42 protein-coding genes (2 of these 42 cut by a window edge) are annotated in these 57,671 nt (G+C 74.9%); 11 read left to right on the top strand and 31 right to left on the bottom strand.

Annotated elements, in window-relative coordinates:
• On the top strand, positions 1–481 hold the 3' portion of the coding sequence (locus tag Q8791_RS22420) for a response regulator transcription factor (RefSeq protein ID WP_330093737.1). The gene continues 200 nt to the left of window position 1, outside the view; only the last 481 of its 681 coding nucleotides appear in the window; its start codon lies off the left edge, out of view; it ends in the stop codon at positions 479–481.
• On the opposite strand, the gene Q8791_RS22415 is transcribed toward Q8791_RS22420, so the two are convergent.
• The 12 genes from Q8791_RS22415 to Q8791_RS22360 form a co-directional block, all read right to left on the bottom strand.
• Positions 423–1,052 carry an SAM-dependent methyltransferase gene (locus Q8791_RS22415; RefSeq protein WP_330093736.1) on the bottom strand — a complete coding sequence of 210 codons (630 nt, stop codon included), beginning with the start codon at positions 1,050–1,052 and terminating at the stop codon, positions 423–425. The genes Q8791_RS22420 and Q8791_RS22415 overlap by 59 nt on opposite strands.
• Positions 1,049–2,044 (bottom strand): NAD-dependent epimerase/dehydratase family protein, encoded by a 996-nt coding sequence (locus Q8791_RS22410; protein ID WP_330093735.1) that lies wholly within the window; start codon positions 2,042–2,044, stop codon positions 1,049–1,051. Before Q8791_RS22410 ends, Q8791_RS22415 begins: the two co-directional genes overlap by 4 nt.
• Entirely contained in the window at positions 2,037–2,525 is a 489-nt protein-coding gene (locus tag Q8791_RS22405) for an adenylyltransferase/cytidyltransferase family protein (protein WP_330093734.1), read from the bottom strand. Before Q8791_RS22405 ends, Q8791_RS22410 begins: the two co-directional genes overlap by 8 nt.
• Positions 2,512–3,081 carry a helix-turn-helix transcriptional regulator gene (locus tag Q8791_RS22400; protein ID WP_330093733.1) on the bottom strand — a complete coding sequence of 190 codons (570 nt, stop codon included), beginning with the start codon at positions 3,079–3,081 and terminating at the stop codon, positions 2,512–2,514. The genes Q8791_RS22405 and Q8791_RS22400 overlap by 14 nt, the downstream gene beginning before the upstream one ends.
• The gene (locus Q8791_RS22395) at positions 3,074–3,970 is read right to left on the bottom strand and encodes a carbohydrate kinase family protein (RefSeq protein WP_330093732.1); all 897 of its coding nucleotides are present in this window, start codon (positions 3,968–3,970) and stop codon (positions 3,074–3,076) included. The genes Q8791_RS22400 and Q8791_RS22395 overlap by 8 nt, the downstream gene beginning before the upstream one ends.
• Positions 3,967–5,151: a glycosyltransferase gene (locus Q8791_RS22390; RefSeq protein WP_330093731.1), complete on the bottom strand. Its 1,185-nt coding sequence runs from the start codon at positions 5,149–5,151 to the stop codon at positions 3,967–3,969. The genes Q8791_RS22395 and Q8791_RS22390 overlap by 4 nt, the downstream gene beginning before the upstream one ends.
• 422 nt (positions 5,152–5,573) lie before the next feature.
• Positions 5,574–6,236: a hypothetical protein gene (locus Q8791_RS22385; RefSeq protein ID WP_330093730.1), complete on the bottom strand. Its 663-nt coding sequence runs from the start codon at positions 6,234–6,236 to the stop codon at positions 5,574–5,576.
• A gap of 46 nt (positions 6,237–6,282) precedes the next feature.
• Positions 6,283–6,732: an acyl-CoA thioesterase gene (locus tag Q8791_RS22380; RefSeq protein ID WP_330093729.1), complete on the bottom strand. Its 450-nt coding sequence runs from the start codon at positions 6,730–6,732 to the stop codon at positions 6,283–6,285.
• On the bottom strand, positions 6,725–12,436 hold the full coding sequence (locus tag Q8791_RS22375) for a type I polyketide synthase (RefSeq protein WP_330093728.1): 5,712 nt from the start codon (positions 12,434–12,436) through the stop codon (positions 6,725–6,727). The genes Q8791_RS22380 and Q8791_RS22375 overlap by 8 nt, the downstream gene beginning before the upstream one ends.
• Positions 12,433–13,359 carry an enediyne biosynthesis protein UnbU gene (locus Q8791_RS22370; RefSeq protein ID WP_330093727.1) on the bottom strand — a complete coding sequence of 309 codons (927 nt, stop codon included), beginning with the start codon at positions 13,357–13,359 and terminating at the stop codon, positions 12,433–12,435. The genes Q8791_RS22375 and Q8791_RS22370 overlap by 4 nt, the downstream gene beginning before the upstream one ends.
• Complete coding sequence (locus Q8791_RS22365; protein WP_330093726.1) at positions 13,356–15,290, bottom strand: FG-GAP-like repeat-containing protein; 1,935 nt, start codon at positions 15,288–15,290, stop codon at positions 13,356–13,358. Before Q8791_RS22365 ends, Q8791_RS22370 begins: the two co-directional genes overlap by 4 nt.
• Complete coding sequence (locus Q8791_RS22360) at positions 15,280–16,206, bottom strand: DUF1702 family protein (protein WP_330093725.1); 927 nt, start codon at positions 16,204–16,206, stop codon at positions 15,280–15,282. Before Q8791_RS22360 ends, Q8791_RS22365 begins: the two co-directional genes overlap by 11 nt.
• A gap of 196 nt (positions 16,207–16,402) precedes the next feature.
• Between Q8791_RS22360 and Q8791_RS22355 the strand changes: the two genes are divergently transcribed.
• The 8 genes from Q8791_RS22355 (at position 16,403) to Q8791_RS22320 (ending at position 23,418) form a co-directional block, all read left to right on the top strand.
• Entirely contained in the window at positions 16,403–17,743 is a 1,341-nt protein-coding gene (locus Q8791_RS22355) for a flavin monoamine oxidase family protein (protein WP_330093724.1), read from the top strand.
• Positions 17,744–17,859: 116 nt separating this feature from the next.
• Positions 17,860–18,222, top strand: coding sequence for a VOC family protein (locus tag Q8791_RS22350; RefSeq protein WP_330093723.1), 363 nt, complete (start codon positions 17,860–17,862; stop codon positions 18,220–18,222).
• Between the two features lie 153 nt (positions 18,223–18,375).
• Complete coding sequence (locus Q8791_RS22345) at positions 18,376–19,146, top strand: class I SAM-dependent DNA methyltransferase (RefSeq protein WP_330093722.1); 771 nt, start codon at positions 18,376–18,378, stop codon at positions 19,144–19,146.
• The gene (locus Q8791_RS22340) at positions 19,133–20,467 is read left to right on the top strand and encodes an aminotransferase family protein (protein WP_330093721.1); all 1,335 of its coding nucleotides are present in this window, start codon (positions 19,133–19,135) and stop codon (positions 20,465–20,467) included. Before Q8791_RS22345 ends, Q8791_RS22340 begins: the two co-directional genes overlap by 14 nt.
• A gap of 53 nt (positions 20,468–20,520) precedes the next feature.
• Positions 20,521–21,276: an HAD family hydrolase gene (locus tag Q8791_RS22335; protein ID WP_330093720.1), complete on the top strand. Its 756-nt coding sequence runs from the start codon at positions 20,521–20,523 to the stop codon at positions 21,274–21,276.
• Between the two features lie 99 nt (positions 21,277–21,375).
• Positions 21,376–21,954 carry a hypothetical protein gene (locus tag Q8791_RS22330; protein ID WP_330093719.1) on the top strand — a complete coding sequence of 193 codons (579 nt, stop codon included), beginning with the start codon at positions 21,376–21,378 and terminating at the stop codon, positions 21,952–21,954.
• Positions 21,951–22,391 carry a hypothetical protein gene (locus Q8791_RS22325; RefSeq protein WP_330093718.1) on the top strand — a complete coding sequence of 147 codons (441 nt, stop codon included), beginning with the start codon at positions 21,951–21,953 and terminating at the stop codon, positions 22,389–22,391. The genes Q8791_RS22330 and Q8791_RS22325 overlap by 4 nt, the downstream gene beginning before the upstream one ends.
• A gap of 259 nt (positions 22,392–22,650) precedes the next feature.
• A complete protein-coding gene (locus tag Q8791_RS22320; RefSeq protein ID WP_330093717.1) occupies positions 22,651–23,418 on the top strand; it encodes a hypothetical protein in 768 nt (255 codons plus the stop codon).
• A gap of 147 nt (positions 23,419–23,565) precedes the next feature.
• On the opposite strand, the gene Q8791_RS22315 is transcribed toward Q8791_RS22320, so the two are convergent.
• The 14 genes from Q8791_RS22315 to Q8791_RS22250 form a co-directional block, all read right to left on the bottom strand.
• Entirely contained in the window at positions 23,566–24,987 is a 1,422-nt protein-coding gene (locus Q8791_RS22315; RefSeq protein ID WP_330093716.1) for an ABC transporter ATP-binding protein, read from the bottom strand.
• Positions 24,980–25,807, bottom strand: coding sequence for an ABC transporter permease (locus Q8791_RS22310; RefSeq protein ID WP_330093715.1), 828 nt, complete (start codon positions 25,805–25,807; stop codon positions 24,980–24,982). Before Q8791_RS22310 ends, Q8791_RS22315 begins: the two co-directional genes overlap by 8 nt.
• A complete protein-coding gene (locus Q8791_RS22305; RefSeq protein WP_330093714.1) occupies positions 25,804–26,793 on the bottom strand; it encodes an ABC transporter permease in 990 nt (329 codons plus the stop codon). The genes Q8791_RS22310 and Q8791_RS22305 overlap by 4 nt, the downstream gene beginning before the upstream one ends.
• Complete coding sequence (locus Q8791_RS22300) at positions 26,793–28,307, bottom strand: ABC transporter substrate-binding protein (protein WP_330093713.1); 1,515 nt, start codon at positions 28,305–28,307, stop codon at positions 26,793–26,795. The genes Q8791_RS22305 and Q8791_RS22300 overlap by 1 nt, the downstream gene beginning before the upstream one ends.
• Positions 28,308–28,371: 64 nt before the next feature.
• Positions 28,372–28,626 (bottom strand): ferredoxin, encoded by a 255-nt coding sequence (locus tag Q8791_RS22295; protein WP_330093712.1) that lies wholly within the window; start codon positions 28,624–28,626, stop codon positions 28,372–28,374.
• Entirely contained in the window at positions 28,623–29,855 is a 1,233-nt protein-coding gene (locus Q8791_RS22290) for a cytochrome P450 (protein WP_330093711.1), read from the bottom strand. Before Q8791_RS22290 ends, Q8791_RS22295 begins: the two co-directional genes overlap by 4 nt.
• 79 nt (positions 29,856–29,934) lie before the next feature.
• A complete protein-coding gene (locus tag Q8791_RS22285) occupies positions 29,935–31,674 on the bottom strand; it encodes an ABC transporter ATP-binding protein (protein ID WP_330093710.1) in 1,740 nt (579 codons plus the stop codon).
• Positions 31,671–33,491, bottom strand: coding sequence for an ABC transporter ATP-binding protein (locus Q8791_RS22280; protein WP_330093709.1), 1,821 nt, complete (start codon positions 33,489–33,491; stop codon positions 31,671–31,673). Before Q8791_RS22280 ends, Q8791_RS22285 begins: the two co-directional genes overlap by 4 nt.
• Complete coding sequence (locus Q8791_RS22275) at positions 33,488–34,159, bottom strand: class I SAM-dependent methyltransferase (RefSeq protein ID WP_330093708.1); 672 nt, start codon at positions 34,157–34,159, stop codon at positions 33,488–33,490. Before Q8791_RS22275 ends, Q8791_RS22280 begins: the two co-directional genes overlap by 4 nt.
• 89 nt (positions 34,160–34,248) lie before the next feature.
• Positions 34,249–35,034 carry a thioesterase II family protein gene (locus Q8791_RS22270; protein WP_330093707.1) on the bottom strand — a complete coding sequence of 262 codons (786 nt, stop codon included), beginning with the start codon at positions 35,032–35,034 and terminating at the stop codon, positions 34,249–34,251.
• A gap of 79 nt (positions 35,035–35,113) precedes the next feature.
• Positions 35,114–36,250, bottom strand: coding sequence for a Gfo/Idh/MocA family oxidoreductase (locus tag Q8791_RS22265; RefSeq protein ID WP_330093706.1), 1,137 nt, complete (start codon positions 36,248–36,250; stop codon positions 35,114–35,116).
• Positions 36,247–37,380, bottom strand: a complete 1,134-nt coding sequence (locus Q8791_RS22260) for a saccharopine dehydrogenase NADP-binding domain-containing protein (RefSeq protein ID WP_330093705.1) — start codon at positions 37,378–37,380, stop codon at positions 36,247–36,249. Before Q8791_RS22260 ends, Q8791_RS22265 begins: the two co-directional genes overlap by 4 nt.
• Positions 37,377–42,860, bottom strand: coding sequence for an amino acid adenylation domain-containing protein (locus Q8791_RS22255; protein ID WP_330093704.1), 5,484 nt, complete (start codon positions 42,858–42,860; stop codon positions 37,377–37,379). The genes Q8791_RS22260 and Q8791_RS22255 overlap by 4 nt, the downstream gene beginning before the upstream one ends.
• A gap of 185 nt (positions 42,861–43,045) precedes the next feature.
• Positions 43,046–49,663 carry an amino acid adenylation domain-containing protein gene (locus Q8791_RS22250; protein ID WP_330093703.1) on the bottom strand — a complete coding sequence of 2,206 codons (6,618 nt, stop codon included), beginning with the start codon at positions 49,661–49,663 and terminating at the stop codon, positions 43,046–43,048.
• A gap of 135 nt (positions 49,664–49,798) precedes the next feature.
• On the opposite strand from Q8791_RS22250, the gene Q8791_RS22245 reads away from it, so the two are divergent.
• Entirely contained in the window at positions 49,799–51,460 is a 1,662-nt protein-coding gene (locus Q8791_RS22245) for a (2,3-dihydroxybenzoyl)adenylate synthase (RefSeq protein WP_330093702.1), read from the top strand.
• A 101-nt stretch (positions 51,461–51,561) separates the two neighbouring features.
• Here the strand turns inward: Q8791_RS22245 and Q8791_RS22240 are convergent, their stop codons facing one another.
• The 4 genes from Q8791_RS22240 to Q8791_RS22225 form a co-directional block, all read right to left on the bottom strand.
• The gene (locus tag Q8791_RS22240) at positions 51,562–52,200 is read right to left on the bottom strand and encodes an isochorismatase family protein (RefSeq protein WP_330093701.1); all 639 of its coding nucleotides are present in this window, start codon (positions 52,198–52,200) and stop codon (positions 51,562–51,564) included.
• Entirely contained in the window at positions 52,200–53,438 is a 1,239-nt protein-coding gene (locus tag Q8791_RS22235) for an isochorismate synthase (RefSeq protein ID WP_330093700.1), read from the bottom strand. The genes Q8791_RS22240 and Q8791_RS22235 overlap by 1 nt, the downstream gene beginning before the upstream one ends.
• The gene (locus Q8791_RS22230; RefSeq protein WP_456238152.1) at positions 53,428–54,222 is read right to left on the bottom strand and encodes a 2,3-dihydro-2,3-dihydroxybenzoate dehydrogenase; all 795 of its coding nucleotides are present in this window, start codon (positions 54,220–54,222) and stop codon (positions 53,428–53,430) included. The genes Q8791_RS22235 and Q8791_RS22230 overlap by 11 nt, the downstream gene beginning before the upstream one ends.
• Positions 54,223–54,412: 190 nt before the next feature.
• A complete protein-coding gene (locus Q8791_RS22225) occupies positions 54,413–54,808 on the bottom strand; it encodes a Fur family transcriptional regulator (RefSeq protein ID WP_330093699.1) in 396 nt (131 codons plus the stop codon).
• Between the two features lie 449 nt (positions 54,809–55,257).
• On the opposite strand from Q8791_RS22225, the gene Q8791_RS22220 reads away from it, so the two are divergent.
• Complete coding sequence (locus tag Q8791_RS22220) at positions 55,258–56,094, top strand: NUDIX domain-containing protein (protein ID WP_330093698.1); 837 nt, start codon at positions 55,258–55,260, stop codon at positions 56,092–56,094.
• Between the two features lie 415 nt (positions 56,095–56,509).
• On the opposite strand, the gene Q8791_RS22215 is transcribed toward Q8791_RS22220, so the two are convergent.
• Positions 56,510–57,671 carry the 3' portion of a S9 family peptidase gene (locus Q8791_RS22215; protein ID WP_330093697.1) on the bottom strand. The gene runs 761 nt beyond the window's last position, so 1,162 of the gene's 1,923 nt are visible here — the last part of the coding sequence; its start codon lies beyond the right edge, outside the window; its stop codon occupies positions 56,510–56,512.

Below are 57,671 nucleotides of genomic sequence, written 5' to 3'. Positions count from 1 at the left end.
CCTGGCCGTCATCGCCCTGGGGGTCGATGAGACCGAGAACCGTGTCATCGGGCTCGCCGAATCCGGCGCGGCGGGCTATGTGCCGCTCAGCGGCGACATCGACGACGTGGTCAGGAGCGCGAGGGCCGCCGTCCGCAAGGAGATGCACTGTTCCCCCGACCTCGCCTTCCAACTCTGGCAGCACATCGGTCTCATGGCGGCCCAGGCCCCCGAGCAGAAACCCGCCGTCCACCTCACCCGGCGGGAGCGGGAGGTTCTGTCCCTCATCTCCCTCGGCGCGTCCAACCAGCAGATCTCGCGCGAACTCTTCATCGAACTGCGCACCGTCAAGAACCACGTGCACAACATCCTGCGCAAGCTCGGTGCGAAGCGGCGGGGCGAGGCCGCCGCACGGGCCCACGAACTCGTCGGCTGGTCGGCGGTCACCCCCTCCGACGCTCCAGGACGACGATCTCGAAGTCCGGGTCGTCAAGGCGCATGACCGTGGCCGTCCGCATCCGCCCCTCCACCACCCGGTGGGCGTTGAAGCCGTCCCACCCCTGCCCCTGCACCGTGCTGCGCCGGTGCACGCAGACCACGTGGCCGCCGGGGCGCAGGCGGTCCCGCAGCCCCTTCGACAGCAGTTCCAGATCGTCCGGGGTGAAGTAGTACAGGAACTCCGAGAGGACCACCAGGTCGAAGGAGGCGTCCGGGAGGTCCCCGGGTAGTACGGCCCGTCGCACGCTCACGTGCGGGGAGTCGGCCACCGCGGCCGACGCGGCCCTGACCGCCGCCGGTGCGCTGTCCACGGCCAGGAGCCTGTCACAGCGTGCGGCGATCCCCCGCGTGAGCACACCGATCGAGCACGCGGGCTCGTACCCGGAGGCGTAGCGCCGGCGGGGAAGGCTGGCCAGCGTCAGGTCGTATTTCCTGCGCTCGTACCAACGCGCCGAAAGACTCCACGGGTCCGGGGAGTCGGCGTAGCGCCCGTCGAAGTAGGACGGGGGGATCGTGCGCTCGTGCGGGGCGGCGTCGCCCTCGCGGCGCGGCGGCCGGGGGCCGTCCCCGCTCACGGGCGCGATCCGAACAGGTCCGGATTGGCCCGTGCCCATGCGAGGTACTCCCTCAGTCCGCCGGCCGGAGTCGTCCTCGCCTCGAATCCCAGGAGGTCGCGCAGCCGCCCGGTGTCGGCGGCCCCTCCGTCCGGGTCCCCCGCGGGACGCTCGCCGCGGGTCACACGGACCCCCGGCACCAGCTCTGCCACGGTCCGGGCGAGTTCGGCGATCGAGGTCGCCCTGCCGGTGCCGACGTTGACGGTGCGCCCGACCGCCCGGGGTGCGGTCACCGCCTCGACGGTCGCGCGGGCCACGTCCGCCACCGACACGAGGTCGCGCACCTGGGCGCCGTCCCCGTGGACCACGAGGGGCAGGCCCCGGAGCGCCCGCACGGAGAAGATCGCCGCGCACCAGCTGTGGCTGCCCGGCTTGGGCACCTGGTGGGGACCGTAGACGCTGAAGTAGCGCAGGACCGTGACCGGGACCCCGAACTGGGCCCCGTAGAGCCGCCCCTGACGCTCCGCCCAGCTCTTGGAGTTGGCGTAGAGCATGCCGGGCTCCCCCAGGGGGTCGTCCTCGTGGAACCGGCCGCCCCTCGCGGGGACGGCGCCGTACACCTGGGCCGAGGAGGCCAGGACGACGCGTCCGGTCCCGTGCCGCCGGGCCGCCTCCAGGACGGCCTGGGTGGCCCGCATACTGGAGAAGTCCCGGTCGGGCTCCGCCGTGCAGGCGGCCACGTCGGCGACGGCCGCCGCGTGCACCACCGCGTCGCTGCGCGCGACCAGGGGTCCCGTGGTCGCGGCGTCGGTGACGTCCCCCCTGACGACCTCCGCCAGTTCGCCGACGCCGAACCTGCCCGCCTGGTCGAACCCGTAGGCGTCCAGGGAGTCGAGCACCGTCACCTCCGCGCCCGCCTCAGCCAGGCGCCGGACGACGTGGCTGCCGATGAATCCGGCGCCGCCAGTGACCAGCACGCGCCGGCCGGCGACCGGATGCGGGGCGCTAGGCATGGAGCCTCCTCAGGAGTGCGGTGGAGGACGCGGTCACGTCCTCGTCGGTGAAGGCGGTTCGGCCACCCAGCCGTTCGACCAGCGCCGTCTCCGCACGGAGCCGGACGCAGGGGTTGCGCGCGTAGTCCGGCCCCTTGACGTACACGTCGGGACGCAGCGCCTCGATGACCCTCATGGGGCTGCTGTCCTCGGCCGCGTGGACGTGGTCGACGACCTCCAGCGCCGCGATCAGGCCGGTCCGGTCGGCGATCCCGTAGAGGGGCCGGCCCGGCCCCTTCACGCACGCGGCGTCGGCGCTGACACTGACCACCAGCACGTCGGCGAGGGCGGCGGCCCGGTGGAAGTGGTGGACGTGGCCGACGTGCAGCAGGTCGAAGCACCCGTGGCACAGCGCGGTGCGCAGTCCGGAGGCTCGGGCCCTGGCCCCCACCCCCTCCAGGCCGGCCAGGTCCACGGCCTTGTCCCGTCTATACGCGCCCAAGGCCACCGCTCCCCCGCCCGCCACCGGTCAGCACGGCCACCGCGGCCGTGCGACTGCCGACTCCGAGCTTGCCCAGGATGCTCTGGACGTGGTTCTTGACGGTGTGGTGCTGGATACCCAGGCGCGTGGCGATCTCCCGGTTGGGGAGGCCGACAGCCACGAGGGCCAGTACCTGTGTCTGGCGCCGTGTGAGGCGCCTGCCCCCCAGGGCGCCCCTGCGCACGACGTCGCGCAGCGCCCCGACCAGGCTCTCGGCGCTCTCCTCGGCCGAGACGAAACCGACCGCTCCGGCCTCCAGGCAGTGCAGGACGGCCTCGTGGCACACACCTGAGCCGATCACGAGCGCGGCCGGGCCGACCCCGACCTCGGAACGGCGGATGATCTCGATGCGCCGGGAGTGCGAGGCCTCGACCAGGAGGACGTCGACACCGTCGCAGGTCCCCGGCGGGGCGGCCGTGGCCGAGCTGTCGAGCCCGGCACGTGAGAGCTCCTCGGCCAGACTCCGTCCTCGGGCGAGGAACTCGTCCACGACCAGTACGTGGGGGCGGTCAACCATACGCAGGCTCCGTCTCTGTTGATGTCAGACCGGACGCGACCAGTTCAGGTGGACTGCTCCGGGGGAAGGAGAGCGAGGGCAGTCGGCTGACGTGGCGTCCGGCATGGAGCGACGCGGCCCTCAAGGAGGAGGGCCAGTCGGCGCCGGAGGCCCTGGCCACCAGGAGCGCGGCGGTGTACGCCTCCCCCGCGCCGTTGGGGTTGCGGGGGGACCCGTCCGGCGACAGTGCGCGCTGTCGCAGACGCAGTCCGCGGGTGTGCAGGACGCTCCCTCGCGCACCGCCGGTGATCACAGCGGCGCCGACGAGGGCGAGTTCGGGCAGGGGCGCCAGGAGCGCGTGCTCGCGCCGGTTGGCGACCAGCAGGTCGACCGACCCCAGGAGGGCGGCGCGCTCGTCGGAGGACATGGACACGATTTCCCGGCACTGGGTGAGGTGCGGGACCAGGACGAGCCGTCGTCCGCACGCCGGCACGGCCAGCGGGGTGAGCCGGCTCGGTGAGCAGATGACGAGGGTGGTGCCGGCGGCGGCCGCGGCGCGGTCCGCCTCCAGGGGAGGCCGCACCCTGTGCGTGACGGTGACCGACTCCAGGCCGGGCGTGACCAGGGTGACAGTGTGGTCCAGTGCCCCGGCGCCGGGGCGGGTCCTGACACGGACGCCCTCGGCCTCCAGGAGGGCCAGCGCCCGCGCGCTGTCCTCCTGGTCCCCCAGGGCCGTGGTCAGCTCCACGTCGGCGCCGAGCCTGCGCAGCGCGAGCGCGAGACAGGTCCCCGGACCGCCGGGGGTGCGCTCGTGGCCGGAGGCGGTGAGGCTGACGTCGAAGTCGATGTCGGACCCGACCCAGTAGACGTCCTCGGAGTAGGTCCCGCCGACGACGTGGAACGGGGTCACGGCGTCGCTCCGGAGAACAGGTCCTCGATGTCGGTGACGAGCGTGTCGAGGGACGGAAGCGCCAGCATGTCGCGCTGGACGGCTCTGGCCCGGGAGCGGTAGGCGGGGTCGGCGAGGACGTCTCGGCAGGCCGCCGCCACGCGCTCCCCGTCGAGGACTTCCCAGTCCAGGCGCCGGGCCAGGCCCAGCTCCTCGCACCGGGCGGCGATGAGGTGGTTCTCGGCGATCCAGGGGATCGCGACCATGGGCAGGCCGGCGCGCAGCGCCTCCCGGACGCTGGTGAAACCCGCGTGGGTGACCAGCAGGTCGGCGGTGTCCAGGAGGAGGGGTTGGGCTGCGAAGTCCACGACGCGGACGTTGGGCGGGCAGGAGCGTCCGAGCGCCTCCGCGCGGCCCTGCCCAACCGCGACCACGGCCTCGCAGGCGACGTCCCCGAGGCCGTCGATGATGGACCGCAGCCGGGTGTCCGAGGCCTTGAACAGGGGCGCGACCGTTCCGAGGCTGGCGTAGACCAGCGGCAGGGAGTGGTCGAGCCCTTCGAGCGGGGGCGACAGCCGGTCACCGGGGCGGTCCACCGTGCGGTGCCGGTAGCAGCGCAGCGTGGGGATGGCGAGCTCGGCGGGGTCGTAGCCGGGCGGCATGAGGTGGGCGTGCAGGTGGGCGTACAGGCGCTCCGCCCGGGGGTCGGGCGGTAGTCCGAGCACGCTGCGGTGCTCGTCCAGGGACGGCGCGAGCAGGTCCGGGGCCAGGAACTCGGTGACCCTGCCCACCACGCCGACGGAGGCATGCGGGATTCCCACGGCTTCCGCCGCGAGGTAGCCGCCCATGTCGTAGGCCTCGCGGACGACCGCGTCGGCGCCTCCCTCATGGATGTGGCCGATCACGTCGCGAGCGGTGCCGAGAGCGCCGTCGCCGGGAAGGCCCTCGGAGACGAGGCGCCGCATCAGCGCGTCCACCTGGTCCGGCGGGATCTGCTCGGAGCCGAACAGCGGCGCCAGCATGCCGGTGATCCAGTCCTCCCCGGCCGGGAGGAAGGGCAGGCCGTAGCGCGCGACCTCGTCCCGGAAGGACTCGGGGGCGCACACGGCGACCTCGTGGCCCCGGGACAGGGCGGTCTCGGCGATCGGGACGAGCGGGCGCAGGTGGGTCTCGACGGGCAGGGTGGTGAACAGGATCCGCATGGGCGCCTCTCCGTGGGGACGGGGGCCGGAGGTCCGACGGCGGACCCCCGGCCCGGTACCTGGACCGGTGTGCCGGGCCCTTCCCCGTGTCAGGGATGGGACGGGGTGGGAAGGGCCCGGCCCGGCGGGCCGGGAGTGTTCGACGCTCCGCGGCGCCCGCGTGCCCGCGTGCCCGGGGGGCTCACGGCCAGGCGGGGCCGCCGGGCTTCACCCGGGGCCGGTTCGAGGGGCGGGCCCTAGGCCGCGTTCCGCGGATCATTCCGGGCTCGCGTCCCCCAGACTGCCTCTCGCCGCGCCGACTGCGCTTGGACAGCCAAACCCGGGCTGACCTGCGCTATTCGCCTTGCGAGAGATGACCTGGAAGCCGCTCGCGTCGATCGGCGCAAGCGCCGAGTCAACCGAAAGCATCCACAGAACACGCCCTAGTCCACCAGTGCGGTGAGCTCGCTCTCGGTCGTGGTCTTCATGCAGACGACCTGCCCGTCGGCGTCGTACAGCGCGACCTGGCCCTGCTGGACGTAGGGCTGGCCGATCGGCGGGATGGAGGTCAGGTCGCAGTGCATGACCGCCGGAAGGCGGTTGTGCAGGGTGCCCAGGGGGGTGTCCGCCTCGACGTACACCTCCTGGACGCTGCGCACGGGATCGGTCCCGAAGTTGACCAGGGGGTCGATCTCCATCCGCCCGAAGGTGGGGCGCATCATCGGGTCGAGCCCCCGGCCGACGCGCAGCCGGACGCGCTCGCCCGGCCACAGCACCTCGCTGGTGCCGACGGCCTCGTAGGTGATGGTCTCCAGGTCCAGCCGCAGGGCCCCGTCGAGGGTCAGCACGGGGTCGTGCAGCCTGATCTCGGACTCCTCGGCCACCAGGGTGATGACCTCCTCGGGGGTGTCCGCGGAGGCGTCGCCCCCGAACTTGAGGGTGATGGTGGTCTGGACCCTCGCCTTGAACCCCAGGGTGCCGTCGCTGAGCTCGCGGCGGGGGATCATGACGTCGACCAGGTGGCTGGTCTTGGAGTGCAGCAGTTCGGCCGCGAGCGCCGGATCGGCGGCCCGCAGGCGGTCCTTCAACGTGTCGGTCGTGGTCATCTCAGGCTCCTCGTCAGTGACGAATCAGCGTCAACTCCGGTCGGGATCATGCGCGCCACCCCGTCCGGACCGGTTCGGTCAGGTAGGCGTCGATTGCGCGGAGCAGCACCTCGGGGACGGGGACGGGCTCGAAGCCGTCCCCCGACCTCCTCAGCCAGGCGAGCTGCTGCTCTCCACGGGCCACCAGGTCCCTTCGACCGGAGGCCCGCCAGTACTCGAAGGAGAGAGTCATGCGGTTCTGGACGACCTCGCTGACCCGCATCCGCACGCTGACCTCGTCGAAGGCGTAGAGCTCGTCCAGGTAGGAGCATTCGGCCCGGACGGTGACGAGGGCGTGCTCGTGGTCGAGCGAGGAGACGACCTCGGGAGCGGTCCGTCGCAGGAAGAGCTCCCGGCAGTGCCCCTGCCAGCGGAGGAAGTGCGCGAAGTACACGTTGCCCAGCTGGTTGGTCTCGTCGAGGGTGACGACGTGCAGGTACTCGAAGCTCTCAGGCATCGCTGCCTCCCAGGACCGCGACGGCGGCGACGTCGTCCCCGTCGTGGTGGACGGCGACGGTGACGTCCCCGCAGCCGAGGAGGATCCACGGTCCGTCCAGTCCGCGCAGGGTCAGCGGGCCTCCGGGGCGGCCGGCGCACTTGCGCAGCGCCTCCGAGGCCGCCCAGACCACGGCCGCGTGCACCTCGGGTCCGCGCCCCGGATCACGGTCGGCGAGGGCGTCGCGCAGGGAGAGCGCGTCGGGTCCCAGCACGTCCTCCCAGCGGACGCGGGCCTCGGCGGTGTCGGGCATCCACACCAGGTCCACCCCGACCGGGACGGGGGCGGTGGCGACCATGGTCACGGCACCGCAGTGGGTGACCGAGACCCGGTCGTCGGTGGACAGCTCGGGGCGGCCGTCCGGGCGGCCCCGCACGGTGACCCCCGTGCCGAGGAGCCGGTGGACGGCACGGGCCCTCCTGCGCACCTGGGTGTCACCCGTCTCGACGGCCACCCGCACCCCCTCCACTCCGGTGACCTCGGAGATCCTGCGGTCCAGGTGCGGTCCGAGCAGTTCGACGCCGACGGGGAGCGGCCCGGGGCCCATGACGTTCAGGACCAGCCCCTCCCAGCGTTCCAGGACGCGGTCGTCCGCCCCGGTCAGCTCCAGGTCGAAGACGTGCCTGCCTCCCGCGGCGTGGCGTTCCCGCGCGTGGAGGACGGCGGGGGCGGACGCGGTGTCCAGGACGGTGACGCGCTCGGCCCCCACGGGGAGCAGGCGGGCTCCGGGCAGGCAGGCCTGGAGCGCGTGGAGTGCCGCATCCCTGCGCCCCGGGTCGCCCAGGAGCAGGCGCCCGGGGAGGTGCTGGGCGAACCATGCCCCGCCGGTGTCCCCCGCCAGGTCGGCGACGCAGTCGAACCCGGTGAGCCGCTGGTAGGCGCGGACCCGGCGCAGGGGTCCGTCCTGGAAGAGGAGGCGTCCGTACAGGTGCTCGTCCGGACGGACCGGGACCGGGGCGTCCGGGACCACCGGGAGCACGACCCGGCGCCCGGTGTCCGGCGTGCCCCCGGGAGGGAGGACCGCCGTGAAGTGGTCCACGGCGAAACCGGTGGCGGAGCTTCGCAGCACCGTGCGGACGGTGCCGTCCGGCAGCGCGAGGGCGGCGGCTCTCACGGTGACCCGCTCCCCGCGGTTGACGACCACCGGTGCGCTGAGCCGCAGGTCCTCCAGGAGGGGGCGGCCTCCGTCCCCTGTCAGGACCGCGGCCACCTGGGCCATGGCCTCCATGCCCAGCACCGCGGGCAGGAGCCGGTCGCCTTCGAACTCGTGGTGCTCCAGGTAGGGGTCGGTGTCGGCGCACAGGACGGTGTCCGCGACGACCTCGACCCCCGGGACGACCCTGCGGGGGCGTTCGAGGAAGCGGAGCATGGGCAGCTCCGCCTCCTCCGACCGCAGGGTGGGGGAGTCACCGTAGCGGCCCGTCACCACGACGCCGCCCGAGACGTCCGGCGAGGCCAACAGCCGGTGGAGCAGGTCGAGGCCGGTGTCGAGCGGGATGGGGTCGATGCCGCGTCCGGCCAGCGCGTCCAGGGCGCCCAGGCGCTCACCCATCCCCGCGCCCGCCCACACCGACCAGTCCACCGCGAGGCAGCGGCAGTCCTCCACACGGGAGGAGACCTCCTCGGTCAGGGCGCCGAGCCACTCGTTGGCCAGGGCGTAGTGCGCCTCACCGGGGAGCCCGGTGCGGGCGATGAGGGATCCGAACGAGACGAAGAGGCGCAGGGGGCCAGGATCGAGGGCGTCGAGGAGGTGGAGGGCGCCGTTGACCTTCGGGGCGACCGCGTTCTCGAGCGTTCCCGGGTCCAGGTCGGCCAGGGCGGTGGGCTCGTTGGCGCCGGCGCCGTGCAGGACTCCGGTGATGGGCCCGAGTTCGCCGACGGCCGCGTCCACCGCCCGCCGTACCGACTCGGTGTCGCGCACGTCGGCTCGCTGGTAGGTGAAGACGACGCCGTCCCCGTCGAACCGGGCCAGGTTCTGGGCCAGTTCGGGGTCGTCTCCGGGCGCGGAGCGTCCGAGGACGGCGATCCGCGCGCCGGTGCGCACCGCGAGCGCATGCGCGCACTCGGCGCCGATGCCCTTGCCCCCGCCGGTGACGAGGAGGACGTCGCCCGGCCCGAGCGGCTCGTGGTCCGCGGGGGGCGCCGGCAGCGGAAGGTGTCGCAGGCGGGGTTCGGTGCGGGTTCCGTCGGGGTGGTGACGGCACTCCGCGTATCCGCCGTTCTCGACCAGGGCGGCGGCCTCGCCCGCCACCAGGTCGACCGCGTCGGGGGCGTCCGCGGGGACGGTGACAACGGCGGTCGGCAGGCCGAGTTCGAGGTGGACGCTGCGCGCGAACCCCGCCGCCGTGGCGTGCGCGGGACCGTCCGCGTCCTGGACCACGAGGAGGCGGCGGGCGCCGGGCAGGGCCTTGGCCGCGTCGGCCACCAGGTCGAGGCACGCCAGGGGGTCGTCGTCGCGCGCCGGCCTCAGGACGAGGGTGTCCTCTCCGAGGTCGCGTCGGGCCAGGGCCGCGCCGAGTGCGTCGTTCTCGCGAGCGATCACGTGCGCTGTGCCCGCGTGATCCTCTGCGGCGGGCGCGGGCCCCGCCCCCACGGGCGCGGCGCGCACGGCGACGTGGTCGACGGTGAACACCCGCACCCAGGGGGCCACCCCGGCGGCGGTGTCGGCCTCCCGCGGCTCCTCTCCAGCACGCGGACCCGCCGCCAGGAGTGCGGCTATCTCCGCGATGGTCGCCCCGGAGTGCTCTGTGAGGCGTGCGGGCACGGGCAGCGCGAGTTGTCTGGCCGCCTCGGCGATGAGCTGGGCGACGGTGATGGAGTTCAGGTGCAGGTCCGCGCGCAGCCGGGTGCCCCCGGTGACCGAGGCGAGGGGGAGTTCGGCGCGTTCGGCGACCACGGCCCGGATCACGTCGGTGGGCGTCGCCTCCGCCGGGGCCGCGGGGGCGGCGTCGCGAGCGGCGGCGGGCCGGCGCTCGGGTTCGGGGGTGGCGGCGGGTGCGGCCTGTTCGCAGGGGTTGGCGAGGAAGCTCCGTGGCCGTCCGGGGTCGATCGGGCGCAGGAAGCGGTGCTCGTACAGCGCCTCGACGCGCACGTCCCGGCCCAGCGCCCAGGCGGCGGCGGCGCAGCACAGCAGTCCGCTGACGGTGTCCGATCCGGCTTCGACGGCGAAGGCGGGGATCCCCCTCCTCCTGGCCAGGTGGGTGAGGATCGTGTCGGGCCCCGCCTCGATCCACAGGTCGGCCCCGGCCGCGGCGGTCATGGCCTCGTCGAAGCGGACGGGGGCGGTGATCTGGCGGACCAGGTGCTCGCGCAGGTCGGTCCCGGGGTCGAGCAGTTCTCCGGTGACGGTGGAGTACACGGGTGCGCGCGGCGCGGCCACGGCGGCGGCGTCGAGGGCCTTGCGCAGCTCGGGGGCGGCCCCGGCCACCAGCGGTGAGTGGAAGGCGTGCGCGACCGGGAGGCGCAGGCCGCCCGACTCCGTGACCACCCGGTCGACCCCTGCGCTGGTCCCGGAGACCACAGTGGACTCGGGGGCGTTGAGGCAGGCGATGCCGACGCCCTCGGGGAGGAGCGGGAGGGCCCGGTCCTCGGGCATCTCCAGGACCGCCATGGCTCCGTGGTCTCCCGGGAGGGCCGCCATCGCCCTCCCCCGTTCTCGCACGACGGCCTCCAGGTCGGCCTCGGACAGGGCGCCTGCCCAGGCCAGGGCGGTGAGTTCGCCCAGGCTGTGGCCGACGGCCAGGTCGGGCCGGATACCCAGGGCGTCCAGGGCCGCGAGCGAGGCCAGGGACGCGGTGACGATGCGCGGCTGGGCGACGGAGGTGTCGGCGACCGGGTCGCCCTCGGGGAGATCGGCGCGGTCGTACAGGGACGCGACGGCGGGAAGGCGACGTGCCAGGGCGCCTCCGGTCCGGCCGGCGGAGGCCGCCTGTCCGGACGCCAGCAGACCGATCGTGGCGCCGGTGCGGCCGGGAGGCGCGGTGAACACGTCCGGTCCGAGGATCCGGCGACCGGACGCGACGGCCTCGGCGGCCCGGCGCAGGAGGTCGGGCAGTGCGGCGTCCGCGACGGCGGTGACCGCCGCCCTGTGCGCACCCGCGCCGCGTGTGCGTGCGAGTCCGGCGGCCAGGTCGGTGTACTCGGCGTAGGACAGTGTGTCGGCCGCGCGGGCGGCGGCCTCGATGCGCTCCCTGAGCGCGTCGGCGGAGTCGGCGGAGAACACGAGGAGTTCGTGTTCCTGGGGTGTGCGTCCCAGAGCGGTGGTGCGCTCGTCCAGGCCGGTGCGACGGTGCGCCGCCAGCCCTTCGACCACGACGTGGGCGTTGATGCCGCCGAAGCCCATGGAGCTCACACCGGCCCGCAGGGGCCGCTCCCGCGGCCAGGGCTCGGGTTCGCGGATCGCGCGCAGGCGGGCGCTGTCTCCGGAGAGCTCCTCGATGGGGTCCTCGCATCCGGCCGTGGGCGGGAGGACCTGGGTGTGGACCGCCATGACGGCCTTGATGAGCCCGGCCGCGCCCGCGGCGGCCTTGGTGTGGCCGATCAGCGCCTTGACCGAGCCCACCGCGGGGAGGGGGCCGTCGCCGACCTCTCCCACCGCGCCGGACAGGGCCTCCAGTTCGGCCCGGTCGCCGATGACCGTGCCTGTTCCGTGCGCCTCGAAGTAGGAGACCGTCCCCGCGGCGAAGCCGGCCTGGTGGTAGGCCCGGTCCAGGGCCAACCGCTGGCCGCGGCTCTCGGGCCTGGTGATGCCGCCGGTTCCGTCCGAGGACACCCCCCAGCCCCGCAGGACCGCGTAGGGGCGCAGTCCCAGTGCCTGGGCGTCCTCCAGGCGTGTCAGGACCACCATGCCGCAGCCCTCGCCGGGCAGGAAACCCGCCGAGCCGCGGTCGAAGACGCGCATGCGGTCCCGGGCCAGGGCGCCCGCACGGGAGAACCCGACGAGCTCGAAGGGGTCGATGCTCAGGTCCACCCCGCCCGCGACGACCGTGCGGGCCCGCCCCTCGGTGATCTCGCGGCAGCCGTGGATGACGGCGAGGAGGGAGGAGGCGCACGCCCCGTCCACCGTGTACCCGCCGCCGCCGAAGCCGAAGTGCGAGCAGATGCGCCCCGCGATGGTGTTGGACAGGCTGCCCGCGAGCGTGTCACCGTCCGGTTCGGGGAACGGATCGAGGAAGCGTCCGCGGAGCTCGTCCAGGAGGTCGGGGTCGGTCACCCCCCGGTCGGCCAGGAGGTCGGCGACGACACGGCGGACGTAGGGCCAGCGCGTCCGCAGCACGTGGGACCGGGTGAACTCGCCGGTCAGGGTGTTGCCCACGAAGACGGACGTGTCCTCGGCGCCTCCGGCTCCGGTCAGGCCCGCGTCGGCGAGCGCCCGCGAGGCGGTGTCCAGCGCGAGCCAGTGGGTGAGGTCGGTGGCGCGGTAGGTGGGACCCGCCACCCCGAAGGCGGCCCGGTCGAACTCGTACCCCTCCAGGACGGCGGCGTGGGTGACGGAGATCCGGTCCGGGTCCGCCCCCTCCTCGCCGAGGTAGTCGGCCAGGTTCAGCCGCTCGGCCGGGATGCGCCGGAAGGCGCGCCGCCCGGCGAGGGCGTTCTCCCACAGCTCGGCGGGGGTCGCGGCACCTCCGTAGGTGCACGCCATGCCCACGATCGCGACGCCGCTCATCGGCCCTTCCCCCACTTCGAGAGTCCGTACAGGTACAGGCCCCGGACCGCGCACACGGCCACGAGGGCGAAGAACAGCCCGAAGACGATGTGTGCGGCGGTGAGCACCCCGTAGACCGCCGCGACCGACAGTCCGAAGAACACCTGGTTCCTGGGGGACGAGGGCGTGGTGGCGGGGTCGGTGACCATGTAGAAGGTGAAGAGGACGAAGGCCAGACCGGTGGCGGGTCCCAGGACGGCGATGAGCGACGCGTCGAAGACCACCGTCCGCACGATCCCCTGGAGGGCGAATCCCCCCAGCCACGCGACGATCAGCCATCCGCGCTTCGTGAGCTTGAAGTTGAGCAGGCTGCCGGTGGTGAGAATGATGGCCGGGAGGATCCAGTCCCAGGCACCGGACACGTTCTCGGTGAAGTGGTAGGGCGGGGCGATGCCGACCCAGGTGAACGTGACGAGGGTGGCGGCGATGCCGAAGTTGGAGGGGTTGAGGAAGTGGCGGACGCCCTTGCCGGTGTCGACCCGCAGCACCGTCTTGGAGGCCAGGGCGACGACGACGCCGAAGACGACCGGCCATATCCGCTCGCCCGAGTACAGGAGCATCCCGACGGCGAGGGCGGTGATATGGGCGGGGAGCAGGAAGTCGACGAGGGTCCGCACGCCGCCGAGGAACTTGGGCGGGCGGCCGTTGAGCCGCGCGTCCAGGTACTCCAGCCCCAGTTCCATCGTGTAGGCGGCGGCCAGGGCCGCCAGGGGGATGGCGACCATCGGCTCGAATCCGAGCACCGCGTATCCGAGGACGTTGAGGACCGTGATGGCGATGGCGAAGCGGCGCAGGGCGACGAGGCGGACGTCGCGTGCCGGCGGCGGCGACGGGGCGGGGCCGCCGTCCCCGCGGTCGGTCGCTCGTACTCGGAGTTCGGTCATGATCCGCTCCCGCTGCCGGTCCCGGGGATGTCCGCGCCGTCGGTCAGGACGACGGTGTGGCGCCCGGGAGTGAGGGTGATCTCGGCCTCGTGGACGCGCCCCCGGTCGTCCCTCCAGGCCAGCTCGACGGGGACCGGGGAGTCGGCGTCGGCTTCGCCGAGGCCGATGAGCAGTTCGGGCGCGTGCTTGCCGGAGTGGCCGTTCCCGCCGTCCACCTGGGCGACGTGGACCCTTCCGTCGGGTGCGGTCACACGGACACCGGTACCGATGGCCGGCGTGGTTCCGTGCTCGGCGGGCCGCACGAGGTTGAGCGAGATGGAGGCGCCGGGGTCGGGCGAGTCGTTGCGGTAGAGCACGGAGGTGTCCCACTGGTTGGCGACGGCGATGTCGAGGACGCCGTTGCCGTCGGTGTCGGCCAGTGCCACGCCGCGGCTGACGGTACTGCGGCCGACGCCCACGTGGTCGCCGATCTCCGCGAAGCGCCCCTCACCCCGGTCGCGGGCGAAGAAGCTCAGGCCTCCGTCACCGGACAGGTCGGTCTCGGGTCCGAGGTCGGGCCAGACCCGGGGGTCGGCGAGGAGCTCGTCGTTGACGAGGGCCACCTCCTGGATCTCCGGCCACCGGTTGACCTCTCCGGCGACGAAGCCGGTCGCCTGGACCACTTCCTTGTGACCGTCGTTGTCGAGGTCGGTGATGCGGATGTCCCATCCCCAGCCGGAGCGGGCGAGGCCGAGCTGCTCGCTCTGGTCGCGGAAGGGCGCCCGGCCGTCGGCGATCAGGGCTTCGTCGGCCGTGTTCATCCAGATGAAGTTGCTCTCGAAGAGGGCGAACTCCTCGGTGATGTTGCTGACGGCCATGTCGAGCCTGCCGTCACCGTCGAGGTCGCCGAAGTCGATGCCCATCCCCTTGAAGGAGTCCTCGCCCAGGACCTTCGAACCCGCTGTGGTCGGTGACCAGGTCCCGCCCAGCTCCGTGAACGCGGGATCGCCCGGTGTGGAGTCGTTGCGCAGCAGGACGTCGGGGCCGAAGTCGTTGGAGACGTACAGTTCGGGGAGCAGGTCCCCGTCCAGGTCGGCCGTTCCCAGGGCGAGCGTCCACCCCACGGACGCCTTGCCCTCCAGTGCCTGGCTGGCGTCGGTGAACAGGGGGCCGTCGGCACCGGCGGAGCCGAGCAGCAGGCGGTTCTCACCCGCGTTGGCCGCACGTGACATGGAGTGCTGCATCGTCGGCCGCCCTCCGCCGGAGGTGTCCAGGACCGCCGCGTCGTCGGGGAAGTAGTTGCCGATGACGAGGTCGAGCGTGCCGTCGCCGTCCACGTCGGAGGCCAGGGCGGCGTTGGAGTGCCAGGTCTCGAAGCCCTCGTCCAGGAGTTCGACGGCCTCGTAGGCGTCCGCGGCGGGGGCGTCCCCCGACGCCAGGTGCAGTGTGGGGCTCCGGCCCCAGTAGTAGACGAGCAGGTCCATGCGACCGTCGGCGTCGGCGTCGACGGGCAGGCAGCCCATGGGAGCCATGGTGTCGTCGTAGGGCAGGTCGCCCGTGTCGAGGGCGAAGGTGTCGTAGCGGGGCGGGCCGGTCGGGGCGGGGGCGACCACGGCCCGGTCCACGCGTGAGTCCACGTAGCACAGGTCGTTCATGAGCCCGTCGCCGTCCAGGTCGGTCACGGCGATGCCGGCTCCCACGCTGGACATCCACGCCTGGATGCCCTCGTAGTCGGGGTGCAGGTCCCGGTGCTCGCGCATGGGCAGGCCCGGGGGCGGTTCGAGTTCCAAGGGCGTGAAGGAGAAGCCCGCGGCGAGTGAGTCCACCTCGTCCGCGCCGGGTTCGGGGACCCGGGCGACGAGGAGGACGGCCACCACCAGGAGCAGGGCGACGCCCTTGGCGGCGTGCGCGCGGGGGAACGGGCGCGGGGACCGGATCTGCTCAGAGGGCACTGGTGACCCCCTCCGCCAGTCGGGCCGCCACCCGGGTGCGCCACACCGCGTAGGCGGGGGTTCCCGTCCGAGGCGCCTCGCGGCCCCACGGCGGGAGTCGGAGCAGTTCCTCGTCGGTCACCTCGGCCGCGCTCACGGCGCCGAGCCCGGTCAGGGACCGCACCACCGACTCGGAGTCGGGTGCGACCGGCCCCAGGGTCACCAGGGCCTTGGCGGCGAACGCGGCTCCCTGGGCCAGCGCGGGCCCGTGTCCGTCGGCGGCGTCGCGAAGTCGGTGGGCCCGCGTGGGCGCGGCCCCGGTGAAGGCGGCGGCCAGGGCGACCCCGCTCCACAGGTCGCCGTGGAGGTCCTTCGGGGCACGGTCGACGGCGCGGGCGATCAGTTCCGGTTCCGCGCACCGGTCGAACCACAGGGCTCGGCCCGCCCCTTGGGCGGTCGCGTGGCGGACGTAGCCGGGGAGCGGAGAGCGGAGCCTGCGCCCGAGACCGCCGAAGAACACCTGGTGGAAGCCGTAGCCGTCCCAGGCGAGCCAGCCCAGGAGCGGGTCGAGCTGGCGCAGGACCGGCCTCCAGAGCACGCGGGGCAGGCGGGCCAGGGCCCAGCCCGCGCCGACGTGGGCCGTGTAGGGGCTGTGGCGGGCGCGTCCGTCGAGGAGGCGGGAGAAGTCGGTGCGGCGCGGGAGGCTGAGGGCGTCGATGAGGCACAGCGCCATGGCCGCTCCCTCGTAGACGAAACCCGCGGTGGGCCCCTTCTGCTCGGGGAGTGCCTCCGGGGCCCGGTCCGGGTCGTCGAGCGCCATGCCGTAGCCCCGGTGGAAGGCCGCACCGGCGGCCTCCAGCCGGGCCACCGTCTCCGGCTCGCCCGGATGGAAACCCCGGGACGCGAACGTCGTCTCCTCAAGCGGGAATTCCAACACGGATCGGATGTTCATTCTCGACCGGCCCAGGTACATGCCCACCGCCCCTCTTTGGATCGCACCCGACGAATCTACGGCCCTTCACAAAACGACCCAATAGGAAGGAGGTACCGAATCGAATCCAAGCGGTACCAGAAAGGTACCGTCCACATAATTAACCGCCCACCAGCCATCGCGGAACGGCTATAAAAAACGGATGATCGCCATTGTGGGAGCAGGGCTGGCAGGGCTCACCTGCGCCGACGAGCTGTCGAGGGCCGGACACGAGGTGACCGTGTACGAGGCCTCCGGCCGGGTGGGCGGCCGGTGCTGGACGGTCCCGGAGGTCTTCGGGGGCCGGGGGGTCGAACGGGGAGCCCAGCTGATCGACTCGGGCGACACCCGGGTGCTGCGGCTCCTGGACGGTCTGGGCCTGGGCGCGGTGGACCTCCAGGCCTCCCAGGACGGGCGGGTCGGCCCGCTGCTGAGAATCGGCGGAGCACCCTACCCCCTGGAGGAGGCCGTCGCGGAGTACGGCGAACTGGACCCGGTGGTGCGCGCGGACCGGCGGGCCGTGGGCCCCGCGCCGGGCCGCGGCCGTATGTCCCCCCGCGCCCTGGAACTGGACGCCCTGTCGGTGGACGACTACCTCGAACGCACGGTGCCCGGCACACGCCTGGCCCGTCTCCTCAGGACCGCCTACACCTGGGAGTTGGGCGCCGACGCCGCGGAGCTGAGCGCACTGCACCTGGTCAACCTGCTGGGCGCCAATCCGCCCGGCGAGTTCGGGCTCTTCGGGCCGGCCGACGCCAGGTACGCCGTCCGGGAGGGGACCGGCCGCGTCGCCGAACTCCTGGCGGAGCGGCTGCCCGCCCCGGTCAGGCTCGGCCACGAGCTGGTCGCGCTCAGGAGGGACTCCGCGGGCCGCACCGTGCTGGTCCTGGACCGAGACGGCCGGACCATCGAGGTCCGGCCGGACCGCACCGTCCTGACCGTCCCCTTCCCGGTCCTCAGCACCCGCGTGGACCTGTCCCGGGCGGGGTTCGGCCCGGAACGCACACGCGCCGTCCGCGAGCTGGGCATGGGCTCGGCCGTGCGCACCCACATGGAGTTCTCCGGGCGGCCGTGGACCGCGGTCGGCTGCAACGGGGCGGCCGTGTCGGACGGGGGCTTCCAGTCGTGCTGGGACGAGACCCTGGGCCTGCCCGGAGAGGGGGAACCGTCCGTGCTGGTGAACCTGCGCACCGGGAGGGCGCCCTCCGACGACCCCGCGGAGATCGCGGCGGAATTCCTGTCCGAGTTCGATTCCCTGATTCCGGGCGTGGCATCCGCGTGGACCGGACGCGCCGTTACCTGGGACTGGTCCGCCCATCCCTGGTCGCTCGGTTCGTACGCGTTCTACCGGCCTGGGCAGTTCACCGACCTGGCGGGAACCGAAGCAGCTCCGGAAGGCGACTGCCATTTCGCCGGCGAGCACACGAGCCCCCACGACAGCGGCATGAACGGAGCAATAGCAAGCGGGGCCCGCGCGGCACAAGAGATCATGGGTACCACCTAGGTACCAGAAAGCCCGGATGGACTTTTCCATGCCGGATTGGATAACGTCTTCCCGGTGATAACCTGGCGTTCGGCTCCGATGCCGCATGCCCAGGATAAACATGGAATGAGGAGACCATGAGCGAAGAATTCAAGCCCACTCTCGTCATCATCAACCTTCCGGTCAAGGACCTGGAGGCGGCGACCGCGTGGTACACGAAGGTGCTGGGCCACGGCCCCTCCGGGGAGCCCTCCCCCACCGACGTGGAGTTCGACCTGCGGGAGGGCGTGAGCCTGCTCCTCACCACGGGGGACGAGGAGGCCGAGGCGGCCGGGGCCAAGGTCCTGTTCGGTGTCGAGGACCTGGACTCCGAGAAGAAGCGCCTCACCTCGGTTGACGTCGAGAGCGGCGAGCGCCAGGAGATCCCGGACGCCCTGGCGTGGTTCGACTTCAAGAGCCCCGAGGACCACCGGTTGAGCCTGGTGCAGCTGCTGGGCTGACTCAACGCCCACAGGTCCCCGGCGGGGGGCGGCCCGGTTCCGGGCCGCCCCCCGCACCGCGTCGGACCGCTCCGGGACAGGTCCCGGATACGGAGCGGTTGTGGTACCTATTCCCTATGGAGGAGTCCGCCCCCACCGCCCTAGTGTCACGGTATGAGCGATAAGCGGACCGGCCGGAACGAAAAGGCCGATTACGGCGATGGAATAGCCGACGTATTCGATACCTGGTATGGCGAGGAAAGCGACTCCGACTGCCTGTCCGCCCTCCGTAAACTCGCCGACGGCGGCCCCGTCCTCGAACTGGGCGTGGGCACGGGCCGGGTCGCGGTCCCCCTGGCCGCCTCCGGCCTGGAGGTCACCGGGGTGGAGTCCTCCCGGGAGATGATCGACCAACTGTCGGGCAAGCCCGGCGCCGAGCGGGTCTCCGTCATCGAGGGCGACCTGGCCGACGTCCCCGTGGACGGTGATTACTCCCTGGTCACGTGCGTGGACAACACCCTGTTCCTGCTGGAGTCGCAGGCGGAGCAGGTGCGCTGCTTCACCAACGTGGCACGCCGCCTGCGGCCGGGCGGCGTGTTCGTGGTCGAGGTGCCCGCCCGTGTCCCCCGTATGGACGAGGACGAGCAGCAGGGCGTGTTCGTCGAACACGTCGGCGCCGAGCGGGTCGGCCTGTGGGTCGTGGAGCACGACCGGGCGGCGCAGCGCATGTTCATGCAGCAGATCTCTTTCGAGAACGGGTCCGTGCGCCTGCTCCCCGTCCCGGTCCGCTACGCCTGGCCGGCGGAACTCGACCTCATGGCCCAGATCGCCGGGCTGCGGCTGCGCCACCGGTGGAGCGGCTGGGACGGCGCGGCCTTCACCTCCCAGAGCGTCCACAACGTGTCCGTCTACGAGCGAATCGAGGACGCCGTTGACCTCCCCTGAGTCCTTCCCCCTGTGGAACAGCACGTCGATGGAGGCCCACCTGTCCTACCTGGAGCCCGACGAGATGATCGTGGAGGGCAGCGGGGTACGGGTGCGCGACGCCGGGGGCCGCTGGTACCTCGACGCCAGGTCCGGCTTCTGGAACGTGACCCTCGGCTACGGGCACCCCGGTCTGGTCGAGGCGATGCGCGAGCAGGTCGGCCGCCTGGCCTACGGCAGCATGTGGGGTTACGGCCGCCCGACGCGGATCGCCCTGGACTGCGCCGAGGCACTCGTCCGGGTCCTGCCGGAAGGGATCGACCACGTCCGTTTCCAGAGCAGCGGCGCACAGGCCGTGGAGACCGCGGTTCTGCTCTCCCGCCACCTCCGCCTCCTGGGAGGGGAACCGCACCGCACGGCGGTGGTGGGGCTCTGGGGAGGCTTCCACGGCTTCGGGCCGGGCGCGAGCGCCATCACCGGCCTCTCCTACCTGCACCACCACGCGGGCCCTCTGCTGCCCGACGTCATCCACACCCGGGCGCCGCACGGCGAGGACGCCGGGCCGGCGGACGTGGCGCGCGCCCTGGAGCGGGTGGAGGACCACGGCCCGGACAGGGTGAGCGCGATCATCGTGGAACCCGTCATCGGCGAGGGCGGTCACGTCCTCACCCGGGAGCAGGCCGGGGAGCTGTCGGCGTTCTGCCGCACCCACGGCATCCACCTGATCGTGGACGAGGTGACCACCGGCATGGGGCGGACCGGCGACTACACCCGCAGCGCCCAACTGGGGCTGGACCCGGACATACTCCTTCTCGGCAAGGGCATCACCAGCGGTTACGCGGGACTGTCGGCCGTCTGCCTGGGCGAGCAGGTCCACCGCGAGCTGCTGGCCGCACCGGTGGAGAGGTTCTTCGCCACGGGCTCCACCCATGACGGACACCCCGTGGCGCTGAGCGCCGCCCTCGCCGTCCTGCGGGCGTTGGAGGACGGCAAGGTGTTCGCGAACGTGGCCGCCCAGGGGGACCGGCTCCAGGCGGGCCTGTCGGACCTGGCCGACCGCCACCCGGCGGTGACCGCGGTCCGGGGCACCGGGCTGATGTACGTGGTGGAGTTCGCCGGCTCCGCCGCCGAGGACCCGTGGTTCGTCAACAAGGTGCGCCTGGCGCTGGAGGAGCGGGGGGTGCTGGTGTCCGTGCTCAACGCCGTCCCGGCGCTCATGGTCATCCCGCCCCTCGTCTTCGACGACGGCGACGTCGACGAGCTGCTCGCGGCCTTCGACGGGGCCCTGGCCGCCCTCGCCTCGGGGTGGGCGCCCGCCAACGAGATGAAGGGCTTCGTCTGAGGCACGCGGCCTCCGACAGCCGGAATCCGCCCGCGCGGCGATGGGGGCTCTCCTTGCGTCTGCTCGTCCTCTGGGACATCGACCACACACTCGTCTCGACCACCCTGTTCGACCGGCGCGCGTACCTGGCCGTCGCGGCGGAGGTACTGGGTACGTCGGACCCGGTGCTGCCACCGTCGGGGGCGGGCAGGACCGAACCGCACACCATGGCCGAGACCATGCGTCTCAACGGCGCCGCCCCCGAGGACTCCCTGGTCCGGCGCGCGCTGGAGCGGTTCGAAGAACTGGTGACCGGTGATCCGGACGGCCTGCGCGCGCAGGGCCGTGTGCTGCCCGGAGCCCGGGAGGCGATGTCCGCGGTGGCGGCCCTCCCCGGGATCCGGACGGGGGTCGCCACCGGAAACCTCCGCTCCGTCGCCCGCGCCAAGCTGACCGCCTTCGGCCTCGACCGGCACGTGGACTGGGCGTGCGGGGGCTACGGCGACCACGCGCGCACCAAGGCCGAGGTGGTCGGGCTGGCGCGGCACGCGGCCGGGCTCCGTGACGGACGGGCGTTCTCGCCGCAGGAGACCCTGCTGGTCGGGGACGCGCCGGCGGACGCGGCGGTGGCGGCCGCGGGCCACGCGCGCGTACTCGCCGTGGCGACCGGCCGCACCGGCACCGGTGCTCTCACCCGTGCCGGAGCGGACGCGGTCCTGCCGGACCTGTGCGACACCCGCGCGTTCGTCGCGACCGTGCTCTCCACCGTCCGCTCGGGGGCTCCGGGGCGCACGAAGGGAACCGCTCCGCCGGGAGAAGCCCCCGCCTGAGCTCCGACCGACCGCGCCCCGTGCCCTCGGGCCGCCCGCTCCGTACCGCATCCCCCACCGCGCGGCCCCGTGCCGAGCACACGCAACGAAGGAGTTTCGATGGCAACCCACCTGGACCCGGCCTCGCGCTACCGCAGGGGCGTGGTGACCGTGAACAGTGACCGCCACAGGGCCGCACTGTGGGTGTTCATGGTGATCGTGGTCGCCCACTGGGCCGAGCACCTGGCCCAGGCCGCCCAGATCTACGTCCTGGACTGGCCGGTTCCGGAGGCGCGGGGCGTACTGGGCATCCCCTTCCCGTGGCTGGTCAGCTCCGAGTGGATGCACTACGGCTACGCGCTGCTCATGCTCGCCGGCCTGCTCCTGCTCCTGCCGGGGTTCACCGGTCGTTCCCGCACCTGGTGGCGTGTCTCCCTCTGGATCCAGGTGTGGCACCACCTGGAACACTTCCTCCTGCTGGTCCAGGCCCTGTCGGGTGCGCACCTCGGCGGAGGGGCCGCGCCGATGAGCCTCATCCAGTTCGTCGTCCCGCGGGTGGAGCTCCACCTGCTGTACAACGCCCTGGTGTTCGCACCGATGGTCGTCGCGATGTACCTGCACACCCACCCGCGCCCGGACGAGGCGGCGGCGATGGCGTGCGGCTGCGCCACGGCGCGGGAGGAGGGTGCGGTCCGTTGACGCGGCCCGGCGGGGCGCGACCGGGCCCCTTCGACGTGGTGGTCCTCCTTCTGGCGGTGTTCCTGGTCTACCTGGGTTCCACCAGCGTGGAGCGGGTGGCACGGGCCGCGACGGCGGACGGGGAACCCGGCACCTTCACCGCGTCCCGGGTGGAGTGCGTCAGCCACCTGGGGCACGAGTCCTGCACCTGTTACGGCACGCACCGGCCGGACGACGGCGGGGCCGAACGCGGGGACGTCTACCTGCACGGCGCCGACCGGGCGGCCTGCGTCGTCGGCGCCGGGACCGCTTCCTTCGACGTCGGCTCGGCCACACGGGTGTACGGCCCCGAGGGTTCGCGCGAGTGGCTGTTCACGGCGGCCATGGTGCTGGCCGGGACGGGACTCGGCGTGTGGGCGACGCGGCCGTGGTGGCCCCGGCGCGGGAAGGCTGCCTGAACCGGGGCCGTCCCGCGGACAGGGGCGGACGCGAGGCGGGCCGCCGTCTCCGGGAGGCCTCGGCGGTCGGCGTCGTCCGCCCCGCATCCGGCGCCCGCGCCGGGGCCGGGGCTGCCACACCGCCGAGGGGCGCCGGCGGCCTCGGATACGGTGGGCCCGTGAGTACCACGGGAAGGTTGGCGAGCGCGGCCCCTGGGGTTCACCCTGTGCCGCCCCCGCCCGCCTCTCCCTGTCCGTCCACCACCTGAAGGAGTCACGGGTGCGGTCCTCACCCGAACCGGGGTTCCTCCGGGTATGGCAGCGCGTCGTCCTGTGGTCCCTGGGCGGGATCGCTTTCACCGCCGGGACGACGGCGGTGTTCACCACCGACAACGGCAGCGGAGCCGTGGCGCTGCTGGTCTTCAGCGGGGTGGCCCTCGCTCTGGCGGTGCTGGGCGACCGCGTCGAACGGTTCGAGTTCGGCGGCGCCACCCTCCAGCTCCGCGCCGCGGCCGTGGAGCGCTACACGCTGGCCGAACAGGCCGAGGAGCGCGGGGACGGCGCGGACGCCGCCCGCCTCCGGCTGGAGGCGCGCACGCTCCTGGACGTGGCGGGGCCGATCCTCGACGACTACCGCTCGGCGCGTGCGTCCATGCCCGCGGGCCCCGAACGCGTCCGTTCCCTGGAGGGGGTCATGGCGCGTGCCCGCGACCTGGCCTCGACGCGGTCGTTCGAGCCCGACGCGGTCCGCCGGTGGCTGGCGGAGGGCCGTGACGAGGAGCGCGTCACCGCCCTGGGACTGATGCAGGCCGACCCCGGCCTGCGCGACTTCGACGCCGCGCTGTCCGCGATCGCCGAACCCCGCAGCGCATTCGAGCAGTACCACGCCATGCTCCTGGCCCGGCAGATGGTCGGCGACCTGCTCCCCGAGCATCGGCAGCGGCTCACCGCCACGTTGCGCACCGGGGCCGTCCAGGACCTCCACCCGGAGAGCGACCGCCGTGTTGTCGCCACCGCCCTGCTCCACACCCTCGATCAGGACGGCTGACCCCCGATCGCCGGAGGGCGAGGGGACCGACTCGGCCGACACCCGCGTGCGGCTGTGCCGCCCGGTGTGACCGCCCTGCACCGGCGGCGTCCACCGGGGCACGGGGTGAGCCGGGCGGCGCCCGGGCCGGGGCCGGAGTGGAGCCGCTCAGGTCACGGTGAGTCCGCCGGGCACCAGTTCCCCGCGCCCGGGGTCCAGGGCGAGCACCCGGTCGGCCCGGGCGGCGACGTCGCGGTCGTGGGTGACCATGAGCACGGCGAGGCCGTGCTCCTCCCGCAGGGAGTCCAGCAGGTCCAGGACCGTGCCCGCGCTCGCCGCGTCCAGGGCCGAGGTCACCTCGTCCGCCAGCAGGAGCGAGGGGTGCGCGGCCAGGGCGCGGGCGATCGCGACCCTCTGCCTCTGCCCGCCGGAGAGCCGCCCGGGGTACGCGCCCACGACGTCCTCGGGCAGCCCGACCCGGGCGAGGAGCCCGGGGACGCGTGCACGCGCCTGCCCTCGCGTCGACCCCAGGAGCACGCGGGCGGGACGGGCGAGGGCCGTGTCCACCCGGTGGGCGGGGTTGAGGGCGCACACGGGGTCCTGGCCGACGAACTGGACCGCGCGCAGGAGCCGCCGGTCCCGGTTCCGCAGCCCCGGAGGCAGCTGTTCCCCTCCCAGGGCCATGCTCCCCGAGACGGGCGGGTGCAGCCCGGCGACGGTGCGCAGCAGGGTGGACTTGCCGCTTCCGGAGGGTCCGAGGACCGCGACGCACTCGCCCCGGCGCACCGACAGGTCCGCCCCGGCGACGAGCTCCCGCCCGTCGGGCGCGGCCACCCGGAGACCGCGGAGGCCGAGCACCTCGGGGTTCCCGGAGGGGTCCCGGGCGGTTCGTCCGGCGTCCCGATCCGGTGAGGCGGGGGTGCTCCCCAGGACGACCCGGTCGTCGGCCACGCGCTCCGCGAAGGAGCGGTCGTGCGTGACGACGACCGTCACCCTGCCGGGCCGGCCGCGCCGACGCTCCAGGACCCCGGCCACCAGTTCCACCGTGTCGGGGTCGAGCCCGCTCGTGGGCTCGTCCAGCACCAGCAGCCAGGGGTCGCCGACCAGTGCCCTGGCCAGGGCCACGCGCTTGGCCTGCCCTCCGGAGAGCTCGTGCGGGCGGCGCTGCCCCACCGCGTCCGGGTCGAGGCCCAGATCGGCGAGCGCCCGGCGCACGGGCCCGCGTGCACCACCCCCGGCGGAGCGCGCGAGCCCCTCCGCCACCAGGGCGGACACCGTGCGCAGGGGGTGCAGGTCCGAGGCCGGGTCCTGGCCGAGGATCCCGGTGTGGGCCGACCTCCAGCGGCGCGCGGCTCCACCGGCCGGGATCGGCGTCCCGTACCAGCGCACCTCCCCCGAGGCACGGACCAGCCCCGGCGGCAGTGCGTCGAGGGCGGCCAGCACGGCGCTCGTCTTGCCGCCGCCGGAGCCTCCCATGACCGCGAGGACCCGCCCCTCCGCCGCGCACAGGTCGACCGGTCCGACGACCGTGCGCCCCGACAGGTCGCGGACCCGGATCCGGCGGGCGCTGAGCCCTTCGTACTCACCCACGGGCGGGCTCCTTCCTTCGTGCGGGGGCGGGGCGGAGGGGGCGGGCACCGCCGCGGCGGGAGGAGAGCTGGACGGAGAGGGCGAGGACGACCGTGGTCGCCCCCAGGGCCGCGGCCGGCGCGGCCACGGCCCAGGGGTTCATCGCCGCTCCGGCCATGTTCTCCCGCAGCATCAGGGCCCAGTCCGGTGCCGGAGGGGAGGCGCCGAAGCCCAGGACCCCCAGGGCGGAGGCGATCTGGAGCGCCACCACCAGGCGCAGGCCCAGGTCGGCGGCGACCAGCCCGCGCACGGCGGGCAGGACCTCCCTCACCAGGACCGACGCCGAGCGCTCACCCCTGCACAGGGCCGCCTCCACGTATCCCGAGGCGCGGACCGAGCGGACGGCGTCGCGGACCACGCGCAGGGTGAGCGGCGCCCCGCCGCACACCGTGGCGACCACGACGGCCGTCCGGCCGGGCAGCGCGACCGCCGCGACCAGGGCCAGCAGCAGGGAGGGGAGGGCCAGCATGAGGTCGGCCGCAGCGGTGAGGGCCCGGTCGGCCAGGCCACCGGCCCAGCCCGCGGCCAGTCCGCCGACGACGCCGACGGCCGAGGCGCACACGGCGGCCGTCACCGAGACCGCGAGGAGCTCCCCTCCCCCGGCCAGCACGCGCGACCAGACGTCGCGGCCCAGTGCGTCGGTTCCCAGCGGGTGGCCCGGCACGGGGCCCAGCCAGGGGGTTCCGAGGGGGGTCGTGGGGTCGTGGGGCGCCAGCCAGGGGCCCAGGAGCGCGGTGGCCGGTACGGCGACGAGCAGGACGGCGAGCAGCGGGCGGCTCACGGCCCCCTCCTTCCCGGTTCGGTCACGGTCGCGACCGTGTCGGCCAGCAGCAGGCCGGAGAGGACGATCGCCGCCGCGAGGACCGCCGTGGCCTGGACCACGGGCAGGTCGCGTGAGGCGAGGGAGGAGACGAGCAGGGAGCCGAGGCCGGGATAGCCGAAGAGGGTCTCCACCACGGTCGCGGCGGCCACGAGTCCGCCCGCGCTGACGGCGAGGACGCGCGTGAGGGGGGCGAGGAGGAAGGGCAGCACGTCGACCGCGGCGACCCTCCAGGCGGGGTTGCCCCGGCGCCGGGAATCGGCCACGTGGGGCCTTCGCAGGGTGTCGGCCACCGCGCCCGACAGCAGGCCCGCGCCGAACAGGGCGGTGGGCAGTGCCAGGGACAGGACCGGCAGGACCAGGAGCTCGGGGCTGCTCGTCGGCGGTCTGTCCGGAGGCAGCAGCGACACCGGCGGGACCAGCTCCAGGACGCCCGAGAGCAGTGCGGCCAGTCCGCCGGCCACGACGGCCGAGGGCAGGGCCGCGCCGCCGGTGAGGAGGGCGGTGGGCGCTCCCCCTCCCCGGCGTGCCGCGCCCGCCCACCACCCCAGGGCGAGCATGGCCGGGGCGGCCGCCAGGAGCGCGCCCCCGACGAGCGTGAGCGTGGCGGGCAGCCGTTGGAGGAGCGCGTCGGCGACGGGCCTCCCGTTGACCAGGGAGGTGCCGAGGTCGCCGGTGGCCAGTGCGGCGGCCCATGCGGCGTAGCGCAGCCACGCGGGATCGTCCAGTCCGAGTTCCTCGCGGAGCCGGTCGAGCTCCGCCTGTTCCGCGCCGGGGACGGCGCGCAACTGGGCGGCGTCACCGGGCAGCAGCTCGGTGGCGGCGAAGACCGCGACCGAGACCGCCAGGAGCAGGAGGAGGGCCCGCGCGGACGCGAGGAGCAGGGCGGACCCCGTTCCCCGCGTCCGCGGTGCGGCGCCGGTCGGCGCCGACGCGCTCGGGACCATCAGCCCGGCACTCCGGCCCGCTCGATCTGCAGCCGGTGGAAGCCGGGCCCGGTGGGCAGGTCGCTCACGCCGGGTGCGGTGAGGTCGATGCCGTCTCCCAGGCCCCAGACCACGTAACCGCCCTCGTCGGCGACCTGCTGCTGGAGCTCGCCCAGGAGGGCGTGGCGCCCGGCCTCGTCCTCGGTGCCCAGTGCCTCGGCGAAGTCGGCGTCCCACCCGGGGTCGTTCCAGCCGGTCTCGTTGATGGGTCCGTCCGCGAGCAGGGCCATGCGGGAGAAGTCCACGAAGCCGTTGCCGCCGAGGCTGTTGAGGTAGAAGGGTTCGACGTTCCACACCTCGGTCCAGTAGGTGTCGGGCGGCCCGACCTCGATCCCGACGTCGATCCCGGCCTCGGAGAGCTGCTCGGAGACCAGCACCGCGGCCTCCTCCATACCGGGGTAGGAGGTGGTGGCGTGCAGGGTGAGCGTCACCCCGTCGGCGTGTCCGGCGTCCTCCAGCAGCTCCCGCGCCCGGTCCAGGTCGCGGTCGACGGGGGCCGTGTCCGGGGCGAAGGGCTCCAGGGGGCTGAGGACGTCGGCGCCGGGCTCGCCGTAGCCCAGGAAGACGGTCTCCACGAGCCGCTCCCTGTCCAGGGCGAGCTTGACCGCCTCGCGCACGCGGGGGTCGTCGAAGGGCTCGGTCGCGGTGTCCATGACCAGCGGGTAGTTGACGCCGCCCGGCCGGGTGACCACCTCGACCTCGCCGCCGTCGGCGTACTGCTGGGCGGTGGCCGGAGCGACGCTTCCGGCGACGTCGGCCTGCCCGGAGGCGACGGCCGCGGCACGCGCCGCCGGGTCGGGCATGGCGGTGATCTCCAGCGTCTCGTACGCGGGCGCCTCCCCCCACCAGGCCTCGTTGCGGTTCAGGACGGAGGTGGTGTCGTCGCCCCCGTCCGGGACGAAGGGGCCGGAGCCGGGGACGGGCTCGGTGATGTCCTCGCTGCCGTCGGGGACGACGAAGGTGAGCGAGGCCAGGGCGAGGCCGACCTCGGCGTAGGGCTGACGGGTGGTGAGCTCCAGCTCGTGCCCGCCGGTCGTACCGGAGGACTCCAGGTCGAACATGGACAGGCGGCCGTTGTTCTCCGCGCCCTTGCCCTGGATGCGGCGCAGCGAGAACAGGACGTCGTCGGCCGTGACGGGCTCCCCGTCGGAGAAGGCGGCGTCGTCGCGCAGGGTGACGCGCCACCGGGTGAGGTCTCCGTCGACCGGCTCCCACGAACTGGCCAGTCGCGGCTGCACGGCGCCCTGGTCGTCGGTCACGGTGAGGACGTCGTAGAGCATGGCGAAGCGCAGGTAGTCGGCCTCGTTCGCGACCCGTCCGTGGGGGTCGTGGGTGGTGGCGGCAGGCGCCCCCACCGCGGCGTAGCGCAGGGCGGCGCCCGCGGAGGCGTCGGCCTCCTCTCCCGTGCCGCCGCCGCAGGCGGTGGCGGCGAGGGCGAGCGCGCACGCGCCTGCCAGGAGGGATGGTCGTCTCATCGTCGGGCCTTTCGGTTCCGGGCCGTGTGCGCCACGGCCCTGGGGTCGGTGTCCTGACCGGGGGTCAGGAGGTCTCGGTGACGGCGACGGCACCCGAGGGGCACCAGTCGGCCGCCGTCAGTGCGCGGTCGCGCGCGTGTGCGGGGACGTCGGCGCGGAGCAGGACCACCAGACCGTCGTCGGCCTGGTCGAAGAGGTCGGGGGCGGCGCGGACGCACTGGCCGGCTCCGGCGCACACGTCCGTGTCGGCGTGCAGGCGCAGCGGTCCGGTTCCGGGCGCCCGCTCCTGCGCCGGGGTCCCGCGCGGGTCGCGGCTCACCACGACACCGGCACCTCCTCCAGGCCGAAGATCGCCGAGGCCGAACGCCGGGGCAGGTCCTGCGGCGGGACGGCGGGGCGCAGTGCGGGCACCTGGTCGAAGAGGGTCCGGAGCGCCACCTCGATCTCCAGGCGTCCCAGGTTCTGCCCCACGCACTGGTGGGCCCCGTAGCCGAAGGCGACGTGGTTGCGCTGCGGACGGGCCACGTCCAGCTTCCCGGGGTCGGGGAAGGCGGCGGGGTCGCGGTTGGCCGCGCCGAGCAGGGCGATGTAGCCGTCGCCCGCGGGGATCGTGGCTCCCTCCAGGGGGATGTCCTCGGTGGCCACGCGCAGGGTGATGACGTCGGCCACCGACAGGTAGCGCAGCAGCTCGTCCACCGCGCCAGGCCACAGCGAGGGGTCCTCGCGCAGCAGGGCCAGCTGGTCGGGGTGCTCCATCAGGGCCAGCGCGGCGAGCGGGATCATGTTGCGCGAGGTCTCGTGCCCGGCGTTGAGGGTGATGCCGATCTGGGAGAGCAGGGATCGGCGGGTGATCTCCCCGCGTGCCAGGGGGCCGGTGACCAGGCGGCTGATGAGGTCGTCCTGCGGGTCGGCGGCCTTCTCGTCGATGAGCCGGCCGATGAGGCCGAAGAGGTCGGCGAGCGCGGCCCCCACCTCCTCCTCGGTGCTGCTCCGGCTGCCCGAGACCGTGGTGATCCGCCGGAAGAACTCCAGGTCCTCCAGGGGGACGCCGAGCAGGCGGCAGATCACGGTCGTGGACACCCGGTTGGCGTACTCGCCGACGAGGTCGGCGGGGGCGGGCAGGGAGAGCAGGTGGCGGACCTGCTCGGCGCAGACCCGCTCGATCTCCGGGCGCATCTCGCGCACCCGGCGGACGGTGAACTCGCCCACGAGCATGCGGCGGACCCGGGTGTGGTCAGGCGGGTCCATCCGGATGAACGGGCGCAGTTCGGCGGCGACCGCCTGCTCCCCCTTCCCCAGTGCGGGGAAGGCCGGGTGGCGGGCGTCGGAGCTGGAGGCGGGGTGGGACAGCGCGGCGCGCACGTCGTCGTACCGGGTGAGCAGCCAGGCCTCCTTCCCGCTGGGGATCGTGGCCCGCGTCGGCGCCGCGGAGCCGCGCATCCCCTCGTAGGCCGCGGGCGGTGAGAAGGGGCAGGAGCGGGCGAGGGGGAACTCCACCGGCTCCGGGGGCGCGGAACCGGGCTCGGGGGCGGGTACGGGTGCGGTCATGTGCTTCGTCTCCTGGGATGGGGAGGGGAAAGGGGTCGGGGCGGTCGCGGGCACGGCCCTGGGACGTCGGGCGGGCAGGTCAGGCCGGTTCGGCGCTCAGCCTCCAGCCCTCGGCCCGTTCGCGGGCGCGGACGAACTCGGCGTGGCGCCCCCCGTGCGCGAGGAGCTCGCCGGGCCGGCCCTGCTCGGCCACGCGTCCCCCGTCGAGGAACACGACCCGGTCGGCGGCGGCGACGGTCGCCGGGCGGTGGGCGATGACCAGGACGGTGCGGTCGCGTGACAGCGTGCGCGCCGTGGCCGTCACGAGCGCCTCGTTCTCGGCGTCCAACGCGGCCGAAGCCTCGTCCAGGACGATGACGGGGGCGTCCTTGAGCAGGGCCCGCGCGATGGAGACGCGCTGCTTCTGCCCGCCGGACAGGGCGGTGCCCCCCTCGCCGACCCGGGTGTCCCAGCCGTCGGGGAGTGCGGCCAGCACACTGTCCAGGCCGGAGGCGGCGGCGACCCGGTCGAGGTCCTCCTGCGCGGCGCCGGGGTCGGCGAGGCGGACGTTGTCGGCGATGCTCGCGTCGAACAGGTACACGTCCTGGAAGACCACGGAGACGTGCTCGGCCAGTACCTCGCTGCCGATGGAGCGCACGTCGACACCGCCGATGCGCACGCTGCCCACGTCCGCGTCGTGGAAGCGCGCCAGGAGGCGGGCGACCGTGGTCTTGCCCGATCCGGACGGCCCCACGAGCGCGGTGAGGGTTCCGGGTTCGGCCCGGAAGGAGACCCCGTCCAGGACCGGGGGCCCGTCGTCGGTGTAGCCGAAGCGCACGCCGTCGAACTCCACCTCCGCACCCCGGGGCGGGACCGGGGTCTCGGGTTCGGGGAGCGGTCGGGCGTCGAGGACCGCGTTGATGCGTCCCAGCCCGTTGCCGGCCATGCGCAGCGCGGCCCCCTGGTCGGCGGCCCCGGCCAGCGGCTGGACGAATCTGGCCACGAGCACGAGCAGCGCGACCGCCAGGGGGGCGTCGAGGGTGCCGCCGAGGGCGAGGAGGACCGCGTACACCAGGACCAGGCCGAAGGACAGGCGCACGGCGAAGGAGTAGCCGAGGAGGGCGGGGACCGCGCGCAGCAGCAGGCGCCGGGAGGCGGCGTGTTCCGCGGCCAGGGCGGCGTCCAGCCGCGCGTGGCCCCGTTCGACCCCGCCGAAGGCGCGCAGCACCGTCTGCGCGCGGGCGTACTCCAGGACCCGCCCGGCCGCCTCGTCTGTCACGGCGTCCCGGGCGGCGTCGTTGCGTCCGACCGCTCTTCCCGCGAGGGAGAACACCGCCCACAGCACCGGTGCGCACGCGGCGCAGGCCAGAGCCACGCGCCAGTCCCACAGGGACAGGGCGAGCACCGCGACGAGCGGGGTGACCACCGCGTCCACCAGGGGCGGGTAGATGTGCACCGGGACGTTCGTGGCGCGGGAGACGCCGTCGGTGGCGACGCGGCTCAGCTCTCCCACGCGGGCGCCGGTGAACCATCCCAGGGGCAGGCGCACCACGTGGTCGCCGAGGCGGTGGTGCAGGGCCCTGGAGATCGAGCCGCCGACCCGGAAGTTGAGGAAGAGGCCGGCCGCGCGCAGGAGCGCGTAGAGGGCCGTCACCGAGAGCAGGAGGAGCGTCCAGGGCACCGCCGCCGAGGGGGTCGGGCCGAGGAGGGCGGCGAGGACGGGGACCAGGAGCGCGAACACCACCCCCTGGACGGCGGAGACGAGGGCGGTGAGCGCGAGGCTCGCCCGCACCGGACCGGATCGCTCGGGCCCGAGGGCGCGGAGGAAGGAGCGGATCACAGGGCTTCTCCCTTGTCTGTGCGGTCGTCGCTGTGCTGGGCGCGCCACAGGTGCGCGTAGCGCCCGCCGAGCTCCAGGAGTTCTCCGTGGGTGCCGGACTCGGTGATCCGCCCGCCCTCCATGACGGCGATGCGGTCGGCCCCGGTGACCGTGGCCAGGCGGTGGGCGATCACCAGGACGGTGCGGCCGCGCGCGAGTTCGCCGAGCGCGTCCTGGATCGCCGCCTCCGAGACCGGGTCCACGGCGGCGGTGGCCTCGTCCAGGACCAGGACGGGGGTGTCGGCGAGCAGGAGGCGGGCGATACAGACCCGCTGGGCCTCGCCGCCGGAGAGGTCGGCGTCCTCGCCCACCACGGAGTCGTAGCCGCGGGGCAGCGCCTCGACGCGCTCGGAGATCCGGGCCGCGCGGGCGGCCGCCTCGACCTCTGCCCGGGTGGCGCCCGGGCGGCCCAGGGCGATGTTGTCCGCGATCGACTCGCGCAGCAGTCGGGCGTCCTGGAAGACGAAGCCCACGGAGCGGTACAGCTCCCGGGCGGGGATGTCGCGCACGTCGGCGCCGCCGACGGTGACGGTCCCGCCCGTGACGTCGTGGAAGCGCGCGGGCAGGGTGGCCAGCGTGGTCTTCCCTGCCCCTGAGGGGCCCACGAGGGCGGTGACGGTGCCCGGTTCCAGCACCAGGTCCACTCCCCGGAGCACCTCCTCCCCCGGTTCCCCGTCCTCCTGGGCCGGGTAGGCGAACCGCACGCCCTCGAAGGTGACGCGCGCCCCCCGGGGCACGGCTCCGGCGCCCTCCCCCAGGCGGGGCGTCCCCAGGAGCGCCGCCACCCGGGACGCGGCGGCGCCCGCCGCCCGGATCTGCTGGGCCCGGGAGCCGATGACGTTCATGGGGGCGCACAGGGCCGGGGCCAGCAGTGCGAAGGCGACCACCGCCACGGGTTCGCTCCAGCCGAGCGCGGTGGTGGCGGCCCCGGCCGCGACGACGGCGACGGTGACCATGGGCGCGGACAGCAGGAGGAAGGACCCGACCGTGGCCGGGGTGGTGCTGCGCGACCACGCGAGGAAGAAGTCGGCGAAGGCGTCGGAGGACCGGGTGAAGCGCTCGTGGGCCCGGCGGTGCCCGCCGAAGTGCTTGACGACCTGGATCCCGTCGACGAACTCCACCGCCGAGGCGTTGATGTCGTTCATGGCTTCGGCGTAGAGGGCCATGTTGCGCGCCGAACCGGACATCGCACGGGCGAACAGGGCGACGCCCGCCGCGACCAGGGCGACGGAGAGCAGGGCGAGGCGCCAGTCGACGGCGAAGAGGTAGACCAGGGCGACCACGGGGACCGTGACCACTGCCGCCAGGTCGGGCAGGGTGTGGGCGACCAGGGAGTGCACGTCCTCGATGTCGTCGTGCAGGGCCTTCTTGACCCGGCCGGACCCGCGGCCCGAGAGCAGGCCCAGCGGGACCCGGCCCATGTGGCGGGCCAGGGAGCGCCGCACGGACAGCTGCATGTCGTTGTCGGCCAGGTGGCCGACCAGGGTGGACGCGGCGCCCGCCGCGAGGGAGGCCGCCGATCCGGCCAGTGCGGCCGCGACCAGCGTCCACACCAGGGCGGTGTCGGCCGGGCCTGCGGCGAGCAGGGCCCGGGCGATCTCGACGAGGCAGATCAGCGGGACGAGGCCGAGCGCGCCCGCCGCCCCCTGGAGGGCCGCGGACGCGCGGACGCGCCCCCGGACGGGTTCCAGGAGGACGCCGAGCGGCGTGGCGGCGCGGCGGTTGCCGGGCTCCGCTGCGGCGGGCGTGCGCGGGGCGGTGTCCTGTGCCGTGCTCACTTGACCAGCACCCCGATCTCGGGGGTGGCCTCGCGCCCGGTCCGGGCCAGGCGCCGCACGGACAGCCCGGACTCCTCGGCCAGCCGTTCGACGCCGAAGGTCTCCCAGTCGTACTCGTCGTCGACGGTGCGGACCAGGTCGCCGCCGCGGAAGACCCGCCACTGGGTGCGCCAGCGCATGGTGCCGGGCCCGGCTGGCTCGCCGGAGATCCACCACTCGTAGGCCTGCTCGCCCACGGTCTCCCGGCACATGCGCACGAAGGGGATGGAGCGGGGGGTGTCCACCCCCATCAGCTCCACGACCACGGGTCCGCCCGGGGGGAGCCGGTCGGCCAGGCGGCGCCACAGGGCCAGCCGCTCGGCGCGCGGGATGTGCCCGGCCACGCCGAAGACGACCGCGGCCGAGATCGAGTCCGGGAGCGGCAGCTCCTGGGCGGGTTCGGGCAGCACGGTGACGCGCCGGCGCAGGTCGGGGTCGCCGAAGACGCGGCTGGTGAGGATCGCGCGCATGTTCGGCGAGGGCTCGGCCGAGTGGATCCGGGCCGACGGCAGGATCTCGGCGATGGCCGCGGTCACCAGACCGGTGCCCGAGCCGATGTCCACGACCGGGCCGTGTCCGGTGTCCAGTCCGGTCAGCGCGGCCCGCAGCGCGGGGGTGCTGGTGACCATGTGCCGGTGTCCGACGAGGTCGAAGAACTCGGCCGCCGGGGAGTAGTAGTCGATGGCGGGAATGGTGTCCTCCAGGTTCTGCGGAGTTGTCAGGGGGTACTCGGCCAGGGGCCGGCGGCGGCGGCCAGCGCCGGGTCCATGCGGCGCAGGACCTCGGACACGACGGCCTCCCGTTCGGGCCCGAGGTAGAAGTGGTCGCCGGCGAACACGCGCACGTCCACACGGCCGCTGGTGGTGGCCGACCAGCGTGCGGCCAGGTCCGCGTCCACCTCGGGGTCGTCGTCGCCCAGGAAGACGCTGACCGGGCAGCTCAGGGGCGGTCCGGGGAAGGGCGTGTAGCGCTCGATGAGCCTGTAGTCGTTGCGGACGTAGGCCAGGACCGCCTCGCGCAGGGCCGGCTCGTCCAGGACCTCGCGCCGGGTGCCGCCCAGCCGGACCAGCTCGGAGACGATCGCGTCGTCGTCGGCGAGGTGGACGCGGCCCGGCGGGGCGTCGGCGGGGGCCCGGCGCCCGGAGGCGAACAGGCGGTCCGGTTCGGGGAGCCCGTCCGCCCGCAGCCGCCGGGCGAGCTCGTAGGCCACGGCCGTGCCCATGCTGTGCCCGAACAGGGAGTACGGGCGGTCGAGCAGGGGGGCGAGTTCCGCGGCGACGGCGTCGACCACGGCGGCCATGTCGTCCACGGGGGCCTCTCCGAAGCGGTCCTCGCGTCCGGGGTACTGCACGCACACCAGGTCGACCCCGGGCGGCAGGAGTGCGGCCCAGGACCGGTAGGCGTTGGCGCCGCCGCCGGCGTGGGGCAGGCACACCAGGCGTGTCAGGGCTCCGGGTCGGGGGCGGAAGCGGCGCAGCCAGGAGCGCGCGGTGGCGGGGGTCATGGGTTTCCTGCGCTTTCTCGCGGGGGTCGGTTCCCGCAGGTCGGCGGGGTGGGGGCCGGGAGGCCCCGGTGCGGGGGCGTCATGGTGCCGCCGCCCGGTCGGGGTCCCGGGGCGGTTCCAGGTCGGCGGCGCCGAGGTGCAGGTCGGGCGGTCCGGGGCGGATGATCTCGGGCCGCCCCAGGCGGTCGGTGGTCTCGTGCCACAGGCGGCACACGCCGAGGTCGAACCGGCCGCGGACCAGCGGGTCGGCGCCCGCGTGCACGTCGGCCGCGAACTCGGCCAGGGCACGGGTGAGCGCCTCGGGCCACAGGCGGTCGAAGACCTCCCGGTAGGGCGGGGCGTCGGTGCCCTCCAGGACCGTCGTCGCCCGTTCGGCGAGGTGCCCGGTGCCCGGTCCGGTGGAGCGCAGGCGCCCGTGTGCGTCGCGGGGGGCGTACAGCCGCGGCTGCCACAGCACGGGGCCGTGGGTGTCGGCGAGGGTGAGCACCCCCTGCTCGGTGCCCAGTGCCAGGCGGTGCCAGAGCAGGGCGTGGTTGTCCCCGTCGGAGGGGTCGATCTGGTTCTGGACCCGCAGCGTGGCGGGGACGCCCCCCAGGGTCGGTTGGAGGACCCGGTAGGGCTGCGGGCGCGCGGCCAGGCCCGCCGCCGCGGGGTCGGGGGGCAGGGGGTCGCCCAGGGCCCAGGGCCGCAGCCCGCCCAGGGCGAGGCCGAGCACGTCGAGGAGGGGGTACAGCACCTGGATGGCCGACGTGGCGTCGACGAAGAGCACCGGCCCCCGCTCCCGCAGGGCGAGCGCCGCCGCGACGAAGCGCCGGACGGGCGCGACGTGCCGGTAGAAGGGGTTGAGGTGGTACACCGCTCCCCCGCTCCGGGCCGCGCGCAGGGCTGCGGCGAGTTCGTCCTGGTGGACGGGGTGCTCCTGGATGACGTGCACGCCCCGCTCCAGCAGGGCGCGCGCCAGTTCGCCCCCGGGCCCGCCGGAGACCGCCGAGCCGACGACCACGCAGGCGGCGTCGACTCCGTCGGGCACCTGGTCGACGCCGGTGTACAGCGGCAGCCCGGCGTCGGCGGCGTAGCGGCGGGAGAACTCCCCTCCCCGGGCGAGGATCCCGACGAGCTCGAACGTGTCGGGCATCAGGGCCAGCGCGTCGGCGTAGTGGCGGCCGAACCCGGTGCCGCAGAGCAGCACGCGCAGGGGGCGCGCACCGGGGCTCACAGGTGGCCCTCCTCGTCCTCGGACGAGTCGGGCCGGGTGTCCTCCACCCGCAGGGTCCCCTCCGAGGGGTCGTCGAACAGCGCGGCGACCGTGGAGGCGGGGTCGAGGACGTCGGCGGCGTGGTGCAGGCCCCGGGGCACCAGCCCGCGCGCCACCGCGTCGACGGCCTGCGCTCCCACGCGGCCGGTCATGCGGTAGCTGTCGGGGAGGCCGACCGTCATCGTGCGCCGGTCGCCGGAGGGGCCGGTGAGCGCGTACACGAGCCGGTAGTAGGGGGTGCGCCCGGCCAGGTCCAGGTCGGCGGCGCGCCGCAGGCGGGCCGCCGCGTCCTCGGGGTCGGCTCCGGGACGGCCGGCGAACGAGGTCAGGACGGCCCTGGTGCGCTCGCCCGGGTGGACGTTGTACCACTCCAGCCCGCGCAGGCGCAGGACGGCGGCCAGGCGGCGCGCCTCCCCGGTCAGGAAGGGCTGTACGAACGCGGTGCCCGGGAAACCGGGGACCCGGACGCCGTCGGCGGCGCGCAGCGCCCGCGCGACGACCCGCCCGTCCCGCCAGGCGGCCAGGGGTTCGCCGAAGACCGCGGCCGGGTCCTCGGCGCCGGGCAGGGAGAGGAGCAGGTCGCCCGCGGCGGCCTCGGTGCACCTCTCCAGCCCGCCCGCGTGGACGCTCATCCGCTCCAGGCCGTACCGTGCGGCGAACCAGCGCGGAAGCAGGGCGGACAGGCCGGGGAGCACCCCCGCCGACAGGACGATCGCGGAGTCCCGTGCGGCGGGGGTGCGGCTCAGGCGGTCGTGCGCGGGCCCGTCGCCCGTCACGTCCACGTAGTCGGCGCCGGCGGCCAGGGCGGCCACGGCCACCGCGTCCGCGATGCGGTAGGAGGGGCCGGCGCAGTTGAGCACCACGTCGCAGCCGTCGCAGAAGGCCGACAGCGACTCCGGGGAGTCGGCGTCGGCGCGCCGGGCCCCGGCGTCCCCGCCGAGCCGGGCGGCGAACGCCGCGAGGGGTTCGGGGCGGCGCCCTCCGAGGAGGAGCCGGGTGTAGCCCAGGGCGCGCAGGCGGTGGACCGCGGCCCCGCCGACGGCCCCGGTGGCGCCCACCACGCCGATCAGGCGGTCGGTCGCGCCGGTCACCGGACCACGTCCCCGCCGGTGACGGCCTCCAGGTGCTTGAGGACACCGGGGGCGTAGGGCACGGACAGGAGGCTGAAGTGGTCGCCCGGTACGTCCACGATGTCCAGCCCGCCCAGGACCAGGCGCTCCCAGTAGGTGGTGACGCTCTCCTTGTTTCCGGGGAAGGGGTAGGCGCCGCCGTGGCGCAGGAAGGTGACGTCCCCGGCATAGGGCTCGGGCTCGTAGCGGGAGATGGAGAAGACGCTCTGGCGGAAGATGGCGAACATCTCGGTGAGCGCCTCGGGGGTGTAGGTCCCGGCCGAGGGCGGCACGGCGGCGCACATCCGCTCGATCCTGGTCGCGCGGGGCACCTGGGCCAGCTCCCGGAAGCGTTCGGCGACGTCGGCGTACTCGCCGGTCAGACGGCCGATGGCACCGTCGGGGAGGAGCCCGGGGGTGGCTTCGAGCAGTTGGTCGGAGGCGGCCGAGACGCGGTCCTCGTCGGCCGGGAAGCCGACCGCGACCGGGTCGATGCCCATCATCACGGCGAAGGCGTACTCCGAGATCAGCTCGTCGTCCAGCCGGAACGGCGGACGGTGCGTGCTGATGGCCGTGAGGGAGGCGACCTCGGCGCCGGCGTCGGTGAGCGTGCGGGCGACCTCGGTGGCGATGAGGCCGCCCAGGCAGTAGCCGACGACGTGGAAGCGGTCCCCGCCGCGTTCGAGCAGGGCGTCCGCGTAGTCGGTCGCCCACCGCTTGATCACCGCGGCGGGGTCGGCCTCCAGGAAGGAGGGGACGTCGGGCAGTTCCAGGCCCACCAGGGTCCCCTGCCCGCGCGAGCGCCGGCGGATCTCGGTGATGAGGGAGCGGTAGGGGATGAGGGTGCCGGTCCCGGCGTGGACCAGGGCGGTGACCGCTCCCCCGCCCGGGCCGTTGAGGGGGACGTAGGGGTCGGTCCTGGCCCCGTCCGCGGCACGCACCTGCCCGGTGAGGTCCCGGAGGTAGGAGGCCAGTCCCGCGACGGTGGGCCTGCGCAGCATGTGGCGCAGCACCACCTCCCACTCGATGTCGGCGCCGGTGGCGGGCAGGACCTCGCCGAGCCTGCCGACCATGCGGGCGACCAGGAGGGAGTCGCCGCCCAGCGCGAAGAAGTCGTCCTCCCGGCCGACCGGGCCGCGCTCCAGCAGTTCGGCCCAAAGCGAGGACAGGGCGCGTTCGAGTTCGTCCTCGGGCTCGCCGGCGCCCGTGTCGGCCTGGGCCGGGGCGTCGTCCCCGGGCAGGCTCGCCAGGAGGGCGGCCCGGTCGACCTTGCCGTTGGCGGTGAGCGGAAGCGCGTCCAGCAGCCGCCAGTGGGCGGGCACCATGTACTCGGGCAGGCGGGTGGCGGTGTGGCGGACCAGTTCGTCCGCGGTGACCGGGGTCCGGTCCGTCTTCAGTCGCGCCAGGTACAGGGTCTGCCCCGTTTCGGAGAGGCCGTCCCCGGCCTCGGGCAGGGCCAGGGGCGCGGGTGCCCCGGCCCTCTCCAGGGCCCGTTCCCACTGGTCGCGGGTGAGGAAGGTCTGGTCGTGCTCGGCGCGCGCGTCGCGGTGGCCGCCGTCGAGACCGTCGAGGAACTCCATGGAGACCAGCAGGGCGGGGTCGTGCTCGGCGGTGGTCTCGACGAACAGCAGCCGCCCGCCGGGGGCGAGGAGTTCGGCGACGCGGGACAGGGCCGCGTCGGCGTCCACGGCGTTGTGCAGGACGTTGGCCGCCACGACGGCGTCGAAGGAGTTGGGGGCGTAGCCCTGGGCCGCCGCCTCCCTGTTGAGGTCGAACAGTCCGAAGGACACCCAGGGGAAGTCGGCGAACCGCTCCCTGGCCTCGTTGACGAAGAACGGGGAGACGTCGGTGAAGCGGTACTCGGCGTGGTGGCCCGCCAGGGCCTGGACGACGGCCTCGGTGGTGCCGCCGACGCCCGCGCCGATCTCCAGGATCCGCAGCGGGCCGTCCGCCGTCCGGCGCGCGGCGGTCTCGGCCAGGGCCGCGGCCGCGGCCGCGTTGAGGTGGCGCACGGCCAGGTTGTCGCGGTAGGCGGCGCTCGCGGTGTCCGTTCCGGCGCCGGGGAAGAGCAGGGTGCGCACGTCCAGCTCGCCGCCCAGCAGTTCGGGCAGCCTGCCCGAGCACGCCCGCATGTACTCCAGGACCTCGGTGCCGTAGTCCACCCGGCGCTCCAGCTCGGCCAGGTGTTCCCAGGCCTCGGCCTGCTCGTCCTCGCCGACGCCGCGCAGCCCGCTCCACAGGTCGCCGTCGCGGGTGAGGCGCCCGGCGTCCTCCAGGGCGCGCAGCCAGCGGCGGACGAGGCGGTGGTGGCGCCGGTCGGCGCCCAGCCGCTCGACGACCTCCTCCGCGGTGTGCGCGCCGCCGGAGAAGAGTCCGGCGCCGGTGAGGGTGCGGGTGATGGCGCCCAGCGCGGTGGCGCGCATCGCGTCGAGGAAGGCGGCCAGGTCGTCGCGGTCCAGGTTCGCGGTGGCCGCGCGGACGGCGTCGGAGGCCGCCCGCGCGGCGGGGTCCGCCGCGGTGTCGGCGTGCGCGCCGGCGTCGCGGCGGGCCGTCTCGGCGAAGGCGGCGAGGCGCCGCTCCTCGCGGCCCCCCACGGCCAGGACCGCGGCCGAGGCCACGGCGGGGTGGGACACCAGGGCGGCCTCGATCTCGGCCAGCTCCACGCGGTGTCCGCGGATCTTGACCTGGTCGTCCTCGCGGCCCAGGAACTCGATGTCGCCTCCGGGGCGGTAGCGGCCGAGGTCGCCGGTGCGGTAGAGGCGCTCCCCGGTGCCGGGGCGGGTGACGAAGCGCTCGGCGGTGCGGGCCTCGTCGCCCAGGTAGCCGGACGCCACGCCCGCTCCGCCGATGTGGAGCTCGCCCGCGACCCAGTCGGGGCGGTCGCGCATGCGCTCGTCGAGGACGTGGAAGGTCTGGTTGGTCAGGGGGCGGCCGTAGGGAACGCTCGGCCAGGAGGGGTCGGCCTTCCCGATGGGGTGGTGGATGGACCAGATGGAGCCCTCGGTGGCGCCGCCGAGGCTGTACAGCGCGGTGCCGGGCAGGTGGGCGCGGACGCGGTCGGCCAGGGGGAGCGGGATCCAGTCGCCGGAGAGCAGGGCGACGCGCAGGGTGGTGGGCGCCCGGTCCGGCGCGGTGGACAGGTAGTCGGCGAGCATGCCCATCTGGGCGGGCACGGAGTTCCACAGGGTCACCCCGTGCGCACGGGCCAGTTCTGCCCAGTGGGAGGGGTCGCCGCGGCGGTCGGCCTCGGGGAGCACCAGGGCGCCTCCCGCGCCCAGGGGGCCGAACAGGTCGTAGACGGACAGGTCGAAGCCCAGGGCGGCCAGCCCCAGGACCCGGTCCCCGGGACCGACGTCGAAGCGCCGGTTGACGTCGGCGATCGTGTTGAGGGCGGCCCGGTGGGTGACCATCACGCCCTTGGGGGCGCCGGTGGAGCCAGAGGTGTAGATGACGTAGGCGAGGCTGTCGGGGTCGACGGGGCGGGGCGGGGCCGCGTCCGGTGCCCGGGTTCCGGGGACCGTGTCGACCTCGATCGGGCGGACGTCCTCCTCCCAGTCGCCGATCTCGCCGAGCCAGGACTGCGTGAGGACGTGGCGGACCCCGGCGTCGCGCAGGATGGCGCGGCGGCGGGCGGCGGGCTGGGTGGTGTCGACGGGGACGTAGGCGGCCCCGGTGAGCAGGACGGCGTAGGCGGCGACCACCTGTTCCACGCCCTTGTCCATCACGACCGCCGCGCGGTCGCCCGGCCCGCAGCCGCGGGTACGCAGTTCCTCGGCCACGGCGGCGATCCGCGCCCACAGCCGACCGTGTGTCAGGGTCCCCCCGGGGTGGACGACGGCGGGGGCCCCGGGTTCGCCCAGCGCCGCGGCCAGCGCGTCCTCGTACAGGAGTGCGTCGGGCAGGGGGCCCTCGGTGGCGTTGGCCTCGGCCCGGGCGAGGAGCTGGTCGGCGGGGACGCCGACCGGGTCGGCCTCGTCCCAGGGCTCGTCGGACAGGGCCAGGCGGCTCAGCAGCCCGGTGTAGGCCCCGAAGGCGCGGGCTGCCAGACCGTCGGGCAGGACGCCCTCCCGCACGTCCCATCGCACGGCCAGGGCGTCCCCGGCCCCGGAGACCTGGCAGTCCACCCACACCTGGGGGGTCTGGGACAGGCCGTGGACCTCGCGGGAGGCCCAGGAGTCGCGGTCTCCGTCCTGCTCGGTGCCGATCGCGCCGGTGAAGACGACCGGCATGAGCACGGCGGCCTCGTCGCGGCGGCGGGACAGCTCGGCCAGGAGTTCGTTGCCCGAGTACAGGCAGTGGTCGACGTCCTCGATGAGGCGGCCCTGGCGGGTGCGGGCGCGCTCGGTGAAGGTGGCGCCGTCGTCGGCGTGAACGGCCAGCAGGGTCAGTGAGGTGAAGTCGCCGACGACGCGGTCCACGTCGGGGTGCAGGGGCAGCCGCTGCGACACGGGGAGGTTGAGCGTGAAGTCGGGGCGGCGCGACCACAGGGAGAGCGTCTCGGCGTAGGCGGCCAGGGCGACGGCGGCGGGGGTCAGTCCGCGTTCCGCGGCACGGGAGCGCAGCGCGCTCCACTGCTCCGGCGGCAGTGCGGAGGCCAGGCGGGTGAACCGCGCCGAGGCGTCGGTCGCGTGCTCGACCAGCGGCAGTTCGGGTGCGGGCGGCAGGTTCTCGGCACGCTCCGTCCAGTAGGCGCGGTCGCGCTGGTAGCGGGAGCTCTCGAGCAGCGACCGGTGGGCGATCACGTAGTCGCGGAAGGTCGCCTCCAGCGGAGGCAGGGGGTGATCGGGGTCGTCGTAGAGGGCGGCCAGTTCGTCCAGGAGCAGCCGGACGCTCGTGTAGTCGGCGGCGAGCAGGTCGACGGACAGGTGCAGGTAGGCGCGGTCGGCGCCGCGGGTGAGGTGCAGGCGCACCAAGGGCCAGGAGGACGGGTCGGGGACGAGGTCGCGCATGCGCTCGCGGGCCCGGGCGGCGTGCGCCGCGGTGTCGCCGTCACCGACGTCGGTGACGGTCAGCGACTCCCCCGGCGGTTCGGGCAGTACCCGCTGGTGGCCCTCCGGGGAGACGACGGCGCGCAGCATGTCGTGCCGCCGTACCAGTGCGTTCCAGGCGCCGCGCAGGCGCTCGGGGTCCAGGTCGTCGAACTCCAGCTCGGCGTAGGCGTGGCAGGCGACGCCGCCGTAGTCGTAGGCCGGGCCGCGGCCGACGAGGTAGGCGCCCTGGACGTCGGTCAGGGGGAAGGGCTCGTGCCGGGCGGCGGGGTCGGGCGTCAGGGAGGGGGCGGCCTCGGCCTCCAGCAGCGCGAGGACCTGGTCGCGGTGCTCGCGCAGGGTCGCACGGTGCTCTTCGGTGAGTGCTCCGGAGGGGCCGCGGAAGCGGATGCGGCCTCCGTCGGCCCAGAGGTGGACGCCCGCGGAGCGGAGTTCGTCGAGCAGGGGGCGCAGGGTGTCGGGGGCGGGGTGCACGGTGGGCTCTCCTCGGTTCGGTCCGCGCGGGACGGACCCTGGTGGGGACTGCGGGCAGGCGCAGGGGGTGGTGGGGCGCAGGGTGGCGGGGTACGGGGCGGACGGGGTCCGCTCCGGAAGGGCGGGCAGGGGGACGGCTCGGCGAGCGCAGCGGGGTCGGCCGGGGGCGAGCGGTGTGGGGCGGCTCAGATCACCCCGGCCCGGTCGTCGTCGGACCGCGTCGCGCGGACCCGGTCGGCGAGCGCGGCGAGGGTGGGGGCGGCCAGGAAGGCCCGGGTGGACAGCTCCTCGGCGAGCTCGCGGCGCAGGAGGGTGATCATGCGGATGGCCAGCAGGCTGGTGCCGCCCAGGGCGAAGAAGTTGGCGTCGCGGTCCCGGACGTCGGCGCCGGTCAGTTCGCCCCAGACACGGGCGATGTGCTCCTCCACGTCGTCGGCGAGGGGGGCTGCCTCCGTGTCCGCCCCGGCGGCGGCGGTTTCCTCCAGTGCCCGGAGGTCGACCTTGCCGTTGGGGGTGAGGGGCATCTCCGCCACCGCCCGCACGCTCGCGGGGACGGCGTGGGCGGGCAGCCGCTCGGCGAGGTGGCGGGCCAGGCCCTCGGGGAGGGGGGCGTGCTCGCCGGTGGCGACGAAGGCGACGACCCTGCGGGAGGCGCGCTCCCCCACCGCCAGGGCCGCGGCCCGGCGCACCCCGGGGTGCTCCTCCAGGGCGGCCTCGACCTCTCCGAGTTCGAGGCGGTGTCCGCCGACCTTGACCTGGCGGTCGGCGCGTCCGAGGAACTCCAGGACCGCGCCGGGCCGGTAGCGTCCCAGGTCACCGGTGCGGTACCAGCGTTCTCCCCCGGCGGTGACGAACCGGGAGGCGGTGCGTCCGGGGTCGCCCCGGTAGCCCCTGGCCACCCCGGTTCCGCCGATCCACAGCTCGCCGGCCACCCAGTCCGGGGAGTCGGCTCCGTGGGGGTCGACCACCCGGTAGCGCTGGTTGCGCAGCGGCGTCCCGTAGGGGACCGACGGCCATCCCGGCGGGACGTGGCCGCCGTCGAACGCGTTGGACCAGATCGCCGCCTCGGTGGCGCCCCCCAGGGCCACCAGGTGGACGCGGGCGCCGCCGGCCGCGCGCAGGCGCGGTGCCAGGTCGCCGCCGACCCAGTCCCCGGAGACCAGGGCCAGCCGCAGGGAGGCCGGCAGTCCCCTGTCCCGGGAGGCCAGGAGCAGCATGTCCAGCAGGGCGGGGACGGTGTTCCAGACCGTGACCCCGTGTTCGGCGCACAGGGCGCGCCAGCGCTCGGGGTCGCGCCGGTCCTCCTCCTCGGGCAGGACGAGCGCGCCCCCCGCTCCGAGCAGGCCGAAGACGTCGTAGACCGACAGGTCGAAGTCGAGGGCGGACAGGGCGAGGACCCGGTCGCCGGGGCCGACCCGGTAGCGGTCGTTCATCTCGGCGACGGTGGCGAGCGCGGCGGCGTGGGACACCTCCACCCCCTTGGGCTCCCCCGTGGAACCGGAGGTGAAGATCGTGTAGGCGGCCTCCGCGGGGTCGCCCTCCACGGGTGCGTCGAGGGGAGGCGACTCCAGGAGGTCGGCCACGGCCGCGGACCGGGGGGCGCCGGTGCCGTCGCCGACGGCCAGGACGGTCAGAGCCGCGCGGTGGACGCGCTCGCGCCGCAGGGGCGGCTGGCCCGTGCCGACCGGCACGTAGACGGCTCCGGCGGCGAGGGCTCCCAGGACGGCGCAGATCTGGTCCGGCCCCTTGGGCAGGCACACGGCGACCGCGTCGCCGGACCGCACGCCGCGTGCGAGGAGCCCGGCGGCGACGCGCAGGGACCGGTCCGCGAGCTCGCCGTGGGTGAGCACGCCCCGGTCGGTGATCAGTGCGGGGGCGTCGGCGCGTCCGGCCGCGCCGGCGAAGAAGGCCTCGTGCAGCCGACCGGCCGGGACGGGGCCGTCGGGGGCGTTGGCGGAGGCCCGCACCACGCGCTGGTCGGACGGCAGGAGCTCCGCCGCCGCCGCGCGCCACCCCTGCGCCCCCTCGCGGGCGAGTGCGCGCAGCATGCCCAGGTAGGCGGCGAACATGGCGTCCAGGACGCCGGGCCGGAACAGGTCCTCCACCGCGTCCCAGCACACCTCCAGTCCGCCGCGGCTCTCCATGACCTGGTTGTCCAGGTACACCTGGGGGGACTGGGACAGGCCCCACACCCGCTCGGGGAAGTCCGGGGAGGGGTCCATGGACACTCCCCCGCCCACGCCCAGCGAGCTGGTGAACACCACGGGGATCCCCGGTTGGGCGGTCCCGGTGCGCCGCGCGAGCTCGCGCAGCACCTCCTCGGCCGGCGCCTCCCGGTGGTCCAGGTCCCGGCCCAGGCGCCGCTGGAGGGCGCGGGCCGCCTCGACGGGGTCCTGTCCGGGGGCGCGGTGGTAGGAGGTCAGCGACAGCGAGGTGAAGTCGCCCAGGACCCGGCCGATGTGGGGGTGCAGGTCGTGGCGGTTGAACAGGGTGAGGGTGACGCTGAGGTCGGTCTGGCCGCTCCAGCGGCCCAGGACCTCGCCGTAGCAGGCCAGAAGCAGGGTGGAGGGGGTGACGCCCTCCGAGCGGGCCAGCGCGGTGAGGGAGTCCCACTCCCCCGGATCGAGCCGGTCGGCGCGGCGGGTGAACCGGGGCCGGTCGACGGCCGCGGGTTCGGTGCGCAGCGGCAGGGCGGGGGCTGCGGGCAGGTCGGCGACGCGCTCGCGCCAGTACGCGCGGTCGCGCTCCTCCCGCCCGGGGTCCGGCCGCGCCTGGGTGAGGTAGTCGCGGAAGGTGACGCCGACCGGGTCCAGGACGGCGTCCGGTTCGCGGTACAGGCGGTCCAGCTCGGTGTAGAAGGTCATGATGCTGAGCGCGTCCAGGACCAGGTAGTCCAGGCCCACGCCGAGTCGTACGCGCTCGGCGCCTTCGCGCGTGTAGCGCACGGCCCGCACGTCGAACAGGGGCCAGCGGGAGGGGTCCAGGACCTGGTGGGACATGGCCTCGCGCAGGGCGGCGAGCGCGGTCTCGGGATCGTCGGGGTCCGCGTCGGCCACGGGTACCCGCACGGGGGGCGCGGTGGGCAGGACCCTCTGGTCGCCGTCGGGGCCGAAGACGGCCCTGAGCATGTCGTGCCTGGCGACGAGCCGGTCCAGGGCCCGCTCCAGGCGGCGCAGGTCCACGTCGGAGCCGTCGAACTCGGTGTAGTGGTAGGTGCCGACGCCGCCGAGGACGAAGTCGGGGCTGCGGCCGGTGAGGTAGGCGCGCTGGACGCCGGTGGGCGGGAAGGGCTCGTGGCGCGAGGCGGGGTCGTGGACGATCCCCCGGTCGCCGGCGGCCTCTCCCCGGTCGGGGAGGCGGGCGGCGAAGTCGGCCAGGACGGGGTGGGCGAACAGCTCCGAGACACCCGCGTCCGCGTGGCCGAGACCGCGCAGGGCCGCCACGACCCGGGTGGCGAGCAGGGAGTCGCCCCCGAGGGCGAAGAACGAGTCGGTGCGGCTGACCGGTCCCGAGCCGAGCAGGTCCGCCCAGACCCGGGCGACCAGCGTCTCGGCCTCGCCCTCGGGGGGCTCGCCGGAGCGCGCGGGCCCGGTCAGGTGGTCGCGGAGGAGGCGTTCGACGGCCGCCCGGTCGGGTTTCCCGTTGCGGGTGAGCGGGATCGCGTCGAGCGCCAGGACGGGGTCGGGGCGCATGGCCGCCGGCAGCAGGGTTGCGGCGCGCTCGGCCGCGGCCTCGGCCAGGGCGCCGGTCCGCCCCGCCTCCCGGGTCGCGACGGCCGCGGCGAGCCGGGGCGCCGGGGCGGTCAGCGCGACCGCGACGGCCAGGGAGACGTCCGGGTGCGAGGCCAGGGCCGCCTCGACCTCGCCGGTCTCCACGCGGACGCCGTTGACCTTGACCTGGTGGTCGGCCCTGCCGTGGAACTCCAGGGTGCCGTCGGGTGCGTAGCGTGCCAGGTCGCCGGTCCGGTACCAGCGCCGTCCACCGTGTGTGACGAAGCGGTCGGCGCCCTCCTCCGGCGCCGCGCGGTAGCCCCTGGCCAGGCCGGCGCCGCCCACCCACAGCTCACCGACGACCAGATCGGGCCGGTCCCGCCCCTGGGAGTCCGCCACGCGGCACAGCACGCCGGGCAGCGGGCGCCCCCAGGGCACGCAGGCCCACGACGGGTCGACCCGGTCGACCTCCAGCAGGGTGGAGTGGATCGCGGCCTCGGTCATCCCGCCCAGGGCGAGGAAGCGGCACCCGGGGGCGAGGGCGCGCAGGCGTTCGCGGAGGCCGGGATCGACGCGGTCGCCGCCGAGCAGGACCGCGCGCAGGGGCGGCATCGGGGCCGTGCCGGACTCGACCGCGAACAGCAGCATGTCGAGCAGGGCGGGGACGCAGTTGAGGACGGTCGCCGACGCGTGCGCGGCGAACCGCGCCCAGCGCTCGGCGTCGCGGCGCGTGTCGGAGTCGGCCAGGACCGCGGCGCCGCCCGCCGACAGCGGGGCGAAGAGGTCGAGGACCGACATGTCGAAGTCGTAGTCGGCCAGTGCCAGGGTCCGGTCCCCGCCGCCCGTGCCCAGGACGGCGTTGAGCACGTCGACGGTGTGGGCGGCGGCGCGGTGCTCGACCTCCACGCCCTTGGGCGTTCCGGTGGACCCGGAGGTGAAGAGCACGTAGGCGAGCGCGTCCGGAGCGGTCTCGCGCGGTGTCCCCGGCGGGGCCTGCAGCGCCCGGTCGAGGGTGAGTACCGGCTGGTCGGCTCGGGTGTACCGCCCGGGGTCGTCGCAGACGACCAGGTCGGGAGCCCCGGCGTCCAGGACGCGGGTGCGGCGGGCGGGGGGCTGGTCGCGCCCCAGGGGGAGGTAGGCGCAGCCCGCGGCGAGCACGCCCAGCACGGCGGCGACCTGGTCGGCTCCCCGGGGCAGGTCGAGGGCCACGGTCGTGCCCGCGGGCACGGCGCCGGCGACCGCTCCGGCCACCCGCAGGGCCCGGTCGGCCAGTTCGCCGTAGGTGAGGGGCGCGCCGTCCGGGAGGACGAGGGCGGTGTCGCCGGGCGCGGTGCGGGCGTGGTCGAGGAAGCGTCCGTGCAGCAGGCGGGGGCCGGGCGGCTCCGCGTCGGGGGTGTGGGCGGAGCGCGCCCGGGCCTGGTCCGGGGAGGGTTCCGGACGGAAGGGGCGGTCCCAGGCCGCGGGGTCGTCGGTGAGGTCCTCGACGAGCGCGCGGTAGCAGGCGAAGGCGGCCTCCATGGTTCCGGGGGCGAAGGCGCGCTCGCGCAGGTCCCAGTTGAGGAGGAGCCCGCCGTCGAGCTCGGTGACCTGGGCGTCGAGCAGGACCTGGGGGCCCTGGGAGATGATCCACGAGGGTCGGCCGAAGCACTCCTGCACGGGTTCCGTGAACAGGGGGCCCAGGCCGATCGCGCTGGTGTAGACGACGGGCGCCAGGACCGGGGCGCCTCCGCCGAGGCGGGCCAGGTCGCGCAGGAGCTCCACTCCCCCGTAGGCGCCGTGGTCGACCGCGCGGTGCAGGTCGGTCTGGACGGTCCTCGCCCGTTCGGCGAAGGGGGCGGGGTCGGTGGTGTCGACTCCGAGGAGGACGGAGCCGCTGAAGTCCCCGACGACCCGTGCGACGTCGGGGTGCAGGGGCGCGCGGTCGAACATCGGCAGGTTGAGGGAGAAGCGGGGGTCGGCGCTCCAGGCGCCCAGGACCTCGGCGAAGGCGGCGGCCAGCGCGGCCGCGGGGGTGACGCCCGCGGCGCGGGCGCGCCGCTCGAACAGCCGGGTGCGCTCGGGTGTGAGCGCATGGTGCAGGCGGGTCGAGCGCGTGGCGGGCGTTCCGGCCTCGGCGGGGAGCAGGGATCCCGGGACGGTGGGCAGAGCGGGCGGGGGCGGGATCTCGTCCAGGCGCCCGTGCCACCAGGAGCGGGCGCGCTCACGCGGTCCGGGGTCGCGGGAGGCCCGGTCGGCCAGGTAGCGCGCGAAGCCGTACTCCAGCGGTGCGGGGTCCCCGCCCTCGTAGGCGGTGCGCAGGTCCTCCAGCAGGACGCGCAGGCTGAGCGCGTCGGCCACGATCATGTCCAGGTCCACGTGCAGCCGCGTGGCGCCGCCGGGGAGCAGGGACAGCGCCACGTCCAGGACCTCCCCCGCGGCCACGTCCATGCGGCGGTGCGTGGAGGCGTCCCGGATCCCGGCGAGGACCCGGTCGACCTCCCCGGGGGCCAGCGCCGTCAGGTCGTGCACGGTGACGGCGGGCGGAGCGGCGGGGGCGTGGGTTCCCTGGCCGGCAGGGGCGGACGGGGCGGGGGGAGGAGAGGCGGCGGTCCCTGCCGGGGGGAGCACGCGTTGGCGGCCGTCGTCGTCGAGGCGGACCCGGAGCATCGGGTGGCGGTCCACCACGGCCCGCAGGGCCGCGGCGAGCCGGTCGGGGTCCACGTCGCGGCCGTCGAACTCGGTGTAGAAGTGGGCCGCGACGCCCCCCAGGGGCTGGTCGTCCCGGCGTCCGATCCAGTAGGCGTGCTGCATGGTCGCCATCGGGAACGGCTCGCCCTCCGCCGCCGCGGTCGCGGACCCGGTCGTCGCGGGACGGGCGGTGGCGGCGGAGCTCCCGAGCAGGGCGCCCCAGGCCGCCGCCGTGGGGTCGGCCGAGAGCTCCTCGAAGGTGACGTCGAACCCGCCCTCCCTCCAGGCTCCCACCAGGCGGATCAGGCCCAGCGAGTCGAGCCCGTGCTCGAAGAGGTCGTCGGTGTCGGCGAACGCGCCTGTTCCGAGTACCTCGGCCACCTGCTCGCGCACGGCTCCGGATCGCGCCCCGGCGTGGTCTGACACGGTGTTCTGCCCCTCTGTGTTCGGGTTCGGCACGATCGGCAATAATGAAAACCGTTTTCATTGCCAATGTGCGTATTTATAGCACTGCCGGGACGGCCCGGTCGACCCGGGCGCCGGGAATACGGGAGGGATCACATGACCCAGGACTGGCTGCGATGGCCCGAGGAGCAGGCGCGGGAGTACCGCGCGCGGGGCTTCTGGGACGGCCGGACGCTCGACGCCCTGCTGAGGGAGGGCGCCGACCTGCACGGGGAGCGCACCGCGCTCGTGGCGGGAGGGGACCGGCTCACCTATGCCGGACTGGACGCCCGCGTGGACCGGTTGGCGGCGGGACTGTCCTCGCTCGGTGTGGCGCGGGGCGAGCGCGTCCTGCTCCAACTGCCCAACCGGGGGGAGTACGTCGTCACGCTCTTCGCCCTGCTGCGGGCCGGTGCCGTGCCGGTCCTGGCGCTGCCGTCCCTGGGCGCCGCCGAGGTGGAGTCGCTCGTGCGCACGTCGGAGGCGTGCGCCCTCGTCGTCGCGCAGGGCAGGGGCCGAAGCGACCCCCGCACGCCGGCGGCCCGGATCGCGCGGGCCGTGCCGTCCGTGCGCCACCTGGTCGTCGTGGGCGACCCTGGGGACACCGGAGGCGTGCGCTGGGAGGAACTCGCGCTGTCCGCGCCCCTCCCCGGGGAAGGACGGGGCGCGGCGGCCCCGGAGGGCGGTGCGCCCCGGACCGCCGGGGTCGCGGGTGCCGCCTCCGAGGACCTGGCGCTGCTCCTGCTGTCCGGGGGGACCACGGGCGCCCCCAAGCTCATCCCGCGCACCCACGCCGACTACGGGTACAACGCCCGCGCCTCGGCGGCGGCCTGCGGTGTGGACGGGGACGCGGTCTACATGGCCGTCCTGCCCGTGGCGCACAACTTCACCATGGTCTCCCCCGGCATCGTGGGCACCCTCGCGGCCGGCGGCACGGTCGTGCTGAGCCCCGACCCCAGCCCGACCACGGCCTTCGCGCTCATCGGGGCCGAGCGGGTGACGATCACCTCCCTGGTGCCCGCGCTGGTGCCGTCCTGGCTGGACGAGGCCGGGCGGACCGGACACGACCTGTCCTCGCTGCGCGTCCTCCAGGTGGGCGGGTCGCGTCTGGACGACACGACCGCCCGGAGGGTGGGACCCGCCCTGGACTGCCGCCTCCAGCAGGTGTTCGGCATGGCCGAGGGGCTCAACAACTACACCGCCCCGGACGACCCGGACGACGTCGTGTGCACGACCCAGGGACGCCCCCTCTCCCCCGCCGACGAGGTGGCGGTGGTGGACGAGGACGGGCGCCCCGTGCCCCCGGGCAGCCCGGGGGAACTCCTCACCCGCGGCCCCTACACGCTGCGCGGCTACTACCGGGCGCGGGAGCTGGACGCGCTCCGCTTCACCCCGGACGGGTTCTACCGCACCGGGGACCTGGTCACGCGGAGCGCGCGCGGTGACCTGGTGGTCGTGGGCAGGGTGAAGGACCAGGTCAACCGTGCCGGGGAGAAGATCGCCGCGGTGGAGGTCGAGGAGTACCTGCTGGCCCTGCCCGGGGTGCGGGCGGCGGCGGTGGTCGGTGTGGCCGACCCGGACCTGGGCGAGAGGTCGGTCGCCCTGCTGGTGTGCGACGGGGAGCGCCCGGACCGGGAGGAGGTGCGCGCCGCGGTCCTGGGACGCGGCGCCGCCGCCTTCAAGGTCCCCGACGAGGTGCGCGCGGTCGCGGAGCTGCCGCTCACCGGGGTGGGCAAGGTGGACAAGAGGCGGTTGAGGCGGGAGCTGGAGGGAGCCTAGCCGTACCGGCCGGGCCGCGCGGGGCGGCCCGGCCGGTACGCCGGGGGCGTCTGCCGGCGGCGCGGACGGGCCTGGCCGGAAGCCGGTCCGGAGGCGCGCGCTCAGCCGTGCAGGGCGCTCAGCACCCCCTTGGTGCTCACCGTCCCGGCACAGCGGCGGGCGGCGTAGGACAGTGCCATGGCGTGGTCCTCCTCGGAGAAGTCCGCCACGGCGTCGGCGACGACGAAGGCCTGGACGTCGCGCATGAAGGCGTCGCACGCCGTCATCAGGACGCCGATGTGGGCGTAGACGCCGCAGACCACGAGCTGGTCGCGGCCCGCGTCGCGCAGGTACTCCTCCAGCCCGGTCCGGGCGAAGGCGCTGTAGCGCCACTTGGTCATGACGACCTCGCCGTCCTCCGGTTCCAGGCCCTCCACGATCGCCGTGTGGGCGGGGTCGTCGCGCAGACCCTCTCCCCACAGGTCCCGGAGCAGCCCCCGGTCGCGCGGCTCCTGGGAGCCGGGCTGGGCCGTGTAGACGCGGGGGACGCCGAGCTCGGCGCAGGCGCGCCGCAGGGCGCCGATGTTGGACACCAGGCTCGCCGCGGGTTCGGAGTCCCCGGGGAAGGCGTCGAGGAAGTAGCGCTGCATGTCGTGGATGAGCAGGACGCAGCGGTCGGGGTCCACCGCCCAGGACATGCGGTTGCCGGGCAGGGAGCCCTCGCCCGGCATGGGGTAGGGGGCGATCGAGGGAAGCGACATCAGGGGTGTCCTCCGTGTGGGGTCGGAACGGGAGCGGCCGGCGCGGCCGGCGCGGCGGGCACCGCGGGCGCGGCGGACACCGACCCGAGGCCGAGGGCGTTGAGCATGGTGCGGAACTTGGCCCCGGTCTCCGCCGCCTCCGAGGCGGGGTCGGAGCCGGCGACGATCCCGGCCCCGGCGAACAGGCGCGCCCGCGTGCCCGCGATCTCGGCGCAGCGCAGGGCGACGGCCCACTCCCCGTCCCCGTCGGCGTCGCACCATCCGACGGCGCCCGCGTACAGGCCCCGGTCGAAGGGTTCCCAGCGGCCGATGGCCCGCGCGGCGGTGTCGGAGGGCGTGCCGCAGACGGCGGGGGTGGGGTGGAGGAGGAGCGCCAGTTCCAGTGCCGACGGCAGGGGGTCCCTGAGCAGTCCCGCGACGGGCGTTCCCAGGTGCCACATGGTCGCGGTCGCGGTCAGTGTCGGGGCCGGCGGGACGTCGAGCCGCGAGCACAGCGGACGCAGGCGCTCGGCGACGGCCTCCACCACGAAGGCGTGTTCGCCCAGGTCCTTGGCCGAGGAGAGCAGGGCGTGGGCCCGGTCGCGATCGGTGGCCGGGTCGGGGTGGCGCGGCGCCGAGCCCGCGAGCGGGTGCGAGCGCACGCGTGGACCGTCCCGCGCGACGAGGAGTTCGGGGCTGGCCCCCACCAGGACCGGCCGCGGGTCACCCGGTCCCGTCCCGTCGGCGCCGGTGGCGACGGCGAAGTTGTGGGCGCCCGGGTTCTCCGCGGCGAGGCGGGCCAGGACGCGGGCGGGGTCGAGGGGCTCCTCCAGTTCCACCAGCAGTGTCCTGGCCAGGACGACCTTGTCCAGTCCCTCCCGGGAGAGGCGGTCCACGGCCACCGCGACCAGGCGGGCGTACTCGTCGGCGGAGGGCTCCTCGCGCAACCGGAAGCGGGGGGCCGGAAGGGCGGGGTCCGCGTCGTCGGGGGTGCGCGGCGGGCGCGGCCCGCCGGCGACGGCGTCCGCCACCAGGAGCGCGGCCGGATCCTGCGTCCGGAAGGGGAGGGCGCCCACGATCCTGGGGTCGTCCCATCCGGCCGCACGGGCCCCGCGGAGCGCGGCCGAGGCCGCGGGAACGGTTCCGCCCCCGGCCGACAGGGGACGGAAGCGGCCCCGTCCGCCGTCGACCGTCAGGGTGCGGGCGGGGGTCGACAGGGAGAAGGGGCTGGTCGGGCCCGCGGGGGTGTCAGGCGCCAAGGCTCGCTCCTCCGTCCACGCGCAGGTCGTGCAGGGTGACGTGCTGTGCCCGCCGGGAGGTCAGGAAGGCGACGGCGTCCGCGACGTCCTCTGGCCGGGCGACGCCGCCCAGGGGCACGCCGGGCCGGAACGCCGACGGGTCGTTGCCGGGGGCCGCGGCCGGGGAGGAGGGCCCCTTCTCCCACAGCACCCGTCGCATGGCGGTGTCGGTGGACCCCGGGGAGACGACGTTGCAGCGGATGCCGTGGGGCCCCAGTTCCAGGCCCAGGCACAGTGTGAAGTGGGTCGCGGCGGCCTTGGAGGCGGCGTAGGCGGCCAGGGCCGCCCTGGGGACGGCTGCGGCGTCGGAGCTGACGGTGACGATGCTCCCGGATCCGCGCGGGACCATCGCCCGGGCGGCTGCGCGGGAGACGTGGAAGACGCCGAGGGTGTTGACGTCGAAGACCTCCCGCCACTCCCGGGAGGGGAAGCCGGTGACCGCGCCCCAGCGCAGCACCCCGGCGACGTTGACCACAGCGGTGACCGCGCCCATCTCCGCCTCGACCGAGGCGACCGCCGCCTCCACCGAGGCCTCGTCTGCCACGTCGACCGTGTAGGCGCCGACCCGGTGGCTGCGGGCGGTGAGGTCCTCCGCCAGCCCCCGCACCGCCTTCCCGCAGACGTCCAGGGCGGCGACGGACAGCCCCTGTTCGGCCATGGCCAGGGCGACGGCGGAGCCGATGCCTCCGGCGGCCCCGGTCACCAGGGCCACGCCGTGGCCCTCTTCGGTACGGGTCGTGTCCACGACCCTCCTCTCATCGGAAACGGGGTGGCGGGCCCGGCACGGCGGGGCCCGGGGGGCGAGGGAGTGTTCTCCGGGCGCGTCCGTGCGGGCGAGTCCTCGCAGGGCGCCGTGCGGCCCGTTCGTGCTTCACGGGCGCGGGGCCGCAGCGCGGGGGCGCCCGGTGGACGCGAGCCCGGGCACGGAACACGACCTAGATGCAGCGCGGGCACACTCCCGACAGCTCGAAGGAGTAGTCCAGGGAGCCGAACCCGCTGTCGCGCCGTACGCGGTCGGCGACCGCCCCCAGCTCGTCCGCCTGGGCGATGTCCTCCACCCGCCCGCAGACCCTGCACAGCAGGTGGTGGTGCCGGGAGGAGGTCCTGCACAGCCGGTAGAGGCGCTCGCCTCCGGGCGAGTGGACGGTGTCGAGGACGCCCTCCTCGGCGAGCCGGTGGAGGGTCCGGTAGACGGTGGACAGGCTGGGCGGCCTGCGTCCGCGGGAACGCGCCCCGAGGAGGGAGGCGTGGATCTCCTGGCAGCTGCGGAAGTGCGTGCTCCGGTCCAGCGCCCTGAGGACGACGTCGTCGTACTGGGACACCCTGGGCATCTCAGCCGACCACCCGGGAACTTCTCACGGTGAACGGCGAGCCCACCGGCTCCGGCGCCCGGCGCCGCTCCCTGCCTCCGGACACGTCACGGCCCTCCGGTCGTGTGGCACAGCCTGAATGGAAATGATTTTCATAACCGTACCATGATCATGTCCTTATCCCCTCAAACCACCCGAAAGGCACGCCTGTTGCCCACCCTGCCGCCGGGCATCTCCGTTCGCCGCCGCGAGCAGGGACGCGCGCCCTCCGGCGGGGCGCAGACCGGGCACCTGGCCGATCAGAGTCCCCGCGACACCACCCCGACCTGCGAACACACCGTTTTCCGCCCCGCACAGCGGCCGAACCCGCGACCGAAGGCGACGCGGTCGCACCGTGGACGGGCCGGGTCGAGCGCGCCGGAACGGAGGAGCAGCCACCGCTCGCGTGCAGCCCGCGCCACCATGGACCCATGAACAAACACACGTTCGAGACCGAGGCGCAGGTGGCGACACCGTCCCTGAGCGCACACGTCCTCCTCCTCCGCGACGGGCGGGTCCTGCTGGCGCGCCGCCGCCCCGACGCACCCTTCGCTCCGGGGCTGTGGCACGCCGGCGCAGCCGGGAAGGCGAACCCGGGCGAGGACGTCGTGCGGTCGGCCGTGAGGGAGTGCCGCGAGGAGCTCGGCATCACCCTCTCGACCACCGACCTGGAGTTCGCCCACGTCGTCCACAGCCACGAGGGGGGCGCCGACTGGGTGCACTTCTTCTTCGCGTGCCGGAACTGGGAGGGCACCCCGGCCAACCTCGAACCCCGCAAGCACGCCGAGCTCAAGTGGTTCCCGGCCCACCGCCTGCCCGAGGACAGCGTCGACTACTGCGCGCAGGCCGTCGCCCACTTCCTCCTCGGCGAGCCCTTCTCCCAGCACCGGACGACCACCCGCTTCCCCGCAGCCCCTCGGAGCACGGCGCCGGCGGACGGAGCGGGCGACGCCGGGGTCGCCGGGCCCCTCCACCGCACCCTGGGGCACGTCGCCGAGGAGCGGCGTCGGCAGCAGAGCCTGTACGGCGTCCAGAACCTGCCCCCGGGCACCGGTCCGGAGCACCGCGCCGAAGCGGTCGGAGCACAGGCCCGGGTCGACTCCGCGGGCCGGGAGCCGACCTGGTGGGATCTGGCCTATGAGGAGCTGTGCGAGGCCCGTGCCGCCCGGACCGACGAGGAGCTCTACGGCGAACTCGTCCAGACCTGCGCGGTCCTGGTGCAGTGGGCGCAAAGCCTGTCCCTGACACCCGACGGCGCAGGCCGGTGATACCGGGAGCCGGGGGCCGCGGCCGGGGAGGAGGGCCCGGGCAGCGCACGGCCACGCCGCCCTCCGGCTCGGGGTGTCGGCCCCTGACGTCGCCGCCCCGGCCCCGGTTCCCCGCGACGGCGTCCCCGCGACCGTCCCGGAGCGGGAGGCGGCGGCCCGGAGGCCGGGCGGGGAGGGAGACGGCGCGGAAGCCTGACCCGGCCGCCCGGTCCGCTGCCGGAGGGCCCGTGCCCCCTGGCGACCCGGTGCCACGGCCCTCCCCCGGGGACCGGGCGGTTCGGGGCGGCGCACGCCCCGCCCCCGCCCCGCGGAGCACACCGGACCGTGACGGGGGCGGCGCCCGGGTGGAGGTGTCCGCGCCACCCGGGCGGGGCGGTCCGGCCCACGGCTCCGCGCACGGCCGGACCGCCGACCGCTACGCCGGGTCCGGGGTGCCCGACCGGCCGCCGAGGTGCTCGGCGAAGTGCCGCTCCATCGCGCGGTGGAACAGGATCTGGTTCTCGGGGTTCTCGAATCCGTGTCCCTCGTCCTCGGCGACGAGGTACTCGACGGGGACGCCGCGGGCGCGCAGGCGTTCGACGATGTTGTCGGACTCCTCCTGGACCACGCGGACGTCGTTGGCCCCCTGGGCGACCAGCAGCGGGGTGCGGATCCGGTCGACGCGGGAGATCGGCGAACGGGCCAGCATGTCGGCCGCCTGCTCCTCGACGTCGGGGTCGCCCACGTAGCGGTACCAGTTGTTGGCCAGGCTGGGCCTGAGGAACGGCGGCAGTGTGCGCATGAAGTTCGCCAGGTCCGAGACGCCCACGTAGTCCACCGCGGCGGCGAAGTAGTCCGGGGTGAACGTCACTCCGACCAGTGCCGCGTAGCCGCCGTAGGAGCCGCCGGCGATGCCGATGCGGGCCGGGTCCGCGTAGCCCTGCGCCACCGCCCAGTCGGCGGCGTCGATGAGGTCGTCGTGCATCTTCCCGGCGAACTCGCCGATCGCCGCGGTCATGTGCCGCCTGCCGTAGCCCGACGAGCCGCGGAAGTTGACCTGCAGCACCGCGTAGCCGCGGTTGGCCAGGAACTGCACCGTCCGGTCGTAGGACCACGTGTCGTGGGCCCACGGCCCGCCGTGTACCAGCAGGACCAGCGGCAGCCTCTCGGGCTCGACGCCGACGGGCAGGGTCAGGAACGCGTGCAGCGGCAACCCGTCGCGTGCCGTGAGCTCGACCGCCGCCATGGGGGCCAGGTCGGCCGGGTCCAGGTGCGGGTACGGGCTGAACAGCAGCCGGCTCTCCCCCGTGCCGTGGTCGTAGAACCAGGTCGCCCCCGGCCCGCGGTCCTGGATGAACGTGGCGATCCACCGCTGCTCCGCCTCGTCCGAGGACACCGAGGCGAGCACGCCGTCGGAGAGTGCGGACAACTCGGCGGACACCTCGGCGAAGTGCGGGTCCAGCGCCTCGATCCTGGGCCGGTCGCCGACGAAGCGGGCCGCGATGAGCTCCCCGGTCCGCCGGCTGACGAACACCGTGGGGGGCAGCTCGGGAGCCAGGTGGCCCATGGTGCACAGGCTGTGCCCCTCCACGGCGGCG

The sequence above is a fragment of the Nocardiopsis codii genome (assembly GCF_036327455.1).
In the GTDB taxonomy this organism is placed as follows: Bacteria; Actinomycetota; Actinomycetes; order Streptosporangiales; family Streptosporangiaceae; genus Nocardiopsis; species Nocardiopsis codii.
The sequence above is the reverse complement of the archived record's forward strand: the minus strand, read 5'-3'. Positions and strand labels throughout refer to the sequence as shown.

What these genes read in the sequence shown, in the direction of transcription:
- Q8791_RS22410 (WP_330093735.1), bottom strand. Translation starts at nt 2,044, where the DNA reads ATGCCTAGCGCCCCGCATCCGGTCGCCGGCCGGCGCGTGCTGGTCACT.
- Q8791_RS22400 (WP_330093733.1), bottom strand. Translation starts at nt 3,081, where the DNA reads ATGGTTGACCGCCCCCACGTACTGGTCGTGGACGAGTTCCTCGCCCGA.
- Q8791_RS22390 (WP_330093731.1), bottom strand. Translation starts at nt 5,151, where the DNA reads ATGCGGATCCTGTTCACCACCCTGCCCGTCGAGACCCACCTGCGCCCG.
- Q8791_RS22385 (WP_330093730.1), bottom strand. Translation starts at nt 6,236, where the DNA reads ATGACCACGACCGACACGTTGAAGGACCGCCTGCGGGCCGCCGATCCG.
- Q8791_RS22380 (WP_330093729.1), bottom strand. Translation starts at nt 6,732, where the DNA reads ATGCCTGAGAGCTTCGAGTACCTGCACGTCGTCACCCTCGACGAGACC.
- Q8791_RS22375 (WP_330093728.1), bottom strand. Translation starts at nt 12,436, where the DNA reads ATGAGCGGCGTCGCGATCGTGGGCATGGCGTGCACCTACGGAGGTGCC.
- Q8791_RS22370 (WP_330093727.1), bottom strand. Translation starts at nt 13,359, where the DNA reads ATGACCGAACTCCGAGTACGAGCGACCGACCGCGGGGACGGCGGCCCC.
- Q8791_RS22355 (WP_330093724.1), top strand. Translation starts at nt 16,403, where the DNA reads ATGATCGCCATTGTGGGAGCAGGGCTGGCAGGGCTCACCTGCGCCGAC.
- Q8791_RS22350 (WP_330093723.1), top strand. Translation starts at nt 17,860, where the DNA reads ATGAGCGAAGAATTCAAGCCCACTCTCGTCATCATCAACCTTCCGGTC.
- Q8791_RS22345 (WP_330093722.1), top strand. Translation starts at nt 18,376, where the DNA reads ATGAGCGATAAGCGGACCGGCCGGAACGAAAAGGCCGATTACGGCGAT.
- Q8791_RS22330 (WP_330093719.1), top strand. Translation starts at nt 21,376, where the DNA reads ATGGCAACCCACCTGGACCCGGCCTCGCGCTACCGCAGGGGCGTGGTG.
- Q8791_RS22305 (WP_330093714.1), bottom strand. Translation starts at nt 26,793, where the DNA reads ATGGTCCCGAGCGCGTCGGCGCCGACCGGCGCCGCACCGCGGACGCGG.
- Q8791_RS22300 (WP_330093713.1), bottom strand. Translation starts at nt 28,307, where the DNA reads ATGAGACGACCATCCCTCCTGGCAGGCGCGTGCGCGCTCGCCCTCGCC.
- Q8791_RS22290 (WP_330093711.1), bottom strand. Translation starts at nt 29,855, where the DNA reads ATGACCGCACCCGTACCCGCCCCCGAGCCCGGTTCCGCGCCCCCGGAG.
- Q8791_RS22275 (WP_330093708.1), bottom strand. Translation starts at nt 34,159, where the DNA reads ATGGTCACCAGCACCCCCGCGCTGCGGGCCGCGCTGACCGGACTGGAC.
- Q8791_RS22270 (WP_330093707.1), bottom strand. Translation starts at nt 35,034, where the DNA reads ATGACCCCCGCCACCGCGCGCTCCTGGCTGCGCCGCTTCCGCCCCCGA.
- Q8791_RS22245 (WP_330093702.1), top strand. Translation starts at nt 49,799, where the DNA reads ATGACCCAGGACTGGCTGCGATGGCCCGAGGAGCAGGCGCGGGAGTAC.
- Q8791_RS22240 (WP_330093701.1), bottom strand. Translation starts at nt 52,200, where the DNA reads ATGTCGCTTCCCTCGATCGCCCCCTACCCCATGCCGGGCGAGGGCTCC.
- Q8791_RS22225 (WP_330093699.1), bottom strand. Translation starts at nt 54,808, where the DNA reads ATGCCCAGGGTGTCCCAGTACGACGACGTCGTCCTCAGGGCGCTGGAC.
- Q8791_RS22220 (WP_330093698.1), top strand. Translation starts at nt 55,258, where the DNA reads ATGAACAAACACACGTTCGAGACCGAGGCGCAGGTGGCGACACCGTCC.